Genomic DNA, 55,321 nt, shown 5'->3' with positions numbered 1-55,321 from the left:
ACCTTCAACCCCAGCCTGTTCTGGCTGTCGGACAACATGTGGCAGTCGGAAAACCAGGCCTGGCGCCTGGGGCTGAACACCGGCGTCGAACACAACTCCAACGGCAAGGCCGGTGACGATTCGCGTTCGGTCAACGACGCCTACCTGCAGCCCCAGTTCAACTACCGCTTCGACGGCGGCAGCACGCTGACGTTCGCGCCCAAGGTCAAGGCCTACTTCGGCGTGGCCAGCGAAAACAGGGACTACGCCGACTACGCCGGCCGCGTCGACTGGAACCTGCGCTGGGCGCAGGACAATGGCGCGGTGGTATCGGCCATGTACCGCCAGGGCGACCAGCGCCGCCGCACCACCCAGCTGGATTTCGCCTGGCCGCTGCAGCGCACCTGGCTGAACATGAACGGCTACCTGCACCTGCAATACTTCAACGGCTACGGCGAAACGCTGCTGGGCTACAACCAACGCAACGAATCGCAATTCCGCATCGGCCTGTCGCTGGTGCCGTAGTCCCGAGGCGGGCGCAGGCGCTGGCGCTGGCCAGGCGCCCTAGCGCCCCCAGCGCAGCACCAGCGGGTCCAGCCGCCGCGCCACGTCCAGCAGGCCCTGCCGCACTTGCGGCCGCATGGCCGCAAACGGATGGCGCGGCGCGTCGCAGGCGATGATGCCCCCGGCGTGCATCAACGCCTTGGCGGTCAGGATGCCGCCCTGGCGATTTTCGTAATTGATCAACGGCAGCCAGCGCTCGTACAGGCGGTAAGCCTCGTCGGCGCGGCCATCGCGGTGGGCCTGGATGATCGGGCGAATGCCGTCGGCAAAGCCGCCGCCGGTCATCGAGCCCGTCGCGCCCGCATCCAGATCGGGCAGCAGCGTGATGGCCTCTTCGCCGTCCCATGGCCCTTCCACCGCCGCGCCGCCCAGCGCGATCAGGTCGCTCAGCTTGCTGGCCGCGCCGGCGGTTTCGATCTTGAAGTACGACACCTGTTCGATCTCGCGCGCCATGCGGGCCAGCAGCGCCGCCGGCAACGGCGTGCCGCTGACCGGCGCATCCTGGATCATGATGGGAATGTCCAGCGCGTCCGACACCTGCTGGAAGAATCCCACCACCTGCTCGTCGGACACGCGGATCGTGGCGCCGTGATACGGCGGCATGATCATCACCATGGCCGCGCCCTGTTCCTGCGCGCGGCGGCTGCGCGCCGCGCAGACGCGGGTGCCGTAGTGCGTGGTCGTCACGATGACCGGCACGCGCCCGGCCACATGCTCCAGCAGCGTGCGCGTCAGCGTCTCGCGCTCGTCATCCGACAGCGAGAACTGCTCGGAAAAGTTGGCCAGGATGCACAGGCCATCCACGCCCGAATCGATCATGAAGTCCACCGCGCGTTTCTGGCCGGGCAGGTCCAGTTCGCCGGATTCGGTGAAGATGGTGGGCACCACCGGGAAGATGCCGCGATAGCGCGGCGCCCGGCCTGCGGTTGCGGGTATCGAAGCCGCCGTCATTGTCGTCGTCATGGCGTTCACTCGATGATGTTGAAGTCTTTCAGGTAGTCGGTCTTGAGCGTCAAGCCCAGGCCCGGCTTGTTGTCGTCCAGGTCGATGAAGCCTTCGCGGGCCACCGGCTCGCCGTCGAAGAGGTAGTAGAACAATTCATTGCCCACTTCCACATCGAACATGGGGAAGTACTCGCTCATGGGCGAGGCCAGCGTGCTCATCGTCAGGTGGTAGTTGTGCATCTGGCCGGCGTGCGGAATCACCGGCACGCTGTAGGCCTCGCACAGCGCATTGATCTTGTGCGCCGCGGTGATGCCGCCCACCCGGTTGGTGTCGTACTGCACCACCGACACGGCCTTGCGGTCCAGCAGCTGCTTGAAGCCGTACAACGAAAACTCGTGCTCGCCGCCCGAGATGGGAATGGACGTCAGCTGGTTCAGCTCGGCGTAGCCGTCGATGTCATCGGCAATCACCGGTTCTTCCAGCCAGCGCGGTTCGAACTTTTCCAGCTTGGGCAGCATGCGCTTGGCGTATTCGAGGTTCCAGCCCATATAGCATTCCAGCATCAGGTCGGTGTCGTAGCCGATCACCTCGCGCACCGCCTCGACCGATTTCAGGTTTTCGGACACGCCGTGCTGCAAGTGCGCCGGGCCGTAGCCAAAGCGCATCTTGAACGCCTTGAAACCTTGGTCCAGATAGGTCTGCGCCTCTTCCTGCATCGCCTTCAGGTCGCCGCGGTACAGCTTGGAGTAGTAGACCGGAATCTTCTCTTTGGTGCGTCCGCCCAGCAGCTTGAAGACCGGCTTGTTCACCGATTTGCCCAGGATGTCCCAGATCGCCAGGTCCACGCCCGAGATCGCCGCCATCGTCACGCCCTTGCGGCCCCAGGCGTGGGTGGCGCGGTACATGCGCTGCCACAGGTATTCGTAGTCCCAGGGATCATGGCCCACCACCAGCGGCGCCAGGTACTGGTCGATGATGGCCTTGGCAATGCGCGGCGCCAGCGCCACGTTGCCCAGTCCGACGATACCGTCGTCCGTTTCGATCTCGACCACCGTCCAGCCATGAAAGCGGAAGGTGCTCATGGTTTCCTGCGGCGAGTACAGCAGATCCATGGCGTTGGAGCAGAAGTTGCCTTGCGGCGGCACGGTCTTGCCGGTCCATTCGTAGACGCGTGCGCGGACGGATTTGATCTTCATGTGGGGTTCCTGCGTAAAGGGTCGAACGAGTCGGGAAACGGGAAACGAAGGGCGGATTCAGGCCGCGGCGGCGCGCGTGGCGCGATGCGACAGGCCCATGCGGCAGGCAATGCAGAACGCCTGCCAGGTGGCGTCGACATGGGCGCGTCCCTGGCCCGCGATGTCATAGGCCGTGCCGTGGGCCGGCGTGGTGATCGGAATGGGCAAGCCGCCCTGCACCGTCACCCCGCGCGAGAAGCCCAGCAGCTTGATCGCGATCTGGCCCTGGTCGTGGTACATCGTGACAATGGCCTGGAACTGCCCGGCCTGCGCCTTCAGGAAGATCGTGTCCGCCGGAAACGGCCCCTGCACCGGCAGCCCTTCCTCGTTAAGCTGGCGCACCGCGGGCGCAATGATGTCCACCTCTTCGCGCCCGCACGTGCCGCCATCGCCGCCATGCGGGTTGAACGCCGCCACCGCCACGCGCGGCTCGGCCACGCCATTGGCCTGCAACGACTGATAGATCAACCGGGTCGCGGCCTTGATGCCGTCGATGCTCAGGGCCGCTGCCGCATCCTTGAGCGGAATGTGCGAGGACACACGCGACGTCCACAGATCGCCCAGGGTATTGAATTCGCAGAAATAGCCCGTCACGCCCAGGTACTGCGCAAAGTGGTGCAGCTCGTCATCGTGGCGCAGGCCGCCCTGCTTCATCGCAAATTTGTTCAGCGGCGCAAAGCAGATGGCGTCGATGTGGCCGTCGCGCGCCGCATCCATGCAGGCGTTCAGCACGCGCAGTACCGATGCCCCGCCGGCCGCCTGGGCCTGGCCGACCGTCACGTCCTGCTGGCGCACCGTGTCCATCGCCAGCCAGGCGGGCGCGGCGGTGTCCGGCCGCGCGCGCACCGCCTCGATGCTGTCCACCGCCTGCGTGGCCACCTGCACGCCCGCCACGCGCTGGCCTTCGCGCCACAGCCATTCGTCACCCACCAGCACGATGTTGGCCTGCTGCGTCGCCTCGGGCCGCGCCAACAGGCGCGCAATCAGTTCGGGGCCGATGCCGGCGGGGTCGCCCAGCGTCAGGGCGATGACGGGTTTGATATCGGGATTCATGCTGCGGCTCATTCCACGGAAATATGGTTCTTCTTGATGATGCCGGCGTAGCGCTGGTTCTCGGCCTGGTGGAACTGCGCGAACTGCGCCTGACTCATCGGGTTGATATCGGCGCCGATCGCCTGCAGGCGGGCCTGCGTGTCGGGCAACGCCAGGATGCGGTTGACGGCGTCGTGCACTCGCTGCTGCACGGCGGCGGGCGTCGCGCTGGGCATGTAGATGCCGTACCAGGCGCTCATTTCGACGCCGGGCACACCCGCCTCGGCCATCGTCGGCACGTCCGGCAACTGCGGATTGCGCTTGGCGCTCAGCACCGCCAGCGCGCGCACCTTGCCGCTCTTGACGTGCGGAATCACCGACGACGCCGTTTCGAACGCAATCTGCACCTGGCCGCCCATCAGGTCCACCATGGCAGGGCCGCTGCCGCGATACGGAATGTGCGTCATCTGCACGCCCGTCGCGTCCTTGAACAGTTCCGCGGCGATGTGCTGCGTGCTGCCCGAACCGCTGCTGGCAAAGTTGTATTCGCCTGGCTTGCGCTTGAGCAGCGCGATCAGTTCCTGCACCGACTGCGCCGGCACCGCGTTGTTCACCACCAGGATGTTGGGCACCGCGCCCACGAACACCACCGGCGTCAGGTCGCGGTCGTTGTCGTAGCCCAGCTTGAGCAAGTGCGGCGCAATCGCGTGCGCCGTCGACACGCCCATCACCATCGTGTGGTTGTCGGCGGACTTGGCGGCCAGGTCCGCCGCCAGCGTATTGGATGCGCCCGGCTTGTTCTCGACCACCACCGTCTGCTTGAGCATCGGCCCCAGCTTGTCCGCCACTGCACGGGCCATCGCATCGGTGCCGCCGCCAGGCGCAGAGCCCACCAGCAGGCGCAGCGGCCGCGTCGGCCAGTCGGCGCTCTGGGCGTATGTGGGCATTGCGGCGGACAGGCACAAGGCACCGGCCGCCAGGGCGGCGCATAGCCGAATCTTCATGGTTGTCTCCTTGGGGGTTTATCGCCCGTGACGGGCTTTGTTATGGGTGCATCTTAGAAACAAGCGCTGTTTCCGTAAAATGAAACTTTTGCACCAACCGTTCACCCCAGGCGATCAATCATGGAACGCGTTCCCAACGTCCCCGCCCTGCTGGCCCGCTTGCGCATGCGGCAGATCGTGCTGCTGCTGGCCATTGAAGAACGCGGCACCCTGCGCGCCGCCGCCACCCAGCTCAACATGACCCAGTCCGCCGCCAGCAAAATGCTGCACGAGCTGGAACTGGCTATCGGCCAACCGCTGTTCGAACGCGTCGGCCGCGGCCTGGCCCTGACGGCCGCCGGTGATTGCGTGATGGGTTACTTTCGCGGCATGCGGGGCACGGTGTCGTCCCTGGCCCGCGAACTGGAAGAATTGCGCCTGGGCAGCGCCGGCAAGCTGTTCATCGGCAGCATCATGGCCGCCTCGCCCGGCCACCTGACCGACGCCCTGCTGCGCCTGAAACAGACCTACCCCCTGCTGGCCGTGGAAATCTCCACCGGCACCAGCGACCTGCTGATCCAGCGCCTGAACGAAGGCAAGCTCGACGTCGCCATCGGGCGGATGCTGACGCTATCGGACCGCCACTACGTCTTTCGCCCCATCGGCGACGAAGCCCTGTGCGTAATCGCCGCCACCGACCACCCGCTGGCCCGCCGCAAACGCGTGACCTTCGACGCCCTGCAGGCCTACCCCTGGATTCTGCAACCGCACGGCAGCCCCATGCGCGACGTGATGGAACAGGAATTTCGCAGCCACAACGCCACCCTGCCCAAAGGCTTGATCGAGTCCGCCTCGATCCTGACCACCACGAACCTGGCCATCAAATCCGACATGCTCGGCGTCATCCCCGAATCCGTCGCCAGCCGCTACGCGCGCCATGGCCTGCTGGCGATCATTCCGTATCAGATTCAGCAATCGCTGGCGGCATTTGGCAGCATTGTTCCCAAGGACCGGCCCTTGAGCACGGCGGCCACGCACTTCGTGCAATTGCTGCACGGGGCGGCGTAGCGCGGTGATTTCGTCTGTGCGCCTTGGCAACCGACGAAGCCGCCCACCACGCCCCCTACAGATCCTCGTCCTCTTCCACCCGAGGCATCAAATACGCCGTCAACGCGCTGGACGCTCCCGCCATCGCCCAAAGCAAGAAGAACGACACCGTATAGAACCCCACCCGACCCGACGGCACGTATCCCATCACCGCCACATCCAGCGGGTCGATCAAGGCAAACACCACCGCGCTGCCCACCGCTGCCGCCAGGAACGACGGCCACAGTATCCACATCAGTGACTTCAACCCCATGGCGTGCCTCCCGAATTCATCAACGCGCCGCGGGCGTCGCGGCCGGATCGGCCGGCTCGATCACCAGCCCTCGCTTGACCACCCCTTCCACGATCGGCTGATTGCCGAACTGCGTGTAGGCGAAATAGATCGTGATCGCACACCCCACCACCGCCAGGAAGGGCCCCGCCATCAGGAACCAGGGCCAGGGTTCCCGGTACCAGGGCTTGACCGTCAACGGCGCGGCAACATGGGCAGTATTCATCGTGGGCATCCTTGTCGAAATTCAATCGGGAACAGGGTCCAGCAGGTCCGGCATTCAATCCGGTACGTAAAAGCTTGCGGCTTCGTCGGTCTCGATCGACCGGTTGTCTTGATCCTGGGCGCGCGCCCGCAACGTGATGGCATGCGCCCCGGGCTCGGCCCCCGCCGGCGCGCGGATCACCATCGGCACCAGCTTGTTCGCCGCCGCCTCGACCTCCACCACGTCCGACCCGCCCTGCCCGGCCAGCACCGCCAGCCCGGGCATGCCTTCGGCCGACAGGCGCAGCCGCATCGGCGAATCCGACGTGTTGATGATCTGCAGCCGATACACGTTTTCGATCATGCCGCCCGCTACCTCGCGGCCCAGCGCGCCCCGGTCGCGAATCACATCGACGCGCAGCGGATTGCGCAGCGCCAGCGACACCACGAACGCCACCGCCAGCCCCAGGATCAGCGTGCCGTAGATCAGCACCCGCGGTCGCAGCAGGTGCGAGCGCGCGCTTTGCGCCGACAGTCCGTCCAGCATGGCCCGTTCCGACGTATAGCGGATCAGCCCGGACGGGTATTGCATCTTGTCCATGACCTGCTCGCAGGCGTCGATACAGGCGCCGCAGCCGATGCACATGTATTGCAGGCCTTCACGGATGTCGATGCCCGTCGGGCACACCTGCACGCACAGGCTGCAATCGACGCAATCGCCCAGCCCCGCCGCCTTGTGGTCGATCTTGCGCGAGCGGCCGCCGCGCGGATCGCCGCGGCGCTTGTCGTAGGTCACCACGAACGTGTCGGGGTCCACCATCACGCTTTGAAAGCGCGCATAGGGACACATGTACTTGCACACCGACTCGCGCATGAAGCCCGCGTTGCCCCAGGTGGCAAAACCGTAGAACAGCATCCAGAACCATTGCCACGGCCCCAGCTGCAGCGTGAACAGCTCGTGGCCCAGCTCGCGGATCGGCGCAAAATAGCCGATGAAGGTCGACCCCGTCCACCAGGCCAGCGCGATCCACAGCGCATGCTTGGTGATCTTGATGCGCGCCTTGCGCCAGGACCAGGGCGATTCGTCCAGCCGGATGCGCGCAATGCGGTCGCCTTCGACCTTGCGCTCGATCCACATGAAGATTTCGGTGTAGACCGTCTGCGGACAGGCGTAGCCGCAGAACAGCCGCCCGGCCACGGCGGTGAACAGGAACAGCGCCAGCGCCGAGATGACCAGCAGCACGGCCAGGTACACCACGTCCTGCGGCCACAGCACCAGCCCGAACAGGTAGAACTTGCGCGCGCCCAGGTCGAACAGCACGGCCTGGCGGCCGTTCCATTGCAGCCAGGGCAGGCCGTAGAAAATCAGCTGGGTGATGAAGACGAAAGCGATACGCCAGCGCGCAAAGATGCCGCTGACCGAACGCGGATAGATCTTGCTGCGCACGCCGGCCAGCGTCTGCTCCAGCGTTTCCTGGCCGGGCCGCGGCGGGCGCGTGTGCGGCCGCCAGGGTGGCGGGTCGCCGCCAGGCGAACTGCTGACGCTTGCGGTTGACCCATCATCCATGTGCTGCTCCGTGCGGTAAGTCCATCTGATATGGGGGCTGCCGGCTTGCCGCGCCCCCACCTATGCGCCGTCTGACTAATTGGCCGGCTTGGCGGCCGAGGCCTGTTGCTGCGCCGGCGGCTGCGCGCCATCCGGCTTGTTGGACAAGCCCCAGACCCAGGCCGTCAGGATCTTGATCTGCTCGGGGCTGAGGATGTCGCCATGAGCCGGCATGCGGTTGTCGCGGCCATCCAGGATCGTCTTGACGATGGTGGCTTCCGAGCTGCCGTACAGCCACACGTCGTCGGTCAGGTTGGGTGCGCCCAAGGCCTGGTTGCCCTTGCCGTCGACGCCGTGACAGGCGACGCAGTAATTGGCGAACTCGCGCTTGCCGCGGAACACGCGCACGGGGTCGGCGGTCAGGCCCGACAGCGAACGCACGTATTGCGCGATGTCGCCGGCGGTCTTGGCGTCGATGGCGGCCTTCCAGGGCGGCATCATGCCGATGCGGCCGTTGGTGATGGTCTGCGTGATGGCTTCGGGCGAACCCCCGTGCAGCCAGTCGCCGTCGGTCAGGTTGGGAAAGCTGGGGCCGCCCTTGGCGTCCGAGCCGTGGCATTGCGCGCAGGTGTTCAGGAACAGGCGCTGGCCGATTTCACGGGCACCGGGGTCGGCGGCGATCTGCGGCACCGTCATGGTGTCGAAACGCGCGTAGATGGGGCGCACCGCTTCGGCCATCTTGGCCTGCTGGCGCGCCACTTCGTCGGCGCTGCTGTAGCCCAGCTGGCCCTTGTATTCGCCCAGGCCGGGCATGAAGAACAGGTAGCCCAGTGCAAACACGCAGGCCAGCAGGTACATCCAGGTCCACCAACCGGGCACGGGGTTGTTCAGCTCGGTCAGGTCACCGTCCCAGACGTGGCCGGTGTCTTCGACCTGGCCATTGGCCGGCTTGGTGCTGAGCCAGCGGCGCTGCGTGTACAGCAGCCACAGGCACCAGACCACGCCGCCCACCGCGACGATCGAGATGAAATACCCCCAGAAGCCATTGACGAAATCGCTCATGACCGATCCGCTCCATCTTGTTGTGCCGGCCCGAATTCATCGGGCAGCGCGAACGGCAGCAGGGCCGATTCGCTGTTGGCACGCTGGCGGCCGCGCGAGCAGGCCCACCAGACGATGCCGATAAAGGTCGCCATCGAAATGGCGGTGACGATTGCGCTGAGGAATGCCATGGTCAGCCTCCCGTGGCGGCCGGTTGCACGGCCGCGGCGGCGGGTGCTGCGGCGGGCGGCGTGGCCGCTGGCACGGCCGACGGCGCGGCGGGCTCCGCGGCCTTTTTGGCTTCTGCAGCCTTCCTGGCCTCTTCCGCCTTCCTGGCTTGCTGAGCCTTGCGCACGCCCACGCCCATCCCTTGCAGGTAGGCCACCAGCGCGTCCTCTTCGGTCTTGCCTTCGATGGCCTTGGGTGCGGCGGCGATGTCTTCGTCCGTGTACGGCACGCCCAGGGCGCGCAGGGCGCGCATGCGCTGGTCCACGTTCTGGCCGGTGATCACGGTCTTTTGCAGCCACGGGTAGGCCGGCATGTTGGACTCGGGCACCACCTTGCGCGGATCGCGCAGGTGGATGCGATGCCAATCGTCGGAATACCGCTCGCCCACGCGCGCCAGGTCGGGACCCGTGCGCTTGGAGCCCCACAGGAAGGGATGGTCGAACACCGATTCGGAGGCCAGCGAATACGAGCCGTAGCGCTGCACTTCGGCGGCCAGCAGGCGCACCTGCTGCGAGTGGCAGCCGACACAGCCTTCACGGATGTAGACGTCGCGACCCATCAGGCGCAGCGGGCTGTAGGGTTCGACCCCCGCCACCGGCTGCGTCGTGCTGTGCTGGAAGAACAGCGGCACGATCTGGACCAGGCCCGCGAAGGACACCACCAGGATGCTGGCGATGATCATCCAGCCGATGTTCTTCTCGAGCGTCTGGTGAGAAAAGAAGCCTTGTTGCTTGTTGGCCATGATGTCCTCGTCAAACGGTGGCCGGCGCGGCGACGGCGATGGCCGGTGCGCGGGTGGCGTGGGGATCGTCTTGCGGAATCGCGGGGTTCACCGCCTGCGCACCGCTGACGGTCTTCCAGACGTTCCAGGCCATGACCAGGACACCCGACAGGAACAGCGCCCCGCCCAGCAAGCGGATCAGGTAGTAGGGCACGCGCGTCTTGAGTTCTTCGACGAAGCTGTAGACCAGCGTGCCGTCGGCGGCCGTGTCGCGCCACATCAGGCCCTGCTGCACCCCGGCGATCCACATCGCGGCGATGTAGAGCACCACGCCGATGGTGGCGATCCAGAAGTGCAGTTCGATGGCCTTGACGCTGTACATCTTTTCGCGGCCGTACAGGCGCGGAATCAGGTAATACAGCGAGCCGAACGAGATCATCGCGACCCAGCCCAGCGCGCCGGAGTGCACGTGGCCGATGGTCCAGTCCGTGTAGTGCGACAGCGCGTTCACGGTGCGGATCGACATCATCGAGCCTTCGAACGTGGCCATGCCGTAGAACGACAGCGCGGTCACCATGAACTTCAGGATCGGATCGGTGCGCAGCTTGTACCAGGCGCCCTGCAGCGTCATGATGCCGTTGATCATGCCGCCCCACGACGGCGCCAGCAGGATCAGCGAGAACGTCATGCCCAGCGACTGGGTCCAGTCAGGCAGCGAGGTGTACAGCAGGTGGTGCGGGCCCGCCCACATGTACGTGAAGGCCAGCGCCCAGAAGTGGACGATGGACAGGCGGTACGAATAGATCGGACGGCCGGCCTGCTTGGGCACGAAGTAATACATCATGCCCAGGAAGCTGGTGGTCAGGAAAAAGCCCACGGCGTTGTGGCCGTACCACCATTGCACCATCGCGTCCTGCACGCCCGAGTAGGCGGAGTACGACTTCCACAGCGTCACCGGCATCTCGATGTTGTTGAAGATGTGCAGGATGGCGATGGTGAGGATGTACGAGCCGAAGAACCAGTTGGCCACGTAGATGTGCTTGGACCGGCGCTTGATGATGGTGCCGAAGAACACGATGGCGTAGGCGACCCAGACCAGCGTGATCAGGATGTCGATCGGCCATTCCAGTTCGGCGTATTCCTTGCTGCTGGTAAAGCCCATCGGCAGGGTGATGGCGGCAGCCACGATCACGACCTGCCATCCCCAGAAGGTGAACGCGGCCAGCCGGTCGCAGAACAGGCGGGTCTGACAGGTGCGCTGCACGACGTAGTACGAGGTCGCGAACAGCGCGCTGCCGCCGAAGGCGAAGATCACCGCGTTGGTGTGCAACGGGCGCAGGCGGCCGTAGCTCAGCCAGGCGGTGTCGAAATTCAACTGAGGCCAAATCAGCTGCGCGGCGAGAAAAACGCCCACAGCCATGCCGACAATGCCCCAGACCACCGTCATGAGCGCGAATTGCCTCACGACCCTGTAGTTGAAGGTATCGGCCTTGCTTGCGATTGCGGCGCAATCGTTCATCACCCTTCCCCTAAAAGAAACAAATAGCTCCAGGTTTCAATGATGGGGGGAGGCGCGCAAACGGGTGTTGATATGCGTCAAGCCGGGCAAAGGGCGCGGGGGAACTCGCGGCGGGAATGCGACAGACCGCGTCAGCCGCGAGCGGCCGGCCCGCTGTCGTCGTCGCGCAGGATGGCGGCGCCGGCGCTGTCGGTGTCGTCGTACTGGCCGTTGAACACGGCCCACCACAGGAATACGCCGATGGCGAACACGAACAGCAGCGACAGTGGCAGGAGCAGATAGAGAATGGTCATGGCGCGGCTTCCAGCGCGCCGCCGGCGGCTTCGCCGGCCAGACCGTGATGGCGCGTCAGCCGCCAGGAGTTATAGGCCACCGCCAGCGACGACACCAGCATGGTGATCGCGGCCAGCCAGGGCGTGACCCACCCCACCAGCGCCAGCGGCGTCATCAGCAGGTGCCAGGCCAGCGAGCCATGCAGGTTCTGGCGCGCCTTGCGGCGGGCGCGTTCCAGCAGCGCATCCAGTGCGGCGTCGGACATGGCCGGGTCGGCCGCCAGCGCGGCGTGTGCCGAGGCCATGGCGGTCGGCACCGCCATCGACATGGCGCAGGGACAGCTCATCACCAGCAATGCCACCATCACCGGCACGCTGTGGGCCGGGTCGATGTAGGCCCAGACCGCGCCCGCGCCCAGCGCCAGCGCCACCTGGGCCAAGACGAAGCGCGAGGCCAGGCGGTCGGCGCCGGCGCCCAGCGCCAGCCGCTGCGCTTCGACCCGCGCATGGCGCAGGCCGCCCGCGGCACCGCCGAACGACTGGCGGGCGCACAGTTCCAGGTAACGCGCCGTCAGCAGGAAGGCGACGAACATGGTGACTGAATCGAAATAGACTTCGCCGCGCCCGGTATAGGTGGCGTGGACGCTGGGAATGAAGGCGGCGACGATGCCCAGGGCCACCGGCACGTCCATGCCGGCGCGCCCCTGACGCAGGTTGGCGCCGGCGTGGCGCCAGATCGGCCAGGCCGAATACAGCACCACCGGTACGGTCAGGGCCAGGCTGGCCCAGTTCATCAGCACGATGGCCCAGTCCAGCGTGTCCAGCGCATCCTTGGGGATGCCTTCGTGGCGCAGGTAGCCGGGCCAGGCGAACATCATCACCTGCATCATCGCCAGCCAGGCCAGCGACAGGCGCACCAGCGCATGGCGGCGCTGCTGGCGTTCGTCGGCAGACAAGGTCGCCGGCACGGCGAAGATGGATTTTGCTCGCATGCGCCGATGGTAGGCCGCCCGCGCGCCATGCGCCTTGATGTGGATCAAGCCTTCAAGGCCGCCGCGCCCGCAGCACCGTCACCACCGCCCGCATCAGGGTGTCCAGGTCCTGCCCGTCGATGGTCAAGGCCGGGGTCAGGTAGACCACGTTGCCGAACGGGCGCACCCACACGCCCGCCTCGACCAGGCGCCGTTTGAGGGCCTCGCGGTCCTGGATGCCGTCCAGCTCGACCACGCCGATGGCGCCCAGCACGCGTACGTCGCGCACCCAATCCAGTTCGCGGCAGGGCGCCAGGCCCGTCGCCAGCGCGGCCGAGATCGCCTGGGCCTGGGCCAGCCGGGGTTCGGTCTCGAACAGGTCCAGCGAGGCGTTGGCGGCGGCGCAGGCCAGCGCATTGCCCATGAAGGTGGGGCCGTGCATCAGGGCGTGCGAGGGGTCGTCGGACCAGAAACCGTCGAACACCCGCTGGCTGGCCACGGTGGCGGCCAGCGGCAGGGTGCCGCCGGTCAGCGCCTTGGACAGCGTGATGATGTCGGGTTTGATCCCGGCCTGCTCGAAGGCGAACATCGTGCCGGTGCGGCCAAAGCCGGTGAAGATCTCGTCGAAGATCAGCAGCAGGCCATGGCGGTCGGCCAGGGTGCGCAGGCGCCGCAGCACGTCGGGGTCGTGCAGCAGCATGCCGCCGGCCCCTTGCACCAGCGGCTCGACCAGCATGCCGGCCAGCTGCGGCCCGCGCGTTTCCAGGAAGGCGTCCAGCTCGGCCATGGCCGCGTCGGTGCGCGGCAGGTCGACGATGTCGTGTTCGGCCAGCATGCCGCGAAACAGGCTGTGCATGCCCTCGTCCGGGTCGCACACCGCCATGGTGCCGAAGGTATCGCCGTGGTAGCCGCCACGAAACGCCAGGAAGCGGCTGCGGCCGCGTTCGCCCTGGTTCAGCCAGAACTGCACGGCCATTTTCATGGCGACTTCCACCGCCACCGAGCCGGAATCCGTATAGAACACGCGGTCCAGCCCCGGGCCGAGCAGGCCGGCCAGGCGCCGCGCCAGGGTCAGGGCGGGTTCGTGGGTCAGCCCCCCGAACATGACGTGCGGCATGGCGTCCAGCTGGGCCCGCACCGCCTGGGCGATGTGCGGGTGGTTGTAACCGTGGCAGGCGGTCCACCAGGACGCCACGCCGTCGATCAGCTCGCGGCCGTCGGCCAGTTCCAGCCGGCTGCCGCGACTGCGCGCCACGGGCAGGGGCGGCGTGGCCGTTTTCATCTGGGCATAGGGCAGCCAGATATGGGGCTGGCCCTGGGCCACCCAGTCGGGGGTCTGCATGTTTCACCTCCACTACAATGGCTCGCATTCTACGGCCTGGCCCGGCCCTTCCCTGCGGCGCCGGCCGCTGCGGGAAATCGTCATGTCTAAGCTGGACCCCCTGTTTTCTTCCGAATTGGCGCTGGCCGAATCGCGCCATGTGCGCCGCCGGCTGCGCACCGCCACCGCGGCCCCGGCCGGACGCATCGAGATGGGCGGCGCGCCCGCGCTGAACTTCTCCAGCAACGACTACCTGGGCCTGTCCAAGCATCCGCTGCTGATTGACCGTTCGCGAGAATGGGCAGCCCGTCACGGCGCCAGCGCCCAGGCGTCGCGTCTGGTCTGCGGCAACCTGGACCTGCACGAACAGGTCGAGGCCAAGCTGGCGCGCTTGAAGGGGACGGAAGCCGCGCTGCTGCTGGCATCGGGCTGGCAGGCCAACGCCGCCGTGCTGCCCGCCCTGCTGCGGGCGGCGCAAGGCCAGGGCGATGTGCAGGTCTACGCCGACAAGCTCAACCACGCCAGCCTGCACCACGGCTGCCAGGCGGCGGGGGTCAAGCAGATCCGCTTTCGCCACAACGACCTGGACCACCTGGAAACGCTGCTGGCCGCCCGGGCAGGGGCCGATGCAGCGCCCGCCGTCCGCTTCATCGTCACCGAAAGCGTCTTCAGCATGGACGGCGACCGCACCGACGTGGCCCGCCTGGCCGCGCTGGCCGACCGCTACAACGCCTTTGTGTATCTGGACGAGGCCCACGCCACCGGCGTGCTGGGCCCGCGCGGCATGGGCCTGGCAGGGCTGGCGCCCGGCCGCATCGACCTGGCGATGGGCACGTTCAGCAAGGCGCTGGGCGGCTTTGGCGCCTATGTCGCCGGCTCGCGCGCGCTGTGCGACTACCTGGTCAATGCGTGTTCAGGCTTTATCTACACCACGGCGCTGCCGCCGGCCGTGCTGGGCGCCATGGACGCCGCGCTGGACCTGGTACCCACGCTGGACGCCGAACGCGCCCGCCTGGCGGCCTCGGGCGACCGCCTGCGCGCCGCCTTGCGCGAACAGGGCCTGGATACCGCCGACTCGTCCACCCAGATCGTGCCCGCCATGGTGGGCGACGCCGCCCGCGCAATGGCGCTGGCCGCCAACCTGGAACAGCGCGGCCTGCTGGCCGTGGCGATCCGCCCGCCCACCGTGCCCGCCGGCACCAGCCGGCTGCGCATTGCCCTGAGCGCCGCGCACCGCGACGCCGATATCGACCGCCTGATCGCCGGCCTGGCCGCCGCGCTTGCCTGATGCGGAACACGCCTTTGCAAGCCCCGACCCTGCTGTTCGTGCACGGCTGGGCCTTCGACGCCGATTTCTGGGCGCCGCTGGCTGCCGCGCTGCTCGACTTGCCTCAAGCCACCTTCGACGCCGGTTACTTCGGCCCCGCGCGCACGCCCTGCCCCGACGGCCCGGTGATCGCCATCGGCCATTCCCTGGGCGTGCTGCGGCTGCTGCGCGAGAGGCCCCCGAATGGCATCGGCCTGGTGTCCATCAACGGTTTCGCGCGCTTTGCCGCCGCCCCGGATTTCGCCCCGGGCGTGCCGCCGCGCATGCTTGATCGCATGCTGGCCCGGCTGGCGGCGCAGCCCGATGCGGTGCTGCGCGATTTTCGCCAGCGCTGCGGCGCTACCGGTGCGTTCGGTTTGCCCAATATCGATGTGCTGGCGCGCGACCTGCGGGCGCTGCGCGATGACGACCAGCGCGCGGCATTGGCCGCCCTGCCCGTGCCCTGCCTGGCGCTTGCGGGCGACGCCGACCCCATCGTGCCCGCCCCGATGACGCGGGCCACCTTCGGCGACGGCGTGGTTTGGCGCGAAGGCGGTGGCCACCTGCTGCCCGTCACCGACACCGACTGGTGCGCCGCGCAGATCCGCGCCTTCCTGGCCCGCCTGGCGCCCGCCGCATGAGCCCGGATTCGCGCAACACCCGCATCGGCGACCGATTCGGCGCCGCCGCCGACCGCTACGACGCCCACGCGCCCGCCCAGCGCATCACGGCCGAACGGCTGGCCGATGACATCCTGCGGCTGCCGCTGCCGCCCCATCCGCGCATTCTGGAAATCGGCTGCGGCACGGGCCTCTTGACGCAGGCGCTGGCCGCGCGGCTGGGCCCGGCGGACTGGACCATCACCGACATCTCGCCCGCCATGCTGGCCCGCGCCCGGCAAGGCCCCGCCCTGCCCGGCCGCGCCCGCTACCAGGTGCTGGATGGCGAGCATCCCGATAGCCTGCCGGGCGGCTATGACCTGATCTGCTCCAGCCTGGCGGTGCAATGGTTCACGGACCTGAACGCCGGGCTGGGCCGGCTGGCCGCGCTGCTGGCGCCCGGCGGCCACCTGGCCGTGGCGACACTGGCCGCGGACACCTTCGCCGAATGGCGGGCGGCCCACCACGCCATCGGCCTGGCGGCGGCGACGCCGCAGTATCCGGCCCCCCACGCCATCCGTCCGGCCAGCGGCAATCTGGCCGGTGGCGTACACAGCGAACGGCTGATACAACAACATCCTGACGGCCTGCATTTCCTGCAGGCGCTCAAGGGCATCGGCGCCACCACGCCGGCGCCCGGACGAGCGCCGCTGGGGGCCGCCGCGCTGCGGCGGGTGCTGGCGCAGTTCAACCAACAAGGAGCCACGGTGACCTATCACCTGGCCTACGGCATGTGGAAAAACCCTCATAAGTCCGACCTCAAAGGCGTATTCGTGACCGGCACCGACACCGGCATCGGCAAGACCCTGGTGTCGGCCATCCTGGCGCGCGCCTGGAATGCCGACTACTGGAAGCCGGTGCAGACCGGCGTGGCCGAGGAACCCGGCGACACCGACACCGTCGCACGCCTGGCGCAACTGCCGCCCGAACGCCAGCACCTGCCCGCCTACGTCTTGCAGGCGCCGCTGTCGCCCTGGGCCGCCGCGCCGCTGGAAGACGCCGAGATCGATGCCACCGCCATCGTGCCGCCTCGCACCGACGCCCCGCTCATCATCGAAGGCGCCGGCGGCCTGTACGTGCCGATCGACGACAGCCATATGATGATCGACCTGATCGCGCGCCTGGGCCTGCCGGTGGTGCTGGCCGCGCGTAGCGGCCTGGGCACCATCAACCACACCCTGCTCAGCCTGGAAGCGCTGCGCCGCCGCGCCATCCCGGTGCTGGGCGTGGTGATGAGCGGGCCGCTGTCGGCCGGCAACCGCGAAGCCATCGAACGGTTCGGCAACGTACGCGTGCTGGCGGAAATTCCGCCGCTGGACCGCGTGGACGCCGCCGCCGTGCAAGCGCTGGCGCGCCTGATTCCGCCGCTGGACGAGTGCCTGGCGACGTTGGATGGCGCCGCCTAGCGGCCACGCCGGCGGCCGGGCACGCCGCCCGCCGTGAAGCGGCAACGCCGCGCCAACAGGCCGCAAGAACCCGCCGGCCCCGAACGCGCCTACCCCAGCGCCCCGCTGGCGCGCAACCTCGCCGCCTGCGCCGCATCGATGCCGGCTTCGGCCAGCACCTCGTCGCTATGCTGGCCGAAGGCAGGCGCCGCGCACGGGGTGGACGGTGCGCTGCGGCCATACTTGATGGCCTGGGCAAAACCCCGGTAGCTGCCCACCACCGGATGCGCAAAGGTCGAGATCATGCCCTCGGCCTGCACCTGCGGGAAATCGAACATGTCTTCGACGCCGCGGGCCGCGGCGCAGGGCACCTCTTCGCCGAACAACGCTTCCCACTCCAGGGCAGTGTGCGCCTGCAGGGCCTCGTGCAACCGCGGCACGATCTCGTCGCGGTACTGCGCACGCTTGCGCACCGAGTCGTAGCGGGCATCGGCCGCCAGTGCCTGCAAACCGGTCTTGGCGCACAGCGCCTGCCAGAAATGCGGCGTGTTGGCGGAGATATACAGATAGCCGTCACGCGTGGGATGGATGCCGGTAATGCCTCCCGACCGCATGTCGCGCCCGATCTCGCGCGGCTCGCCTTCGGCCCACACCAGCCGCGCCGATTGCAAGGCCAGCGCGCTGCGCAGCAGCGACACGCCCACGAACTGGCCGCGGCCGCTGCGCTCGCGTTCAAACAACGCCGACGCCACGCCCGCCGCGACCATGGACGACGCGTAGTAGTCCACCACCGACCCGTACAGCACTTCCGGCGGCCCGTCGGCGCGGCCCTGCAAGGCGCACATGCCCGTCATGGTCTGCAGCACCTGGTCGTAGCCCGCCTTGTCCTTGAGCGGGCCACTTTCGCCATAGCCGGTCACCGCACAGTAGATCAGCCGCGGATTGATCTCGGCCAGTTGCTCGTAGGCGATGCCCAGGCGCGCCGGCACGCTGGGGCGGAAGTTGTGCACCAGCACGTCGGCGCCCGTCACCAGCGTACGCAGCACGTCCCGCGCCGCGTCCTGCTTCAGGTCCAGCACCAGCCCGCGCTTGCCGCGGTTCACGCCCAGGAAGGCGCGGCTTTCGGCCTCCAGCGTCGAGGGATACTTGCGCAGGTTGTCGCCTGAGGGTGGCTCGATCTTGATCACGTCGGCTCCCTGGTCGGCCAGCAGCGCGCAGCCGTAGGGACCGGCAATATAGGCGCTCAGGTCCAGCACGCGCACCCCCGCGAGCGGCCCGATGGAGGATCGCGGCGTCGTGGCTCGGGTCATCGCGCCTCCAGCGTGTCGGCCAGGCGCACCACCGTTTCGGCGCGGCGCAGGAAAGGGCCATCGATCATGCGACCATCCACCACGAAGGCGGCCACGCCTTGTGCCTCGGCCTGCCCGGCCGCCTGCACCACTCGCCGCGCGTGGGCGATCTCGGCATCCGTGGGCCGGAATACGGCGTTGGCCAGCGGCACCTGGCGCGGATGGATGCAGCTTTTGCCCAGAAAGCCCAGGCGGCGCGCCAATTCGGCCTCGGCCCGAAAGCCCGCCTCGTCCGCGATATTGGCAAACGCCGAATCGTAGGCGAACACGCCCGCCTCGGCCGCCGCCAGCCGCAGCGCGAACATGGCCTGCTGTACCGCCGCCGGCTCGCGGCGGTCGATGCCGGCCGGCTCGAACAGGTCGCCCAGCCCCAATTGCAGGCCCGCCACCGACGGATGCGCCGCGGCCAGCGCGGCGGCATCGCGCAAGGCGCGCGGCGATTCGACGTTGAGCAGCAACCCCACCGGCCGGGCCACGCCATTGGCCAGGCGCGCCCGTTCGATCGCATCGGCCGCGGCCCGCACCTGCGTCACGGATTCGGCCTTGGGCAGGTTCACCAGGCGCAGCGCGGGACGCACCACGGCCTGCACGTCGGCCTGGAAATGCGCGGAATCCAGCGCGTTGACGCGCACGATCAGCGTCTTGGCGCTGGCCACGGCGGCCGCCGATTCCAGCAGCGCGGCCAGATGGCCGCGCGCCTCGCCCTTGCGTTCGGCGGCCACGGCGTCTTCCAGGTCGAACGACAGTGCATCGGCCGGGCCGGCCAGGGCCTTGGCGAAGAGCTCGGGACGCGATCCCGGTACAAACAGTTTGCTTCTCATTCGGGCACTCTCAACAGCGGCGGGGGTTGCGGATCATTGGATGGAGATGTTGCGGTCGGCGGCCACCCGCTTCCAGCGGGCCGCGTCGGCCTGCACCAGGTCGGCGAACTGCGCCACGGTCAATTCGGCCGGCACCGCGCTTTCCTCGGCGAACATGGCGCGCATCTTCGGATCGTTGACGATGCCGCGGATCTCGGCGTTCAAATGTTCGACCAGCGGGGCCGGCGTGCCCGCGGGCGCCAGCACGCCCCACCACAATTCGACGGCGTAGCCGGGCTGGCCTTCGGCGATGGTGGGCAGGTCGGGATAGAACGGCGAACGCGTCGGCGAGGTCACGGCCAGCACGCGCAGCTTGCCGCCCTTGAGCAGCGACGCGGTCGACGCAAAGCTGCCGATCACGAAGTCCACCCGGCCACCGGCCAGGTCGTTCAATGCGTGCGACATGCCCTTGTAGGGCACATGCGTAAAGCTCGTCTTCTCGCCGCCCGCCAGGATCTCGCTGGCCATCTGGTTGACCGAGCCCAGCCCCGCGCTGCCATAGGTCAGCTTGCCGGGTTCCTTGCGACCCGCCGCCAGCAGATCCGCCACCGACCGGTAGGGCGAGTCCTGCCCCACCACCAGCGCCATCGGGCTGCGCGCCAGCATCGCCACCGGCGCGAAGCTGCGCGCCACGTCGTACTTCAGATTGGTCTGCACCGCCGCATTGGTCGTCAGCGTCGACGAGGACAGCATCAGCACCGAACCGTCCTTGGCGGCACGCGCCACGTATTCGGCGCCGATGGCGCCCCCCGCGCCGGGGCGGTTCTCGACGATGACGGTGGCGCCTACGCGGGCGCCCAGCTTTTCGGCCAGTACCCGTGCAAACACATCATTGCTGCCGCCCGGCGGGAACGGCACCACCATCGTGACGGTGGCGGGCAAGGTGGGCGCTGCGGCCGAGGCGCCCGCGGCCATCAGCCCGGCCAGACAAGCGGCCGCCAGGCCGCCCAGGATCTTCTTCATGGCATGTCTCCGTGTCCACGGTCAGGCAGACATGTGCCCGCCGTGTTGTTATGGTCGACGCCATGCTAGGCCTGTCGCCTGGTGATATAAAGCGAGGATTCTTAAAACACTACGTGAGGATTCCTCATGAAGATCGAATCGTTCCGCACGCTCAATGCCGTGTTGCGCGGCGGCAGCTTCGCGGCCGGCGCGGCCGACATGAACCTGTCGCCCAGCGCCGTCAGCCTGCAGATGAAGCAGATCGAGGAATACTTCGGCCAGCCCCTGTTCGACCGGTCGGCGTTGCAGGCCCGCCCCAATGCCTTCGCCGCGGAAGTCGACGCGGTGCTGCAAGACGCCCTGTCGCGGCTGGACGAGCTGCGCCGGCGCAGTACGCCGCAGGTCGAAGGCCGGGTACGGCTGGGCACCATCGAGCCCTTGCAGGTGACCCTGCTGCCGCCGCTGCTGCGGGTGCTGCGCGAGCGCTATCCGCAACTGGACGTGCGGCTGGTGCGCGGCCGCGCGACCGAGCTGGTCGAAAGGCTCAAGACCGGCGAAATCGACGCGGCGATCATCACGCAGCCGGAAACCGGCGGGTCCCGGCGGCTGGCGTGGACGCCGCTGTTTCGGGAACGCCTCGTGCTGATCGCTCCGCCGCAGTCGCGCGAGAAATCGCTGGCCGATCTGTTCGAACGCTACGAATGGATCCGCTTTGACAAGACCACCATCGGCGGCCGCCTGGCGGCCCGCTATGTTGCGCAGCATGCACCGCACGCCCGCTGCCGCATCGACCTGCCATCGCTGGCCGCGCTGACCGCGCTGGTGTCCGAAGGCCTGGGCGTAAGCATCCTGCCCGAGCCCGGCCCCAACCTGCTGGACGTGCATCCCGTGCGCGTGCTGCCGCTGGGCAAGGACGCGCCCTATCGGCAGATCTCGTTCGTGTGTCGGCAGACGGACCAGGACAACCGCCTGGTGCAGGCGCTGCTGGAAGGCGCCCGCCCGTAGCATCGCCCGCAGCCTGTCCGCGCCGCGGGGCAGCCCCGGCGCAAACCCGCCCCGCGCGCATCAATCCGCCGCCACCTCATGCAAAAAGCGCTCGATGGCCGCCACCAGGGCCAGCGGCGTTTCATTCATCGGATAGTGCCCCGCATTCTGCAGCACCTGAACCGCTGCCCCCGGATAGCGCTGTCCATAGGTCGCCGCCATCAGCGCCGCGTTGAACACCGGATCGTGTTCGCCCACCAGCGCCAACACCGGATGGCGCCCATCGATCACGTCGCTGAAATCGGTATCGGCCCAGGCCGGCAGATAGGCGGCAAACGCCTGGGCTGACGAGTGCTCGGCGGAATACGCCGCCTTCCACTGTACCCACGCCGCCGGCAGACGCCCGCCGGTGCTGCGGTCGATGATGGCACGACGCTTGGCAAGGTCGTCGGCCGCCCCCTCCAGCAATGCCCGCGTGGCCGGCGCCATCGCCACGCCACCGCAAGGCACCGGTGCCACCGGCACCAACGCACGCACCCGCCGCGGCGCCAGCGTCGCGACCCGCTCGATGGCCATGCCGCCCATCGAATGCCCTACCAGGCTGAATCGATCAAACCCCAGCGCGTCCGCCAGCGCCAGGGTATCTGCGGCGATCTCGTCGATGCGGTACGAGCCCGGGACATCGCGCATGCCGCCATAGCCGCGATAGTCCATGAACACGTAGCTGAAGGCGGTGGCCGACAGCCAGGGCTCGATCGGTTCGAATGCGTGCGCGTCGCCAAACCAGCCGTGCAGCACGATGACGGGATGGGGGCCTTGCCCCACGCGGTGAAAGGTATTGGGCATTCACACTCCACAAGCAGAGGTCGCGGCCCCCTGACGGGCAGCCGTGGGTTTCAAAGACCTGGGCATCGTAGGCCGCCCCCGTTCGGCCCGCCTTCGATACCAGGCCCATCACTGTAGAATCCGGGCCATGCGCAACACCCTGGTCGATCCCTACGAGGACATCCCCCGCGACGTGGTCGTGACCGCCTGCGACTACCCCGCGGGCCTGACGTTTCCCGTGCACGCCCACCGGCGCGGCCAGTTCGCCTTTGCCGCGCGCGGCGCGATCAGCGTCGCCACGCCCCACGGCCGCTGGCTGGTGCCGCCGCAGCGCGCCTGCTGGGTGCCCGCCGGCATCACCCACGAAATGACCATGGGCGGCCCGGTGACCATGCTGAACACCTTCCTGGCCGATACGGCGGCGCAGGCCTTGGGGCTGCCCGCGCATTGCTGCGTGCTGGGCGTGTCGCCCCTGTTGCGCCAATTGCTGGACGCCGCCATCGACCTGCCCGCGCTGTACGACCTGGACGGTCGCGCCGGCAAGCTCATGGCCCTGCTGGCCGAGGAAATCGCAGCCATGGCGCCGCTGCCGCTGAGCGCACCGCTGCCCGCCGACCCACGCCTGGCGCGCGCATGCCGGCAACTGTTCGCCGAACCGTCCATCGCAATCAGCCTGGACACCGTCGCCGCGAAAGCCGGCATGAGCCGACGCGCGTTCACCCGCCTGTTCCGCGCGCAGACGGGCGCGAGCTTCGCCGCCTGGCGCCAGCAGGCCTGCCTGCTGGCCGCGATCGAACGCCTGAGCCAGGGCCTGCCGGTAACCCGCATCGCGCTGGACCTGGGCTACGCCAGCCCCAGCGCCTTCACGTCCGCCTTTCGCCGCGCGCTGGGCCAGCCCCCTGGCGCCTATCTGGCCGAAAAAAAAGGGTGCCCGAAGGCACCCTGAATCCACCCTACAACAGCACTACAACTGCAACTGCAAACTTGATCCCGTCAGGCTCAGGCGACCTTCTGCACCTTGCCGTGGTCGAACTGGGCTTCTTCCGTCGAACCGGTCAGCGCGGTGGTCGACGACTGGCCGCCTTCGATCGTCTGCGTGACGGCGTCGAAGTAACCGGTGCCCACTTCGCGCTGGTGCTTCACGGCGGTGAAGCCCAGGTCGGCGGCGGCGAATTCTTTTTGCTGCAATTCGACGAAGGCGCTCATCTGGCGGCGGGCGTAGCCGTGGGCCAGTTCGAACATGCCGTAGTTCAGCGCGTGGAAGCCGGCCAGCGTGATGAACTGGAACTTGTAGCCCATGGCGCCCAGCTCGCGCTGGAACTTGGCGATGGTGGCGTCGTCCAGGTTCTTCTTCCAGTTGAACGACGGCGAGCAGTTGTACGCCAGCAGCTTGCCAGGGAATTGCTTATGGATGGCGTCCGCGAATTTGCGGGCGTATTCCAGGTTCGGCGTGGACGTTTCGCACCAGATCAGGTCGGCATACGGCGCATAGGCCAGGCCACGCGAGATCGCCTGGTCGATGCCGGCCTTGGTGCGGAAGAAGCCTTCCACGGTGCGCTCGCCGGTGATGAACGGACGGTCGTTTTCATCGACGTCGCTGGTCACCAGATCGGCCGCGTCGGCGTCGGTGCGGGCCAGCAGCACGGTGGGCGTACCCATCACGTCGGCCGCCAGGCGGGCGGACACCAGCTTGGCCACGGCCTCGCGGGTGGGCACCAGCACCTTGCCGCCCATGTGGCCGCACTTCTTCACCGAGGCCAACTGGTCTTCGAAGTGCACGCCCGACGCGCCGGCTTCGATCATGGCCTTCATCAGCTCAAAGGCGTTCAGCACGCCGCCGAAGCCGGCTTCGGCATCGGCCACGATGGGCGCGAAGAAATCGATGTAGCCCTCGTCGCCCGGGTTCTTGCCTTCCATCCACTGGATCTGGTCGCAGCGGGTCAGCGAGTTGTTGATGCGGCGCACGACCTGCGGCACCGAGTTGGCGGGGTACAGCGACTGATCGGGGTACATCTCGCCGGCCAGGTTGGCGTCGCCGGCCACTTGCCAGCCTGACAGGTAGATGGCCTTCAGGCCGGCCTTGACCTGTTGCATGGCCTGGTTGCCCGTCAGGGCGCCCAGCGAATTCACGAAAGGCTCGCTATGCAGTTGTTCCCACAGACGGGTCGCGCCGCGGCGGGCCAGGGTGTGCTCGACGCTGATCGAGCCGCGCAGGCGGATGACATCCTCGGCGCTGTAGTCGCGCTTGATGCCTTGCCAACGGCTGTTCTCGGCCCAGTCTTTCTGCAGATTGCGGATTTCGGTTTCGCGGTGGCTCATGGTCATGCTCCTTGGTCTATGGCTGAAAAGACAAAAAAACTCTGGTTTGCATTGCGTGAATCGTTGGACAAAGTCTATGCCTCTGCTGCGGAGCAATGTGGGTGTGCCTCTTATATAAGATGAAAAATGTTATTGAATAAAATCAATAAGTTATGAACCTCATTTCGCATTGCGGAACGACATTGTCATCTGTGAAATGGCGCTGCGATGCGCCGCAGCACGAACTTTCACATACCGAGATCGGCGTTTCATGATGTGAAAAACAAGCCTTTGCCGACCGCCTACAATGCGGTCATCCCCAAGCATTTCGACGACCCTTTCCATGACGCTGTCTCACGGCCCGCTGGGCCAGAGCGTGGCCTACGCCTCGCAATACGATCCCTCGCTGCTGTTTCCCATCGCCCGCGCCCACAACCGCCAGGCGCTGGACCTGGCCGCCGGCACGCTGCCCTTTACGGGCGTAGACCTGTGGAACGCCTACGAACTGTCGTGGCTCGACGCCAAGGGCAAGCCGCGCGTCGCCATGGCGACGTTCTCGGTGCCGGCGGACAGCCCCAACATCATCGAATCCAAGTCGTTCAAGCTGTACCTGAACTCGTTCAACCAGACCCGCCTGGTCAATTCCGCCGCATTGCGCGGCCGGCTCGAACGCGACCTCAGCGCCGCGGCCGGCGCCCCGGTGGGGCTGGACTTCATCCTGCCGCAGCGCTTTTCCGAGCTGCGCATGGGCGAGCTGGACGGCATCTATATAGATAAGCTCGATATCGAGATCGACACCTACGAGCCGGCGCCCGAACTGCTGCGCACCCGTCCGGGCGATCCCGTCGACGAAACCCTGTGCTCGCGCCTGCTCAAGTCCAACTGCCCGGTGACCGGCCAGCCCGACTGGGCCAGCGTGCAGGTCCGCTACCGCGGCGCGCCGATCGATCGCGAATCGCTGCTGCGCTACGTCATCTCGTTTCGCCAGCACGCCGAATTCCACGAGCATTGCGTCGAGCGCATCTTCACCGACATCATGCGCGCCTGCGCGCCCGAGCAGTTGACGGTCTACGCCCGCTACACGCGGCGCGGCGGGCTGGACATCAACCCGTGGCGCAGCAACTTCGAAGCGGCGCCCCCGCCGGACGTACGCACCGTCCGGCAGTAAGCGCCGTCCCGAACGGCTCGTGCCGGGCGTGGCCGCGCCGGATACGGCATCAGCGGCTGGCCGCCGCCCGATCAGCGTATGCCGTGCGGGGCCCCGGCTCAGTCCATCAGCGGCTGCCTGCGCAGATGATCCTCCAGGAAATCCACGCACACCCGCACCTTGGCCGACGCGTTCACGCGCGACGGGTACACCGCCCAGATGTTCGCTTCCTGGCGGTATTGCGGCAGCACGGGCACGAGCTTGCCTGCCGCGATCAGCGGGCCCACGTCCCAGGCTGACCGCAGGATGATGCCGCGGCCGTCCACGGCCCACTGCACCACCATCTCGCCATTGTTGGCCGACAGCGGGCCGCGCACCTTGACGGTGTGTTCCTGGTCGCCGCGGCGCATGCGCCAGACGCCGAAGGGATGGTCGCGTTCCTTGATGACCAGGCAATCGTGCGCCGCCAGGTCGGCCAGCTTGCGCGGTTCGCCGCGCTCGGCCAGGTACGACGGCGCGGCGCACAGCAGGCGGTGATTGGTGGCCAGCTTGCGGGCGATGACGTGCGGCGCGATGTCATCGCCCACCCGCACGTCCAGGTCGTAGCCTTCGGCGGCCACGTCGACCAGCCGGTCGAATACCTCGAAGCGCACCTGCACCGCGGGGTGGCGCGACACGAACGCCGACAGCGCCGGCGCCACCACCCGCCGCCCGAAGCCGAAGCTGCTGCACACCCGCAGCAGGCCGCGCGGCTCGCGCCGCGTGGTGCCGACTTCTTCCACCAGGTGGTCGACGTCGTCCAGGATGCGCTGGGCCCAGTGGTAGACGCGCTCGCCCGCTTCGCTCACCACCACGCGCCGCGTGGTGCGGTGAAACAGCGGCGTGCCCAGGCTGGCTTCCAGCAGGCGGATGCGCTTGGTGACGTAGGCGGGCGACATGCCCAGGTCTTCGGCGGCCTTGGAAAAGCTGGACGCACGCACCACCGCGTTGAACACGCGCAGATCGGCGGGCAGCAGGTCATTATTCATGATTCGTGCAGAGTCATTTCACAGAACAGCCCATTGTAGATGGAGTGTGCAGACGCCTACCATGGTCGGGTTCCCGTTGTGGCCCGCCTGTCGGGGCGGCGACCGGGCTTCCTTCCCCCTCATTTCCAGGTTTCCCATCCATGTCCCACGTCTACAAAATCGCAGCCATCGCCGGCGACGGCATCGGCAATGAAGTCCTGCCCGAAGGCCTGCGCGCCGTAGAGGCCGCCGCCCGCCGTTTCGGCCTGGCCCTGCAGATCGATACCTTTCCCTGGGCCAACTGCGCGTACTACGCCCAGCATGGCGACATGATGCCGCCCGACTGGAAGGCGCAGTTGCAAGGCTACGACGCCATCTTCTTCGGCGCGGTGGGCTGGCCGGCCACGGTGCCCGACCACGTGTCGCTGTGGGGCTCGCTGCTCAAGTTCCGCCGCGAATTCGACCAGTACATCAACCTGCGCCACGTGCGGCTGTTCGACGGCGTGGCCTGCCCGCTGGCCGGCCGGCGCGCCGGTGACATCGACTTTTTCATCGTGCGCGAGAACACCGAAGGCGAATACACCAACCTGGGCGGGCGCCTGTTCGAAGGCACCGACCGCGAAGTCGTCATCCAGGAATCGGTCTTCACGCGCCACGGCACCGACCGCGTCATGCGCTACGCCTTCGAGCTGGCCAACCGCCGCGAACGCAAGCAGCTCACGGTGGCCACCAAAAGCAACGGCATCGCCATCAGCATGCCCTGGTGGGACGAACGCGCCGACGCCATGGGCCAGCACTACCCCGACGTCAAGACCGACAAGCAGCACATCGACATCCTGGCCGCGCGCTTCGTGCTGCAGCCGCAGCGCTTTGACGTGGTGGTGGCGTCCAACCTGTTCGGCGACATCCTGTCGGACCTGGGCCCGGCCTGCACCGGCACCATCGGCATCGCGCCGTCGGCCAACCTGAACCCGGAACGCAAGTTCCCGTCGCTGTTCGAACCCGTGCACGGTTCCGCCCCCGACATCTACGGCAAGGGCATCGCCAACCCCATCGCCATGATCTGGTCGGGTGCGCTGATGCTGCAGTTCCTGGGCAGCCAGGATGCCCACGACGCCATCCTGGCCGCCATCGAACACTGCCTGAAGGACGGCCCGCGCACGCCCGATCTGGGCGGCCAGGCCCGCACCGAAGACATCGGCCGCGCCATCGCCGCGCACATCGAAGCGGGCGCCTGACATCCGGCAGGCCTGGCCGTGCCGACCCGGCGCGCCTGAGCCGTACGGCCAAAATACACAACGCCGCCCGAGGGCGGCGTTGTGCTGGCGGCAACGAAGGCCAGGAGGCGTCAGGAACGCGCCGCGGCAGGCGAGGCGGCGGGATCCGCCCGGCGCGCCTGCACCGCAATCCACTGCGCCAGCAAGGCAGCCGCGGTAAAGGCCACGCCGGCGCCGATCCACGGCCCCTGGCGCAACCCCGCATCCAGCAGCAGGCCGAAGGCCAGCGGCCCCAGGGCCGAGCCCACGTCCATGCCCGAATACACCAGGCCGTAGACCGACCCGGTGGCCCCCTTGGGCGTGACCTTGCGGATCAGCATGTCGCGCGACGGCGCGGCCACGCCCGAGCAGAAGCCGGCCAAGGCCACCACCGGGGCCGCCAGCACCGCCGGCACCAGGCCCAGGGCCAGCACCACCAGCGTCAGGCCCGCCAGGATCAGCGCCACCATCACGGTGCGCTCGGTGCGCGGGTTGGCCGACACCAGGAAGCCCCCGGCCGCCATGCCCACCGCCGAGGCCACCATGTAACCCGACAGCGCCGAGCTGGCCGCGACCTTGGACAGGTCGTACAGCTGGCCCAGCAGCGGAATGGTGTAGTTCTGCACCGATGACAAGGCGATCGACGTGCAGGCAAAGAACAGGAAGGCGCCCCACAAGGCCGGCTTGGCCAGCAGCGTGGCCAGCGTGGTCAGCACGCCTTCCTGCGGCTTGGGCGCGGCGCGCACGGCCTTGGCATCCTGGCCGTCGGGCTGCGCCGCCGGTTCGGCTCCGCCCAGCAAGCCGCGCCACACCACCGTCATCAGCAGCACCACCGCCACCAGGCTGGCGGCGCTGTAGGCCGCCACGCGCCAGTTGGCCAGCAGCGTAATGGTGGTCATGAACACGGGCGTGAGCGCCCAGCCCAGGTTGCCCGTCAGGCCGTGGGTCGAAAAGGCGTGCCCCAGGCGCGGCGCCGTGACGCGGTGGTTGATGAGGGAATAGTCGGCCGGGTGGAACACCGAATTGCCGATGCCGCCCACCACCGCCGCCGTCATCAGCATGGGGTAGCCGGTGGCCGACCCGATCAACAGGCCCGACAGCACGAAGCACGCCAGCCCGAACCACAGCACCGGGCGCGCGCCGATACGGTCCACCACGAAGCCGGACGAGGCCTGGCCGATGCCGGACACCACATAGAAGGTCGACACCAGCAGCCCCAGGCGGGCGAAGTCCAGGCCGAATTCATTGCCCAGCGACACGTACAGGGACGGCAGGACCAGCTGGAAGAAGTGGGACGAGGCGTGGGCCACGCCGATCAGCAGGATGATCTGCCAGTCGCGCCGGCGGACGGCGGCATCGGAGGCCAGGGGGGTTGCAGCGGTAGTCATGGCACAGGGCCGCGCGGGGCGGCGATAAGCGGCCGCCTGCAGGCGGCTCGCGGGTTGTCTCCTCAACGTCCGGGCGGGCCGGCCGTTGTCCCTTTGGCGAATGCGGCGCGGGGCCGGGCCGGCGGCAGCCGGCATCGCTCTTCATATGTAACGGCGGCCCCGGGCGCGAGCCGGGCCGCCGCGGCGTATTCGGCTTACTGGGCCTTTTCGCGGATGGCGGGCCAGGCGCGCTGCAGGTAATACAGCATCGACCAGACCGTCAGCACCGCGGCTACGATGATCAGCACGTCGCCCAGCATCTTGGTGGATACGCCGTGGATGGGCTGGTTGTACAGCAGGCACGGAATCGCCACCATCTGGGCGGCGGTCTTGAACTTGCCCAGCCGGTGCACCGCCACGCTGGCGCTGGCGCCGATCTTGGCCATCCATTCGCGCAGCGCGGAAATCGTGATTTCGCGGCCGATGATGATGAGCGAAATGAACGCGTCGACCCGGCTCAGGTCCAGCAGCACGATCAGGGCAGCGCAGACCATCAGCTTGTCGGCCACCGGATCCAGGAACGCGCCGAACGCCGACGTCTGGTTCCAGCGGCGCGCCAGCCAGCCGTCGAACCAGTCGGTCAGCGCGGCGATGATGAAGGCCCAGGCGGCGAAAGAGTCGCGCACGGGCACCGACATCCAGCTTTCGGGCAGGTAAAACAACCCGACCACCAGCGGAATCATGGCGATCCGCAGCCAGGTCAGGATTATGGGTACGTTAATTGGCATAGTGTTCGTATGCTACATCACGCAGATGAATCCTAACCGCGCAGGGCTTCATAGATCCGCTCGGCCAGTTCTTCCGAAATGCCGTCCACCGACGCCAGGTCTTCGATGCTGGCCGACGCCACCCCCGAAAAGCCGCCAAACCGGGCCAGGAGGCGCTGGCGCCGACGCGCGCCGACACCCTCGATTTCCTCCAGCCGCGACACGTTGCGGGTCTTGGCCCGGCGCGCCCGCATGCCGGTGATGGCAAAGCGGTGGGCCTCGTCGCGCACCTGGGCAATCAGCATCAGCGCAGCCGATTCACCGCCCAGCGCCACGGGCGGGCGGTCGTCGGCGAACACCAGGGTTTCCAGGCCGACCTTGCGCCCTTCCCCCTTGGCCACGCCTACCAGGGTCTGGATGTCCAGCCCCAGTTCCACGAACACCTTGCGCGCCACCTCGACCTGGCCCTTGCCGCCGTCGATCAGGACCAGGCCCGGCATCTGGGCTTCGCCGTCGGCCACTTTGGCAAAGCGCCGCGTCAGCACCTGGCGCATGGCGGCGTAGTCGTCGCCCGGGGTAATGCCGGCAATGTTGTAACGGCGGTAGAGCGACGGCTGCATATCGTGGTGTTCGAACACCACGCAAGACGCCTGGGTGGCCTCGCCCGCCGTGTGGCTGATGTCGAAGCACTCGATGCGCAGGGCGTCCAGCGCCGTTTCGTCGGTGTCCAGGTCCAGCGCTTCGGCCAGCGCCAGCGTGCGCGCGGCGCGGGCGCCGGACTCGGTCAGGGCGCGGGCCAGCGCCATGTCGGCGTTTTTCTGTGCCTGTTCCAGCCAAGCGCGGCGGGTGCCTTGCGGCCGGGTCAGCACGCGCGACGGCCGCCCGCCGGCCTGCTCGACCAGCAGGTCGATCAGGCTGGCATCAGGCAAGGCGTGCGAACAGACCAGCACGGGCGGCAGCGCGTTGTCCGTGTAGTGCTGCGCCACGAAGGCTTCCAGCACCTGCGGCGCGGCCTCGCCCTCGGCATGGGTCGGAAAGAACGGCTTGTCGCCCAGGTGCCGACCGCCCCGCACCATGGCCAGGTTGACGCAGACCTTGCCGCCCGCAATGGCGATGGCGACGATGTCGGTGTCTTCGCCACTGACGTTTTCCATGGTCTGCTGGTGCAGCACGCGGGCCAGCGACCCCATCTGGTCGCGCAGCGCGGCCGCTTCCTCGAAGCGCAGCGCCTCGGCGGCTTCCAGCATGCGGGCCTCGATTTCGCCCATTACTTCCTTGGCCTCGCCGTTCAGAAAGCGCACCGCCCGCTGCACGTCCGACGCGTAGTCCCCTGCCTCGATGGCGCCCACGCAGGGCGCCGAACAACGGCCGATCTGGTGCAGCAGACAGGGGCGCGAGCGGTTGGCGAACACGGTGTCTTCGCAGGTACGCAGGCGAAACACCTTCTGCAGGATCTGGATGGTTTCGCGCACCGCCCAGGCATTGGGAAACGGGCCGAAATACTGGCCGCGCTTGTTGGTCGCGCCGCGGTAGTACGCAATGCGGGGCCAGTCATGGCCCGTGATCAGCAGGTACGGGTAGGACTTGTCGTCGCGAAACAGGATGTTGTATCGCGGCTTCAGGCTCTTGATGAGGTTGTTTTCCAGGATCAGCGCTTCGGCTTCCGAGCGCGTCACCGTGACCTCCAGCCGCGCCACCTTCGCCACCATCTGGGCGATGCGCGGGCTGGCCAGGTTCTTCTGGAAATACGACGAGACGCGCTTTTTCAGGTCGCGCGCCTTGCCGACATACATGACCTCGCCGGCCGCATCCAGGTGCCGGTACACGCCCGGCAGATGCGGCAGGTCAGCCAGGAACGATTTGAGATTGAAGTCGTCGGGCATTCTGGTAGCGGCTTTCCGCCTGCAGGGAGTCCCAGTCCAGCGCGTCGAAACGCGGCATCAGGCGGCGGATGCGGGCCACGGACTCGGGGGCATGGTCGACCTTCAGGCGCGCCAGCAATTCATCGGCCAGGTCGGGCCGGTTGCACACCAGCACCATGTCGCAGCCGGCGCCCAGCGCGGCGTTGGCGCGCGCCAGGATGTCGCCGGCCACCGACGCGCCTTCCATGGTCAGGTCGTCCGAGAACACCACGCCGTCATAACCCAGGCGGGTGCGCAGGATGTCCTGCACCCAGCGCTTGGAGAAGCCGGCGGGATGCTTGTCGACCTTGGGGTAGATGACGTGGGCCGGCATCACCGAGGGCAGCACGGCGTCGCCCAGCCAGGCATAGGGCGCGCCGTCGTCCTTGAGGATGCGTTCGAGCGGACGCGGATCGATGGGAATCTCGTGGTGCGAATCCGCCCCCACGAAGCCATGCCCGGGGAAATGCTTGCCGCAGGCCGACATGCCGGCCAGGGCCAGCCCCTGGATCAGCGCACGCGACAGCATCGTGACCACGCGCGGATCGTGATGGAAAGCGCGGTTGCCGATCACCTTGCTGACGCCGTAGTCCAGGTCCAGCACCGGGGTGAAGCTCATGTCCACGCCACAGGCGCGCAGCTCGGCGGCCAGCACGTAGCCGGCTTCGGTCGCCAGGCGCATGGCCGTCAGCGGATCGCGGTCCCACAGGGTGCCCAGGTCGCGCATCGCCGGCAAGGCGGTGAACCCGTCTTCGCGAAAGCGCTGCACCCGGCCGCCTTCGTGGTCGACCAGGATCAGCAGGCGCTCTTTGCGCGCCTTGTGGATCTGGCGAGTCAGCTCGGTCAGCTGGCGGCGGTTTTCGAAATTGCGGGCGAACAGGATCACACCGCCCACCAACGGGTGGCGCAGGCGCTTCTTTTCGTCCTTGGTCAGCACGGTGCCGGCCACATCGACCATCACGGGACCGGGCGGCAGTGCCCGGGATTTCTTCTTGGCCATCGGCTTGTCCTTCTGTATGTGTCTCGCAGACCCGCCGGCGCGGTCAGGGCTTGCGTTCGACCACCACGTAGGCGGCGGCCATGTCGGATTCATCGGTAATGGACACGTGCGCGGCGCCAAAGCGCTGCACGTACCATTCCAGCAGTTCAGGGGCGATCACCAGCACCGGCCGGCCGCCCGGCGCGTTCAGGGTCTGCACCCGGCGCCACGTCATGGGCATGCGCATGCCCAGGCCCACCGCCTTGGAAAAGGCCTCTTTCGCCGCAAAGCGGGTGGCCAGGAAGCGCACCCCGCGCACCGGATCGCGGGCCCGCCGCGCATGGAACTTCAGCAGTTCTTCGGGGCCCAGGATCTTTTCGGCGAAGCGGTCGCCGTGGCGCGCCAGGGCGCGCTCGATCCGATCGATACGCAGGAGGTCCATGCCGATGCCACCGATGGCGGCGGGCGGCGGGACGACAGGGGTGGATTCAGGTTGGGACATCGCTGCGGCGTCTGAAGGAAATGACAGCTGGGGCTTACAGCTGAAGGTTACAGCCGGGAATGACAGCGACCAGCTTAGCAGTTGGCGGCCGACCGCTGGCCATTGGCCATGGGCCGCCCGCGGTCAACGGCCGCGCACCGCTTCCAGTCGGGCCTGCACCATCAGGGCCTTCATGTCGCGCACCGCTTTTTCCCAGCCGTCGAACACCGCTTGCGCCACGATGGCATGGCCGATGTTCAATTCGGAGATGCCGTCCAGCGCCGCCACCGGCTTGACGTTGCCGTAATGCAGGCCGTGGCCCGCATTGACGCGCAGACCGTGGCGCAGGCCCTCGGCCACCGCCACGCGGATGCGCTGCAGTTCGGCCTGGGCGGCCTCGCCTTCGCTTTCGGCATAGGCGCCGGTGTGCAGTTCGATGACCGGCGCGCCGGCGCGGGCGGCGGCTTCGATCTGCACGGGGTCCGGATCGATGAACAGCGACACGCGAATGCCGGCCTCGGTCAAGAGGCCCACCGCATCGGACACGGCGGCAAACGCGCCCGCCACTTCCAGCCCGCCTTCGGTGGTGAGCTCGGTGCGTTTTTCAGGCACCAGGCAAACGTCGCTGGGCTTGACCGCGCAGGCGATCTCGAGCATTTCGGCCGTGACCGCGCATTCCAGGTTCATGCGGGTGCGCAGCACCGGCCGGATGGCGTAGACGTCGGCGTCCTGGATGTGGCGGCGGTCTTCGCGCAGATGCAGCGTGATCAGGTCGGCGCCGGCGTCTTCGGCGCGCAACGCCGCCGCCACCGGGTCGGGATAGGTCGTATGGCGCTGCTGCCGCAGGGTCGCGACGTGATCGATATTTACACCAAGTTCTATCATTGCACTTTCGTCGTTTCTTCCCAGCCGCCGCCCAACGCCTTGTAGAGTTCCACACGGTTGATCAACGCGGCCAGGCCGGTTTGCACCAGCGCGAGCTGGGCATTGAAAAAATCCACTTGCGCCGTCTGCACCTGCAGGTAGCTGTCGATGCCATTGGTATAGCGCAGATTCGACAGTTCCAGCGTGCGAGCCGACGAGTCCTGCAGCGCCCGCTGCGCATCCAGCTGCGCGCCGTAGGTGGCTTCGCCCGCCAGCGCGTCCGAGACTTCGCGGAACGCCTGCTGGATGGTCTGCTCGTACTGCGCCACCGCGATGTTGTCGCGCGCCTTCGCCAGGTTCAGGCCTTCGCGGATGCTGCCGCCGGCGAACAGCGGCGTGGTGATCGACGGCGAGAAGCTCCAGTAGCCCTGCCCGCCCTTGAACAGCGTATCCAGCGACGGGCTCGACACGCCCAGCAGGCCGGTCAGCGAAATGGTCGGGAAGAACGCCGCCCGCGCCGCGCCGATGTTGGCGTTGGCCGACTTGAGCTGGTTCTCGGCGGCCAGGATGTCGGGCCGGCGTTCCAGCAGATCGGACGGCAGGCCGGCCGGCACGCTGGCCAGCAACTGGTCGCGGCCAAACACCGCCGGCGCCGGCAGGTCGTCGGGCAACGGCGTGCCCAGCACCAGCACCAGCGCGTTGACGGCCTGGGCCTTGGCGCGCGCCAGCTGGGCCAGATCGGCCGAAGCCGTATCCAGCAGCGACTTGGACTGGTTCAGGTCAAGCTCGGACGCCACGCCGCCATCGAAACGGCGCTTGACCAGGTCGTAGGACTCTTGCCGCGACGCCAGCGTGCGCTGCGTGAGTTCCAGCTGGACCTCGGCGGCGCGCAGGTTGAAGTACGACTCGGCCACCGAACCGATCAGCGCGATGTGCGTGCTTTTCTGTGCCTGCTCGGTCGACAGGTATTGCTGGTACGCGGCCTCGGACAGGCTGCGCAGGCGGCCGAACAGGTCGATCTCGAACGTGGTCAGGCCGATGCCGGCCTGGTACGAACTGCTGATCGAGGACGAATCAGGGCCGCCCGGTCGCATGTTGCGCGGCAGATGCTGGCGCTGGCCCTGGATGCCGGCCCCGATGCTGGGCCACTGCGCGCCGCGCTGCACGCCGTACTGGGCGCGCGCTTCTTCGACGCGCTGCACGGCCACGCGCAGGTCGCGGTTGTTGACCAGCGCCAGTTCGATCAGGCGCTGCAGGCGCGCATCGCGGAAGAATTCGCGCCAGCCCAGGTCCGCCGCGGGCGTGCCCGTCTGCGGCGCCACCGCGTCGGCGGGCTGCGTGCCCAGCGACATGGGGTTGGCGTACGCACCGTACTGCACCTTGGGCTGGTCCGGGAAAGTGCCGGACACCGGCGCATCCGGACGCTTGTAGTCGGGGGCCAGCGAGCAGCCGGCCAATGCCACCGCCACGAAGGCGGACAAGGCGGTCTGTTTGAACATCAGGGCGCTCATTCCTTGCCCTCCTGGCCACCATTGTTGGGTTGAGCGGGTGCGGGCGTTGCCGGCGGGGTATCCGGCGGGGTCTGGCCCGCCGCCGCCTTCTTGGCCGCCTGCTCTTCTTCGAAGGCGCGCAGTTCGGCGCCCAACAGGCGCGGGCGGGTCTTGAACAGGCCCAGCACCACCACGAAGAAGGTCGGCACGAAGATCACCGCGAACGGCGTGGCGGCCAGCATGCCGCCCAACACGCCCAAGCCCACGGCACGTTGGCTGGCAGCGCCGGCGCCGGTGGCCATGGCCAGCGGCACCACGCCCAGGATGAACGCCAGCGACGTCATCAGGATCGGCCGGAACCGCAGGCGCGCGGCTTCCACCGCGGCCTCGTAAAGGCCCATGCCCCGCGCGTACTGATCCTTGGCGAATTCCACGATAAGAATGGCGTTCTTGGCCGCCAGCCCGATCACGGTCACCATGCCCACCTGGAAGTACACATCGTTGGACATGCCCAGCGCACTGACCAGCGCGACCGCGCCCAGCATGCCCAGCGGCACCACCAGCATGACCGAGATGGGAATTGCCCAGCTCTCATACAGCGCGGCCAGCACCAGGAACACGATCAGGAGCGACAGGCCCATCAGGATCGGGGCCTGGTTGCCGGCCTGGCGTTCCTGGTAGGACAAGCCCGTCCATTCGTAGCCGAAGCCCTGCGGCAACTGCGCCACCAGCTTCTGCATTTCTTCCATGGCCTGGCCGGTGGTGTAACCCGCCGCGGCGCTGCCGCCGATACGCATGGATTCATAGCTGTTGTAGCGCACCACCTGCACCGGGCCCTGCGACCACTTGGCCGACACGAACGTCGACAGCGGCACCATCCCGCCCTGCACGTTGCGGGCGTTCAGCTTGAGCACGTCGGACAGTTGCATACGGTAGGGCGCGTCCGCCTGCACCCAGATGTTCTGCATCCGGCCCAGGTTGGGGAACTTGCTCAGGTAGGCCGAACCGACCGCGGTGGAGATCAGCGAGGCCGCTTCGTCGAAGTTCACGCCCAGGGCAGCGGCCTTGTCGCGGTCGATGTCCAGCGTCAGCTGCGCGCCGGCCGACAGGCCGGTGATGCGCACCTGCGACAGCACCGGACTCTTCATGGCCATGCCCATCAGCTGGCCGGTGGCCGCGGCCAGCGCATCGGTACCCGCCGAGCCCCGATCCTGCAGGCGCAGGTCGAAACCGGTGGCGTTGCCCAGCGACGAGATCGCGGGCGGCACCAGCGTGAACACCATGGCGTCGTGCACGCCCATCAACTGCTTCTGGAACGCGTTGAACGCGATGGCGCCGGCGGAATCACCCTTGCCCTTGCGCTCCTTGAAGTCCTTGAGCGTGGTGAACGCGATAGCGGCGTTCAGGCCGTTGCCGTTGAAGCTGAAGCCCTGCACCGTGATGATGTTTTCCACCGCCGGAATGTCGCGGAAGTAGGCTTCGACCTCTTCGATGACCTGCACCGTGCGGTTGGCGCTGGCGCCCGTGGGCAGCTCGATGTTGCTGATGACGTAGCCCTGGTCTTCTTCAGGCAGGAACGACGACGGCAGGCGCAGGTACAGCCAGCCCAGCAGCAGCACCAGCACCAGGAAGGCCAGCATCATGCGCCCGCCCTTGTGCAGGATGCGGGACACCCAGTTCTGGTAACCGTGGGTGGTCGCGTCGAACTTGCGGTTGAACCAGCCGAAGAAGCCCTTCTTGTCGTTGTGGTGGCCCTTGGGCACCGGCTTCAGGATGGTCGCGCACAGCGCGGGCGTGAAGGTCAGGGCCAGCAGCGCCGAGAAGAAGATCGACACGGCCATGGCCACCGAGAACTGGCGGTAGATCACGCCCACGGACCCGCTCATGAAGGCCAGCGGCAGGAACACCGTCACCAGCACCAGCGTGATGCCGATGATGGCGCCGCTGATCTGCGGCATGGCTTTCTTGGTGGCCTCTTTGGGGGGTAACCCTTCCGTGGCCATGATCCGTTCGACGTTCTCGACCACCACGATGGCGTCGTCGACCAGAATCCCGATGGCCAGCACCATGGCGAACATGGTCAGCACGTTGATCGAGAACCCCAGCCCCAGCATGACCGCGAACGACCCCAGCATGGCCACCGGCACCACCAGCGCCGGGATCAGGGTGTAGCGCACGTTCTGCAGGAACAGGTACATCACCAGGAACACCAGCACCATGGCTTCGGCCAGGGTGTGCAGCACCTGCTCGATCGAGACCTTGACGTAGGGCGCGGTGTCGTAGGGGATGGCGTAGGTGATGTTGCCGGGGAAGTACTTGGACAGCTCGTCCATCTGCTGGCGCACGCCTTGGGCGGTGGCCAGCGCGTTGGCGTCGGGCGACAGCACGATGGCGAAGGCCGCCGTGGGCTTGCCGTTCAGGCGCGCGCCGAACTGGTAGTTGTCGGCGCCGACCTCGATGCGGGCGACGTCGCGCAGCAGCACCTTGGAGCCGTCGGTGTTGGCGCGCAGCACGATCTTGCCGAAACCTTCGACCGTGCTCAACTGGCCATTGGCCACCACGGTGGCGGTGATGCGCTGCGATTCGGGGTTGGGCGGCGCACCGATGCTGCCGCCGGACACCAGCACGTTCTGCGACGAAATGGCCTGGTTGACCTCGGCCATGCTCAGGCTGAAACCCACCAGCTTGGCGGGGTCGACCCAGATGCGCATGGCGCGCGGCGCCGCGAACAGCTGGAACTGGCCCACGCCGGCGACGCGCGACACCGGGTTCTGCACGTTGCGGGTGATGTAGTCGGCCAGCGCGGTCTGGTCCAGCGAGCCGTCGGTGGACGACAGCGTGACGATCATCAGGAAGCCGGTACTGGTCTGCTCGTACTTCAGGCCCTGCTGCTGCACGGCGGCGGGCAACTGGGCGATCACGTTGGACACGCGGTTCTGCACGTCCACCTGCGCCAGGTCAGGGTCGCGGCCCGGGGCGAAGGTGGCGGTGATGGTCGAGGTGCCGTAGGAATCGCTGACCGACTCGTAGTAGATCAGGCCCTTGGCGCCGTTGAGCTTGTCCTCGATGATACTGGTGACCGACTCGGCCACTTCCTTGGCCGACGCGCCCGGGTAGGTCGCGGTGATGGTGATGGCCGGAGGCGCCACGTCGGGGTACTGGGACACCGGCATGTTGGGAATCGCCAGCACCCCGGCAAGCAGGATGAACAGGGCGACTACCCAGGCGAAGATTGGTCGATCAATAAAAAATTGCGGCATGTGGGCTGACTCTGAAAGCGATGCTCACTAAAGAGGAACGCAGCGCGATGCGCTGCGGGCCGCTTACGATTTCTGGCCGGAGGCCTTGTCCTGGGGGGCCGGCTGGGCAGGCTGCGCGCCTGGCTCGGCGGGCTTGGCCCCGGGCTGTGCGGGGGGCTGGCCGCCCGCGGCGGGCTTGCCGCCGTTCTTGTTCCAGGGGCTGGCCTGCACCGGCGCGCCAGGACGGATCTTCTGGAAGCCCTCGACCACGACGACGTCGCCGGCCTTCAGGCCGCTGGTGATGATCCAGTCGTTGTTGACCGCGCCGCCGGTGGTGACGGGCAACTGTTCGATCTTGTTGTCCTTGACCAGCATCAGGCTTTGCGAGCCGTCGGCGGTACGCTGCAGCGCCTGCTGCGGCACCACCAGCGCCTGGTCGTTCACGCCCTGCTCCAGGCGCACGCGCACGTACATGCCGGGCAACAGGATGCCGTCGGGGTTGGGGACTTCGGCGCGCAGATTGACCTGGCCGGTGGACGGATCGACGGTGATGCCGGTGAACAGCAACTTGCCCGGCTTGTCGTATTCGGAGCCGTCTTCCAGCACCACGGTGGCGCGCGCGGCGTCCTTGCCCACCTGCTGCAGCTTGCCGCTGGCAAAAGCGCGGCGCAGCGTGGCCAGATCCGCGGTGGACTGGGTGAAGTCGACGTAGACCGGATCCAGTTGCTGCACCGTGGCCATCTGCGTGGCCGAGGTGGACTCGACCAGCGCGCCTTCGGTCACCAGGGGCTTGCCGATGCGGCCCGTGATGGGCGAGGTGACGTCGGTGTAGCCGAGGTTGATCGACGCGTTGTCCTGCGCGGCCTTGGCGGCGGCGACGTTGGCTTCGGCCTGGCGGTAGGACGCCACGGCGTTGTCGTATTCCTGCTTGCTGACGGCGTTGGCCTTGACCAGCGGGGCGTAGCGGTCGGCCAGCACCTTGGCGCTGAACAAGGTGGCCTGCGCCTGCTTGAGCTGCGCGGTGGCCTGATCGTAGGCGGCCTTGTAGGGCGCCGGGTCGATCTTGAACAGCAGTTGGTTTTCCTTGACGTCGCCGCCCTGTTCGAAGGTGATCTTCTGGACAATGCCGGTGACCCGCGAACGGATCTGGGCGTCGCGCACCGCGTCGACGCGACCGGGCAGTTCGGCCACGATGGGCGTGCGCTGGGGCTGGACGGTGATGACGCTGACCTGCGGCATGCCGGGGTTCATTTGCGGTTTTTCACCGCACCCCGCCAACAACAGCGCGAGGACGCCACCGGAAAAAGCCAGACCTGAGACACGTTTAGGCGAAAACCGCATTGAAACCCCCGCGAAGTTAACCGCGTCAAGCGACCGCAACAATGTAACGGCGATAGGTCGTCGCCGCGTCTGGTTGCCGAAGCGGGCCGCAGGTTTCGAAGGCCGACTCCGACCGCTGTATTTGACCGCAAACCCTGCCCGCGATCAAAACAAAACGCTGCGCGCCGTGCGTGACACGTGAATAGCCCGTTAATGTAACTCAGTTATTGGGGAAATCACTGATTTTCACAGCGCGATGGCGTAGTCGCCGCGCGGATTTACCACGCTTGAATCACAGGTCGGATATCTCTCGCAGATTGCCAAGAAAGACATAGCCCGCGCCATGCACCGTGTGCAGCGGCAGGCGGGCATCGAGATGTCGCACTTTGCGGCGAAGCCGGCAGATAGCGACGTTGAGCGTGCGCAGGTTGGTGCCCTGCCGGACCGCCATGAGTTCTTCGCGCAACAGCTCGCGGCGCGGATTGTGCAGCAGGCACTGGAAGCAGGCACGTTCGACCTCGGTCAGGTCGAGGCGGGCGCCAGCGGGGGTCAGCAGGGTCCAGCCGCGGTAGGCCAGGCTCCACCAGCCGTCGGTCGGGAAGGCCGTCGCGGCGGCCGGGTCGGCCTCGGCCGCGGCGGCACGCTTGGGTGCCGCCGCCGGCCGCGACGACGCGGTGGCTGCGACGGCGGGGGGTACGGAAGCGCGAGGAACGGGAACAGTCATGCCGGAGTCTCCACCGGGCAGGTCGCCGCCGGGAGGGAACGGCGATCCGCTTCCGGAACAAGGTTGCTAATCCTGCCGAAAGACTACCGGGCTTGCGGACGCTGTGCCCCCCGGCGACCCAGGAATAAGACTAGTCCTAGCAAAATTCCCTGCCGGAGCGGCCCGCTTGCGGTCAACCACATAGCGGGATGCCGCAAGACCTGCCGCTATGAGGTGTGCTTGCCGTTGCGGTGGATGTCGTGCGCGACGAAGCAGCTGTCCTGCGTGGGCCGCGCCAGGATGCCGGGCTTGGCCAGCGTGTTGCGGATGTCGGCCAGGCCCGATTCCCAGTGTTCGCGCATGGCCTCGGTGCCGAACTCGTAGTCCTTGGAAAAGCGCTCGCGGTGCTTGGACTCGTAGATCAGGTTGATGATGTTGGTGGCGGGCGTATTGGCCTGCTGGCGGATCTCTGCCAGTTCGGGCGCATTGCGGTCTTTTTCCGGCAATCTGTCCAGCAGTTGCTGCAGGCCATGACGCAGCTTCAGCACCCGCCGCAACTGATCGGTGACCATGCGGGTGCGGCTGGAATACTGGATGTCTTTCTGGCGCTCGGCCACCTCTTCGAGCGTGGTGGGCAGCCCGCCGCGGGCGGGCCAGAGATCCACCTGGAACGCCAGCGTATCGCGCATGGTGTCCGTGGTGAGCACCTGCGCCAGCGGGGTGTTGGACACCACGCCGCCGTCCCAGTAATGCTCGCCGTCGATCTCCACCGACGGAAAGCCCGGCGGCAAGGCGCCCGAGGCCATGATGTGCTCGGGCCCCAGCGTGTGCTTCTGGCTGTCGAAATAGGCGAAGTTGCCGCTGCGCACGTTCACCACGCCGAAGCTGGCACGCACCTTGCCCGCATTGAGCAGGTCGAAATCCACGTACTGGCGCAGGGTGGCGGCCAAGGGCGTGGTGTCGTAGAAGCTGGTGGACGCCGCGCCCTTGCCGTGCACCCAGTAGGGCGGCGGAAAGCGCGGTTTGAAAAAGCCTGGCTGGCCGGAAAACAGCGCCTGGAAGGCCGACAGCTGGCCATTCATGGCCGGCGAACCGAAGCCGAACGGGATGCCTTCGAACATGCCTGCCAGGGTGTCGCCCCAGGGCACGGACAGAAACCCCGCGGGCCGGCAGATGCTTTCCCAGAAACCGCGCAGCCGCTCCACCCGCTCGTCTTCGGGCGAACCGGCGATGATCGCCGCGTTGATCGAGCCGATGGAAATGCCGGAAATCCAGTTGGGCCGGATGCCTGCCTCATGCAGCCCCTGGTATACCCCCGCCTGGTACGACCCCAGGGCGCCCCCACCCTGCAGGACCAGGGCCACGGTTTCGTAGGGCGGCGTTGCGCCGGTGTCTGGGGTCAAGGCCTTGCGGCGTGTACTCATGCGGCGGTCCTTTTCATAGCGGCAAGCCCTAGGGCTTGCTCTTGTCCGGCAACTGCGGGGCGGCGACGCCGGCCCGGAACGGATACTTGGCGAAAATCAGTGCGACGGCCTTGTCGACGCTTTGCGCCGACGTCGCCATCTCGGGGTTCTGCACTTCCCCCACCGCCACGCCTTCCCACACCAACTGCTTGCGGCGCGGATCGATCAGGTCGATGTTGAGGGTGCCTTCGGTGTACTGATAGACGGTGTCGCCCCAGCCGTAGCCGGGCCAGCCACCATAGAAACCGCTGCGGTAGCCGTAGTAGGGCATGGGCGGCGGCGCTTCGGTGACCTGGGTCTTTTGCTGCAGCTTGCCGCTGAAGTTGACCAGCAGGTCGGGGTTGGACGCGCTGTAGACGTAGCCGCGCATTTCCATCTGGCCGCGGGTGGCGTCTTTCAGCCTTTCGGTCAGCAAGGTGCTGTAGCCGGCCTTGTCGGTGCCCAGCGGCGACATATAGCCGAAGGTGCGGTACTGCGCGAAATCGGCCTGGTGATCGTAATCACCCTTGACGGTGGGGCCAGAGGCGCACGCCGCCAGCAAGCCCGTCAAGGAACCCACGGCCAGCATTTTGAACGCTTTCATGTCGATCTCCGAAAAGGGGAACCCGCACACAGGGCGGGTCCGAGTGTCAACAGGCGTCAGGCGCATTCATAGTGCCGCGAAGCGGATAAAGTTTCAACAAGGAAGCATTCTCATTGGATCGACATCAAGCCGCAGTCGGCGCGGGCTCCATTACACTCGGGGGTCATTTCAGACCCAGACCAGAAGATACCTCCATGTTGGAACTCGACGGCTCGATTTGGTTTCGTTCCGGCGCCCAGAACTGGGGCGGAAAGAATCGCATAGACCTGCTGGCGCAGATCGATGCCACCGGCTCGATCACGGCCGCCGCCCGCGCGGTGGGCATGAGCTACAAGGGGGCCTGGGACGCCATCGACGCCATGAACAACCTGGCGGGCGAACCGCTCGTGCTGCGGGCGGCCGGCGGCAAGGGCGGCGGCGGCACGCGCCTGACCGACCGGGCGCGCAGCCTGATCGCCACCTTCCGGGCACTGGAAGCCGAACACCGCAAGTTCATGGACAACCTGGCGCGCGCGGGGCTGACGGCCAGCGGCGACATCGATTTGATGAGGCGATTCATGCTCAAGACCAGCGCCCGCAACAAACTCATGGGCACGGTGATGGAAGTGCGCACCGGCGCCGTCAACGACGAAATCCTGTTGCGCATTGCCGGCGGCCAGGTCATCACCGCCACCATCACCCGCGAAAGCACCCAGGAACTGGAACTGGCGCCCGGCAAGGAAGCCCTGGCGCTGGTGAAGGCATCGTCGGTGATCGTCGGCGCCCCCGGCCCCGGCCTGCGGCTGTCGGCCCGCAACCAGTTGGCGGGCACCATTGCGGCGGTGCGCGAAGGCGCGGTCAACAGCGAAATCCTGATCGACCTGGAAGGCGGCACCACGCTGGTGGCGATCGTCACCAACGAAAGCGCACAGGAACTGGGCCTGGGCGAAGGCGCCGCGGCGGTTGCCATCTTCAAGGCGTCCAGCGTGATCCTGGGCGTGTTGGACTGAGTCTGCTTTTCCCCGCCAGGCAATGAACGGCAGCGCGCCGCCGCCCTGCCCGCTCGCGGCTAGACGCCCACGTCTTCGTCGCGTCGGCGCACCTTGCCTTCGCGTACTTCGAACACCTCGTCGGCCAGCGCCTCGACGTCGGCGGGATCGTGCGTGATCAGCAGCATCGGCACATCCAGCTGACGCTGCAAGGCGTTCAATTCCTGGCGCATCTTGCCGCGCAGCTGCGAATCCAGCGCCGAAAACGGCTCGTCCAGCAGCAGGATGTCGGGCTTGAGCATCAGCGCGCGCGCCAGGGCGACCCGCTGCTTCTGGCCGCCGGAAATCTCGTTGGGATAGCTGCCGACGATGGCCCCCAGCTCGAAGGCGTCGACCCAGCGCCGCAACTCGGGCGATGCGTCACGGCGCGAGGGATTGAGCCAGCCGCGGCGCGTACCAAATGCAATGTTCTGCGCCACCGTCAGGTGCGGGAACAGCGCATAGTCCTGGAACAGGTAGGCCACCTTGCGGGCTTGCGGCGCCACATCGATGCGCGCGTCGGCGTCGAACAGCACGCGGCCATTGACCGCGATGCGGCCGGCGTCGGGCCGCAGCAGGCCGGCCACCGCCCGCAACGTCAGGCTCTTGCCCGCGCCCGATGGCCCGAACAGCGCGATGCGCTGGGCCGCCGACGAGAACGCCACGTCCAGCGAAAAATGCCGCTCGCCCGAGACCATCTGCTTGCGAATGCGCAGGTCGACGCCCATCAGGCGCCTCCGTTGCGGCGATTGGCGCGGACGGGCACCAGCTTGCCCGCGGCCAGCAGCACCACGATGCAGGTGATGGACGTCACCAGCACCAGGAAATTGGCCGTGGCGTCATCGCCCGCCTGCACCGCTTCGTAGATGGCGACCGACAGGGTCTGGGTGCGGCCCGGCAGGTTGCCGGCGATCATCAGCGTGGCGCCGAATTCGCCCAGTGCACGGGCAAAGGCCAGCAGCACGCCCGCCACGATGCCGCGCGCCGCCAATGGCAGCGTGACCCGGAAGAACACGCCCACCTCGCAGACGCCCAGCACCCGGGCCGCGCTTCCCAATTGCGCATCGACGTTCTCAAACGCGGCGCGCGCCGACTTGAACACCAGCGGAAACGCCACCACCGACGCGGCGATGACCGCGCCCTGCCAGGTGAACACGAGTTCGATGCCCCAGGCCGCCAGCTTTTCGCCCAGCACCCCGCGCCGGCCCAACAGGACCAGCAGGTAATAGCCCAGGACGGTGGGCGGCAGCACCAGCGGCAGCGTCAGGATGGCGTCCAGCAGGTCCCGCCCCGGCCAGCGCCAGCGGGACAGGCCGTAGGCCGCCGCCGTGCCGGCCAGGGTGGCCAGCAGCGTTGCCCAGCCGGCCACCTTCAAGGTCAGCAGCAGGGGCACCCAGACGGGATCGCTCATGACGCCTGCGATTCACATGTCAATGTCGACGCCCTGCCTCAGGGCTTCTGGAAGCCATGGCGCGACAGGATTTCCTGGCCGGCGGGCGACAGTACATAGGCCACGAAGCTTCGCGCTTCCTTGGCGGCGGCGTCGCGCGCGGTGACGGCAATCGGATAGGTCACCGGCGTTTGCGAGGGCACGCGCACGGCGACCTTGACCTTGTCCGGCATGACGGCCGCGTCGGTGGCGAACACGAAGCCCGCATCCACCTCGCCGCGCGACACGTAGTCCAGGCTCTGGCGCACGTTCTGCGCCAGCACGCTCTTGGCCTGCACGGCATCCCACAAGCCGGCGGCCTGCAGCGCGCCCTGCGTGTAGCGACCCACCGGCACCGAAGCCGGGTTGCCGTAGGCGATGCGCTTGACGTCGTCGCGCGTCAGGTCCTTGAGCGCGGCGATGTTGAGTTTGCTGTCAGTCGGCACGATCAGCACGATCTGGTTGGCCGCGAAGTCCACCCGCGATTCGGGCTTGACGGCCTTTTCCTCGACGGCCTTGTCCATCGCCTTCTGGTCGGCGGAGGCGAATACGTCGGCCGGCGCCCCCTTGACGATCTGCTGCAGCAGCACGTCGGAGGCGCCGAAGTTCAGGACCACCTTGGTGCCGGCATGTTCCTTTTCGTAGGCCTGCGCCACGTCCTTGAACGCATTGGTCAGGCTGGCCGCGGCGGACACCACCAGGTCGCCGGCATGGGCACTGGGGCCCCAGACGGCGGCCAGGGCCAGCGACACGGCCAGGATCGGGTGTTTGCGGAACATGGCACTCTCCTCGGACAAGATCAATCTCGGTAACGAAATATATATAGGTATATAACGCTCGTCAATTTGCGTCCGGTACCGGCTTGCGCCACGTCAAATGCCTGGGAATGAAGGGGGAAGCTCAGCCGCGGTCGACGGTGGTGACGCGCACCGTCCGGGGGGCCAGCGCCGCGCGCAGGCGTTCCAGCGCCCGTTCGGGCTGGGCGGCGCCGCACATGAAGATGTCCAGCGCCGCGAACTGGTGTTCGGGCCAGGAATGCACGCTGATATGGGATTCGCTCAGCATGACCACGCCGGTCACGCCCGCGCCGGCGCCGAAATGATGGAAATGCGCGCCCAGCACCTTGGCGCCCGCGGCCTGGGCGGCCTGCACCAGTTCACGTTCCAGCGCGGCGGCGTCGGCCAGCAGGCCGGCGTCCACGCCGCGGAAATCGGCCAGGATATGGCGGCCCGGGGTGGCATGCGGCGTGGCGGCCTGCGGCAGGTCCCGCTGCGTGGCGTCCCGAGGCATCACTTGTGCGATCCGCCCGACGACCAGCCCGAGCTGCCCGATGAACCGCCGCCCCAGCTGCTGCTGCCGCTGCTGCTGCCCCCGCTGGTGAAGCGGGCGCCGGGCGAGCTGGCGCCCGTGGCCGCCATGACCACGATCACGGCATAGATGGCATAGAGAAACTTGCCCATCGGCTAGTCGTCCTTTGCGGACATCTTGTCCGCGAGGCTGGCCGGCAGCCACAGAAACGCCAGGCCGATCACGATCGGCAGCAGGCGACCATTGAAGATATTGCCCAGGTTCAGGAACCCCATGGCGATCGTCGCGAACCAGGCCCACTTGCGATAGCCGCCCGACGTGCTCGTGCGCGGCATGGCTTTCTGCTTGGCCAGTTCGGGGTTGCCGAACCATTCGGCCAGTTGGGCCGGCGCCACCGGCCCCGAGGCAGACCAGCCCAGCTCGGCGGGCCCCAGTTCGCTGGTCAGCTTGAGGTTCCCGGCCTTGTAGTCGGTGATCTGGGTGCTGTCGCCCACCCGCACGCGCCAGTTGAAGGCGCCTAGCGCCAGCTCGACCCGCGAGGTGTAGTCGTACAGCTTCTGGTAGAGCTTGTTGCGCCAGCGCACGCTGGTCGCATTGTTGCGGCTGGGCCAGGTATCGCAGACCTGCACGCGTTCCCAGCCTTCGTCCGTTTCCACCAGCCAGATGAAGCCCTTGGCCGGGTTGAACAGCAGGTATTCGATCCAGTCGGACGGTTCTTCGGGATCCGGGTCGGCGCACTTCATCAGGCCGATCAGGGTGAAGGTGGCGCCGTCGATCTTGGCGGTGGCGCCCAGCGCCAGCGTGGTCTTGATGGCCTTGAGCTTCTGCGCCTTGGCGATGACCTGGGCGGTCTCGCCCGCGCAATCGACCGTGGCGGTGCAAGACGGGCAGACCACCTGGGTGGCCATGGCCGCGACAAAGCTGATGGGCGCGCCGCAACTGGGGCAGTCCAGCGCCTTGATCTGGCCGCGGAAACGCCCGGCGGTTTCCTCGACCTGCTCGTTCGAGCGCAGCGTGGCCGCCTGCATGCCTGCCAGGTCGAATGCCTTGCCGATATACAGCTCGGGCTCCGGCCCGTCGGAAAAATCCAGCGTCAGGAAGGCGTCGATGCTGCGGTAGTCGGCCACCTTGGCTTCCCAGCCGTCACCCGGCACGAACGGCAGTTCGCCCTGCGCGCCGCCGGCGCGGCAGCTGCGCACGTCCGACGCCGAAAAGCGCTGGCCATCCAGCTTCAGTTCATCGCCCGGCGAGATGTCGGCGAACGCCGGCATGCCCTGGGTCGACTTGACCTTGCGGCGGCGGGTAATGGCGTATTGCCCCGACGCGTCCGACAGCCAGCCGTCGGAACCGTCGTCGAACCACAGGTACCACTCGTTCCAGAAGCCGTCCTCGTAACGCAGCTGGATGCGGCCGATCAGGTCGAAGCGCTTGCCTTCGAACTGGCCGGCGGCGCCCAGGCACAGCGGCGAGTAGTCTTCCAGCACATCCGCGGTTTCGCCGATGCGCTTGACCGATTCGGCATCCTTGAGCAGCGTGCTGCGGCACGCGCCGCACACCGCCATGACCGAGGCCGTGGACGTGAACTTGACGGGCGCTCCGCATTGCGGACACAAGACCTGCTGCATGGACGTTCGGCGCTCAGCTGGTGAGTTTCTTGAGCACCTCGGCCTTGGCCGAGTCGTAGTCGGCCGGCGTGATCAGGCCCTTGTCCAGCAGATCTTTCAGCTGCTGCAAGCGCTGCACGGGGTCGCTCCCGGCCGCCGCCCCTGCGGCAGCCCCGGCGGCGCCCGCCGCCGCGGCCTGCGCCGGCTGGCCCGGGGCCTGCCCCACGCCCAGCCCGGCCGCCATCGTCTGGCCCAGCGCCGCGCCGGCCGCCAGGCCCGCGCCGATGCCGGCGATGCCGCCTTCGTTCTGCGCCGCCAGCGGGATGGACGTGGCTGTCTGGTATTGGGTGAACTTGCCCAGGTCGCCGGCCATGCCCATCGAGATCCGGGTATCCAGCGCCTTCTGCAATTCTTCGGGCAACGACACGTTTTCGACGGTGAAGTTGTCCAGCTTGACGCCGTAGCGGTCGAACACCGGCGCCAGTTGCTCGCTGATGCTTTGCGACATCAGGCCCTGGTTTCCGGCGATGTCCAGGAACGGCACTTTCGAGCTGCCCAGCGCCGTCGTCATGGCGGCGACCACCATGTTGCGCAGCTGCAATTCCAGGTCGTCGACGGTATAGACGTCGCGCGTGCCGCTGATTTCGCGGTAGAACTTGGCCGGGTCGGTGATCTGGTACGAATACACGCCGAAGGCGCGCAGGCGCACCATGCCGAATTCGCTGTCGCGCAGCGTCACCGGCTGCGCCGTGCCCCAGCGCCGGCCCAGTTGCAGGCGGGTGCTGAAAAAGATGACGTCCGACTTGAAGGGCGACTCGAACAGCTTGTCCCAGTTCTTCAGGTACGTCAGGACCGGCAGCGTCTGCGTCGTCAGCTTGTACATGCCGGGGCCGAACACGTCGGCCACCTTGCCTTCGTTGACGAACACGGCCATCTGCGACTCGCGCACGGTCAGGCTGGCGCCGTACTGGATTTCAAAATCCTGCATCGGATGACGCCAGGCCAGCACGCCGTCGCCGTCCTCGTTCCATTGCAGGATGTCGATAAACTGCTTGCGGATAAATGAACCGAGACTCATGGCAAGTTCTCCTGTGTCAGATCGGAATCAGCGCGCCGGGCCGGATCAGGTCAGGCAGGCGGCGTTGACCACGCCGGCGGCCAGCGAGATCGAACCGATCAGGCCGCCCATGGCGATGTTGTTTTCTTCGATGGCCTCGTTCAGGCCGCGGATGGCCCGCGCCATGACCGCATAGACGACCAGTTGCACCGCCATGGCGGCCACGCCCCAGACCACGAACATGATGAAGCTGGCGTGAATGGCGATGCTGGAGCACAGCGTGAAGGAAAAACCCACCAGCGCGCCGCTATAGGACAGCACCGCGGCGATATTGCCTTCGCGGATCAGTTCGAATTCCTTGTAGCGCGTCACGGTGGTGTAGACCAAGGTGAACACGCCAAGCATGACCAGTGCCGAGACAATGTAGATCAGATAGGTCACGGCCGGATGCATCGCTTCTCCCATATTCGCCCCCTTCAGGCCCTAATTGCGCGCAGTATATACGGCGGCTTCGATATACTGCGAACGCATTTTCTGAGTCGGAACCCCCATGCGCGACCGCGTTCTCATCCTGTCGGTATTGATCGTCGCTTCCTGCGGCTTGGGCTACGAGCTCATCAGCAGCGCACTGGCCAGCTATCTGCTGGGCGATTCCATCCTGCAATTCTCGTCCGTCATCGGCTGTTATCTGTTCGCGATGGGCATCGGATCGTGGTTGTCAAAATATGTAAAAGACGACGACGTTTTGAATCGGTTCATCGATGTCGAACTGGCCGTCGCCTTGTTGGGCGGGGTCTCCGCCGCCGTCCTGTTCCTGGTGTTCGCCTGGCTGTCGGCGCCCTTTCGCGCCGCGCTGTACGTCGGCGTCTTCATCATCGGCCTGATGGTGGGCATGGAAATCCCGCTGGTGATGCGCGTCTTCAACCAGCGCAAGACGGAATTTCGCGAAATCGTCAGCCGCGTGCTGACCTTCGATTATCTTGGCGCGCTGGCCGTGTCGCTGGTCTTTCCGTTGCTGCTGGCGCCCAAGCTGGGGTTGCTGCGCACCGGGTTCCTCTTCGGCATCCTGAACGCCAGCGTGGCGCTCTGGACCACCTGGCTGTTCCGCGCCGAAGTGCGCCGCCCGGCCGAGAAAGCCATTCGCGGCAGCGTGGTGCTGGGCCTGCTGGCGCTGGGCTTTGCGTTCTCGGGCCAGATGACCGGCTGGGCCGAAAAAGGCCTGTACGGCGACGACGTGGTGCATGCCGAGACCACGCCCTACCAGCGCCTGATCGTGACCCGCTGGCACGATGACCTGCGCCTGTACATCAACGGCAACCTGCAGTTCTCGTCGCGCGACGAACACCGCTATCACGAGTCGCTGGTGATTCCCGGCCTGCAGGCGCTGCCGTGGGCCCGCAACGTGCTGGTGCTGGGCGGCGGCGACGGCCTGGCAGTGCGCGAGATCCTGAAGTTCAAGCACGTCGAGCACGTGACCCTGGTCGACCTGGACCCGGCCATGACAGGCCTGTTTTCGCGGTCAGAACCGCTGACGCGGCTGAACCAGAACTCGTTGACGGACCCGCGCGTCACCGTCATCAACGACGACGCGGGCCGCTGGCTGGAAAGCCACGCCGAGGTCTATGACTACATCGTGGTCGACTTTCCCGACCCGTCCAACTTCGGCCTGGGCCGGCTGTATTCGGTGCCGGTCTACCACCTGATGGCGCGCCATCTGGCCGAGAACGGCTACATGGTCATCCAGTCCACCTCGCCCTACTTCGCGCCGCGCTCGTTCTGGAGCGTGGACGCCACGCTGAAGGAAGCCGGCCTGAACACCTGGCCGTACCACGCCTACGTGCCGTCGTTCGGCGACTGGGGCTTCATCCTGGCCGGCAAGCGGCGCGACTACACGCCGCCCACGGCGATTTCGGTGCCCACCCGCTACCTGGACCCGGCCACGCTGCGCGAGCTGTTCCACTTTCCCGCCGACATGCCGGCGCTGGCCATGCCGCCGAACCGCCTGAACGAGCAATCGCTCGTGCGCTACTTCGACGAGGACTGGCGCAAGGTCATCCGCTGATGCGCCGCCGCACTTTCCTGTTGGGCGCGGCCACCGCCGCGGCGGCGGGCACGGCGGGCTATTACCGGTCACGCATCGTCGAGACCACGCCCGAGGTGCGCTACCCCGGCATGCAGGCGGGCCACGCGCTGCGCGACGGCACCGCGCTGCCGGCGTCATCCGGCACCCGCCAAAGCCAGGTGGCGATCCTGGGGTCCGGCGTGGCCGGCCTGTCCTGCGCCTGGAAACTGGCGCGCGAGGGCCATACCGATTTCGTGGTGGTGCAAGGCCCGGAATACGGCGGCAACGCCGCGGCCGGCGTGCGCGACGGGCTGGACTATCCGCTGGGCGCGCACTACCTGCCGCTACCCTCGATGCAGTCCACCCACGTGCGCGAGATGCTGGCCGACTTCGGCATCGCCGAGCGCGATGCCTACGCCGCGCGGCCGTATTACGACGAAGCCATCCTGGCGCATTCACCGCAAGAACGCCTGCTGCGCGGCGGCCACTGGGAAGACGGCCTGCTGCCCATGACCGGGCTGCCCGACGGCCACGCCGAGCAACACCGCAAGTTCCTGGCGCAGGTGGATGCGTTGCACGGGCAGGTCGGCAACGACGGCCGCAAGGTCTTCTGCATTCCCATCGCCCTGTCCTCGCGCGACCCCGCCTGGCGGGCGCTGGACACCCTGACTTTCAAGGCCTGGCTGGAACGCGAAGGCTATACCTCGCCCGCCCTGCACTGGTACCTGAACTACTGCTGCCGCGACGACTACGGCGCCCAGTACGACGTGGTGTCGGCCTGGGCCGGCCTGCACTACTTCGCCAGCCGCGACGGCCATGCCGCCAACGCCGCCGAAGGCGCGGTGCTGACCTGGCCCGGCGGCCTGGCGCCGCTGGTGCAACGCCTGCACGACGCGATCAGCGCCCGCCTGGGCCATGGCAACTGGCTGTTGCCCGGCACCGCCATGCGGCTGCGCGAAACGCCCGCCGGCCCGCAGATCGACTGCCTGGCGCCCGGCCCCACCCCAGCCGTCTACACGCTGCAAGCGCGACGCGCCGTCTGCGCCATGCCGCTGTTCGTGGCCCAGCACATCCTGCCGGACATCCGCGCCTATGGCTACGATCCGGCGGTGCATGCCTCGCCGCATGCGCCCTGGCTGGTGTCCAACTTCGTCATGGATGGCTATCCGCGCGAGGCGCCCGGCGAACCGCTGTCGTGGGACAACGTGGTCTACCAGGGCCAGGCGCTGGGCTACGTGGTGTCGACGCACCAGTTGCTGCGGGTGGCGCGGTCACCGCGCACGGTCTTCACCGCCTACGATGCGCTCAGCGGCAAGACGCCGCAGGCCACGCGCCAATGGCTGGCCAGCGCCCGCCCCGAGGCCCTGCGCGACGAGGTGGCAGCCGACCTGGTGGCCGCCTACGGCGACGAGTTCTGGCGCCACGCACGCCAGCTCGAAATCACGGTGCGCGGCCACGCCATGGCCTCGCCCTATTGCGGCTACCTGTCCAACCCCGGCCTGGCGGCGCTGCGCGACGTGGATGGCCCGGTGCTGTTCGCCCACGCCGACCTGTCCGGCTATTCGGTCTTCGAGGAAGCCGCGTGGTGGGGCGTGACGGCGGCCGGGCGCATCCTGGGGCAACGCCCGGCGACGTGAAGGCGATGGCCGGGCGGCCCTGGCGCGGCGCGTCCGTCCGCGCGATGGCTTGATCCGCCCCGCTGCCCTACAATCGCCGGCGGGTCCCTTTGACCCTAGCCCGAGACCCGAAAAAACGATGGGAAAGCCAGTCATTGTGCTTGGCGCCGGCATGGTCGGCGTCTGCTGCGCGCTGGAACTGCAGCGCCGCGGCATGGATGTCACCCTGGTCGACCGCCAGGCCCCCGGCCAGGAAACCTCGCACGGCAATGCCGGCGTGCTGGCCCGAAGTTCCCTCATGCCGTTCAACCATCCCGGCCTGTGGCGCCAACTGCCCCGGCTGCTGCGCAACGACACGGTTCAATTCCGCTACCGCCCCGGCTACCTGGCCCGCAACCTGGGCTGGGCCGCCAGCTTCCTGTGGCGCGCCCGGCCCTCGGTGTTCCAGGAAACGGCGACGGCCCTGGACAGCCTGATCCGGCTGTCGGCCCCCGAGCACCAGCGTCTGCTGGCCGAAGCGGGCATCAGGCATCGGTTGCGCGATACCGGCTGGATCTTCCTGTTCCGCAGCGAAGCGGCCTGGCAAGGCAGCGCGTTGGCGCGCAGCGCCTATGCCCGCCACCAGGTGCCGACCCAGGCGCTGGACCCGGCCGAGCTGGCCCGGCTGGAACCCGCCCTGGCCCCGATATTCGCACGCGCGCTGTGGATCCAGGGCTCGTACTCGGTGGACGATCCGCAGGCGGTGGTCCGTGCCTATGCCGCCCTGTTCCAGCGGTCGGGGGGCACCTTCAAGCCTCTGCGGGCGGCCGCCATCCGCCGTGATGTCGATCGCTGGACCGTGCAAGGCGACCAGGGGTCCGACTCGCTCAGCGCACCCGCCCTGGTGGTGGCGCTGGGCCCGTGGTCCAAGGCGCTGCTCAAGACCACCGGCATCGACCTGCCCATGGCGTTCGAACGCGGCTATCACATGCATTACGCGCCCGGCAGCGGCCCGGCGCTGGGCCGGCCCGTGTACGACACCGGCGGCGGCTACGTGCTGTCGCCCATGGCCCGCGGGCTGCGCCTGACCACCGGGGTCGAACTGGACGACTGCGAGGCCCCCGCCCGACCGGTGCAGCTGGACCTGGCGGAAACCCGCGCCCGCGAGGCGCTGGACCTGGGCGCGCGACTGGATTCGCAGGCCTGGCTGGGCCGCCGCCCCACCCTGCCGGACAGCCGCCCGATGATCGGCCAGGCGCCGCGCCACCCCGGCCTGTGGCTGGCGCTGGGCCACCAGCACATCGGTTTCAGCACCGGGCCAGGCACGGCAAGCATATTGGGCGAACTGATGTCCGGCGAGGGCGGCGAGCGTCACGCCGCCTTCCGCCCCGGCCGATTCATCTGAGGCCTGCACAGAGCAAGGACACTCCCATGCGCAACCCGGGCTTTCTTGGCGTGCTGATGCTGGACACCCGCTTTCCGCGGCCGCCTGGCGATGTCGGCAACATCCAGACCTACGAACGCGCCGGCATCCCCGTACGCTTCGTCACGGTGCAGGGCGCCTCGCCACGCAAGATCGTGCAAGACGCCGACCCGGCCTTCCTGCAGCCCTTCATCGATGCCGCCGTGGGCCTGGCGCGCGACGGCGCGGCGTTGATCTCCACCAGTTGCGGCTTCCTGGCCAAATACCAGTCGGCGCTACAGGCCGCCGTGCCCGTGCCGGTGGTGACGTCCAGCCTCCTGCAATGCCGCGGGCTGGCGCGCGTGGGCATCGTCACCTTCGATGCGCAATCGCTGTCGCGCGGCATTCTGGATGCGGTCGACGTGCCGGCCAATGCCATCGTCGAAGGGCTGGCGCCCGGCTGCGAGATGCATGCACGCATCCTGGAAAACAGCCCCGTGATGGACCTGAGCGAGGTCGAACGCAACGTGGTGGATGCCGCCGCCCGCCTGGCGGCGCGGGCGCCCGGCCTGACCGACATCGTGCTGGAATGCACCAACATGCCGCCCTACCGCGACGCCGTGGCGCGCGCCACCGGCCTGCCGGTGCACGACATCGAAACGCTGCTGATCAAGACCTGGCGGGGCCTCGCGGCCTGACCGGCCCGCCATGAAAAACGCCCGCTGCGGGCCTCGGGTCGAGGC

Annotated in this window: 54 protein-coding genes (1 of these 54 cut by a window edge); 14 read left to right on the top strand and 40 right to left on the bottom strand. The window is 67.6% G+C overall.

Annotated elements, in window-relative coordinates; genetic code table 11:
* Positions 1–504 carry the 3' portion of a phospholipase A gene (locus tag AC6LJ2_RS01330; RefSeq protein ID WP_498150572.1) on the top strand. Its footprint begins 780 nt before the window's first position, so the window shows 504 of its 1,284 coding nt (coding positions 781–1,284); the start codon falls outside the window, past its left edge; it ends in the stop codon at positions 502–504.
* Positions 505–543: 39 nt separating this feature from the next.
* On the opposite strand, the gene AC6LJ2_RS01325 is transcribed toward AC6LJ2_RS01330, so the two are convergent.
* From AC6LJ2_RS01325 to AC6LJ2_RS01310, 4 genes are read right to left on the bottom strand one after another with little or no spacing between them, the layout of a single operon-like run.
* Complete coding sequence (locus AC6LJ2_RS01325) at positions 544–1,506, bottom strand: dihydrodipicolinate synthase family protein (protein WP_445657160.1); 963 nt, start codon at positions 1,504–1,506, stop codon at positions 544–546.
* Positions 1,507–1,511: 5 nt separating this feature from the next.
* Positions 1,512–2,684, bottom strand: a complete 1,173-nt coding sequence (locus AC6LJ2_RS01320; RefSeq protein ID WP_263912297.1) for an L-rhamnonate dehydratase — start codon at positions 2,682–2,684, stop codon at positions 1,512–1,514.
* A gap of 57 nt (positions 2,685–2,741) precedes the next feature.
* Positions 2,742–3,776 (bottom strand): 4-hydroxythreonine-4-phosphate dehydrogenase PdxA, encoded by a 1,035-nt coding sequence (locus AC6LJ2_RS01315; protein ID WP_263912299.1) that lies wholly within the window; start codon positions 3,774–3,776, stop codon positions 2,742–2,744.
* 8 nt (positions 3,777–3,784) lie between these two features.
* Positions 3,785–4,759 (bottom strand): tripartite tricarboxylate transporter substrate-binding protein, encoded by a 975-nt coding sequence (locus AC6LJ2_RS01310; RefSeq protein WP_263912301.1) that lies wholly within the window; start codon positions 4,757–4,759, stop codon positions 3,785–3,787.
* A gap of 120 nt (positions 4,760–4,879) precedes the next feature.
* Here AC6LJ2_RS01310 and AC6LJ2_RS01305 point away from each other — a divergent pair, with 120 nt between their 5' ends.
* Positions 4,880–5,806 carry a LysR family transcriptional regulator gene (locus tag AC6LJ2_RS01305; protein ID WP_498150571.1) on the top strand — a complete coding sequence of 309 codons (927 nt, stop codon included), beginning with the start codon at positions 4,880–4,882 and terminating at the stop codon, positions 5,804–5,806.
* A 55-nt stretch (positions 5,807–5,861) separates the two neighbouring features.
* Here the strand turns inward: AC6LJ2_RS01305 and AC6LJ2_RS01300 are convergent, their stop codons facing one another.
* The 10 genes from AC6LJ2_RS01300 to AC6LJ2_RS01255 form a co-directional block, all read right to left on the bottom strand.
* Positions 5,862–6,098: a hypothetical protein gene (locus tag AC6LJ2_RS01300; RefSeq protein WP_025137817.1), complete on the bottom strand. Its 237-nt coding sequence runs from the start codon at positions 6,096–6,098 to the stop codon at positions 5,862–5,864.
* A 19-nt stretch (positions 6,099–6,117) separates the two neighbouring features.
* Complete coding sequence (locus AC6LJ2_RS01295; RefSeq protein ID WP_263912304.1) at positions 6,118–6,342, bottom strand: FixH family protein; 225 nt, start codon at positions 6,340–6,342, stop codon at positions 6,118–6,120.
* A 54-nt stretch (positions 6,343–6,396) separates the two neighbouring features.
* Positions 6,397–7,887: a cytochrome c oxidase accessory protein CcoG gene (gene ccoG, locus AC6LJ2_RS01290; protein WP_263912305.1), complete on the bottom strand. Its 1,491-nt coding sequence runs from the start codon at positions 7,885–7,887 to the stop codon at positions 6,397–6,399.
* 75 nt (positions 7,888–7,962) lie between these two features.
* Positions 7,963–8,928: a cytochrome-c oxidase, cbb3-type subunit III gene (gene ccoP, locus AC6LJ2_RS01285; RefSeq protein WP_263912306.1), complete on the bottom strand. Its 966-nt coding sequence runs from the start codon at positions 8,926–8,928 to the stop codon at positions 7,963–7,965.
* Entirely contained in the window at positions 8,925–9,098 is a 174-nt protein-coding gene (locus tag AC6LJ2_RS01280; protein WP_199167331.1) for a cbb3-type cytochrome oxidase subunit 3, read from the bottom strand. The genes ccoP and AC6LJ2_RS01280 overlap by 4 nt, the downstream gene beginning before the upstream one ends.
* 2 nt (positions 9,099–9,100) lie before the next feature.
* Entirely contained in the window at positions 9,101–9,877 is a 777-nt protein-coding gene (gene ccoO, locus AC6LJ2_RS01275; RefSeq protein WP_263912309.1) for a cytochrome-c oxidase, cbb3-type subunit II, read from the bottom strand.
* A gap of 10 nt (positions 9,878–9,887) precedes the next feature.
* Positions 9,888–11,375 carry a cytochrome-c oxidase, cbb3-type subunit I gene (gene ccoN / locus AC6LJ2_RS01270; protein WP_263912310.1) on the bottom strand — a complete coding sequence of 496 codons (1,488 nt, stop codon included), beginning with the start codon at positions 11,373–11,375 and terminating at the stop codon, positions 9,888–9,890.
* Between the two features lie 131 nt (positions 11,376–11,506).
* A complete protein-coding gene (gene ccoS, locus AC6LJ2_RS01265; RefSeq protein ID WP_025137824.1) occupies positions 11,507–11,668 on the bottom strand; it encodes a cbb3-type cytochrome oxidase assembly protein CcoS in 162 nt (53 codons plus the stop codon).
* Positions 11,665–12,639: a P-type ATPase actuator domain-containing protein gene (locus AC6LJ2_RS01260; protein WP_263912312.1), complete on the bottom strand. Its 975-nt coding sequence runs from the start codon at positions 12,637–12,639 to the stop codon at positions 11,665–11,667. The genes ccoS and AC6LJ2_RS01260 overlap by 4 nt, the downstream gene beginning before the upstream one ends.
* 52 nt (positions 12,640–12,691) lie before the next feature.
* On the bottom strand, positions 12,692–13,960 hold the full coding sequence (locus AC6LJ2_RS01255; protein WP_498150570.1) for an adenosylmethionine--8-amino-7-oxononanoate transaminase: 1,269 nt from the start codon (positions 13,958–13,960) through the stop codon (positions 12,692–12,694).
* Positions 13,961–14,042: 82 nt separating this feature from the next.
* Here AC6LJ2_RS01255 and bioF point away from each other — a divergent pair, with 82 nt between their 5' ends.
* The 3 genes from bioF to bioD are packed head-to-tail and all read left to right on the top strand — an operon-like array spanning position 14,043 to position 17,310.
* Complete coding sequence (gene bioF, locus AC6LJ2_RS01250) at positions 14,043–15,227, top strand: 8-amino-7-oxononanoate synthase (protein WP_498150569.1); 1,185 nt, start codon at positions 14,043–14,045, stop codon at positions 15,225–15,227.
* Between the two features lie 14 nt (positions 15,228–15,241).
* Positions 15,242–15,886 (top strand): alpha/beta fold hydrolase, encoded by a 645-nt coding sequence (locus AC6LJ2_RS01245; RefSeq protein WP_498150568.1) that lies wholly within the window; start codon positions 15,242–15,244, stop codon positions 15,884–15,886.
* Entirely contained in the window at positions 15,883–17,310 is a 1,428-nt protein-coding gene (gene bioD, locus AC6LJ2_RS01240) for a dethiobiotin synthase (protein ID WP_498150567.1), read from the top strand. Before AC6LJ2_RS01245 ends, bioD begins: the two co-directional genes overlap by 4 nt.
* Positions 17,311–17,399: 89 nt before the next feature.
* Here the strand turns inward: bioD and AC6LJ2_RS01235 are convergent, their stop codons facing one another.
* From AC6LJ2_RS01235 to AC6LJ2_RS01225, 3 genes are read right to left on the bottom strand one after another with little or no spacing between them, the layout of a single operon-like run.
* Positions 17,400–18,599: a CaiB/BaiF CoA transferase family protein gene (locus tag AC6LJ2_RS01235; RefSeq protein WP_445657171.1), complete on the bottom strand. Its 1,200-nt coding sequence runs from the start codon at positions 18,597–18,599 to the stop codon at positions 17,400–17,402.
* Complete coding sequence (locus AC6LJ2_RS01230) at positions 18,596–19,459, bottom strand: HpcH/HpaI aldolase/citrate lyase family protein (RefSeq protein ID WP_263912320.1); 864 nt, start codon at positions 19,457–19,459, stop codon at positions 18,596–18,598. Before AC6LJ2_RS01230 ends, AC6LJ2_RS01235 begins: the two co-directional genes overlap by 4 nt.
* 33 nt (positions 19,460–19,492) lie before the next feature.
* Complete coding sequence (locus AC6LJ2_RS01225) at positions 19,493–20,461, bottom strand: tripartite tricarboxylate transporter substrate binding protein (protein ID WP_445657172.1); 969 nt, start codon at positions 20,459–20,461, stop codon at positions 19,493–19,495.
* A 126-nt stretch (positions 20,462–20,587) separates the two neighbouring features.
* On the opposite strand from AC6LJ2_RS01225, the gene AC6LJ2_RS01220 reads away from it, so the two are divergent.
* Entirely contained in the window at positions 20,588–21,445 is an 858-nt protein-coding gene (locus AC6LJ2_RS01220; RefSeq protein WP_263912323.1) for a LysR family transcriptional regulator, read from the top strand.
* Between the two features lie 60 nt (positions 21,446–21,505).
* Here AC6LJ2_RS01220 and AC6LJ2_RS01215 read toward each other — a convergent pair whose 3' ends face one another.
* Complete coding sequence (locus tag AC6LJ2_RS01215; RefSeq protein ID WP_498150566.1) at positions 21,506–22,270, bottom strand: alpha/beta fold hydrolase; 765 nt, start codon at positions 22,268–22,270, stop codon at positions 21,506–21,508.
* A gap of 127 nt (positions 22,271–22,397) precedes the next feature.
* Between AC6LJ2_RS01215 and AC6LJ2_RS01210 the strand changes: the two genes are divergently transcribed.
* On the top strand, positions 22,398–23,195 hold the full coding sequence (locus AC6LJ2_RS01210) for a helix-turn-helix domain-containing protein (protein ID WP_263912325.1): 798 nt from the start codon (positions 22,398–22,400) through the stop codon (positions 23,193–23,195).
* A 53-nt stretch (positions 23,196–23,248) separates the two neighbouring features.
* Here the strand turns inward: AC6LJ2_RS01210 and aceA are convergent, their stop codons facing one another.
* The gene (gene aceA / locus AC6LJ2_RS01205) at positions 23,249–24,568 is read right to left on the bottom strand and encodes an isocitrate lyase (protein WP_263912327.1); all 1,320 of its coding nucleotides are present in this window, start codon (positions 24,566–24,568) and stop codon (positions 23,249–23,251) included.
* Positions 24,569–24,890: 322 nt separating this feature from the next.
* Between aceA and queF the strand changes: the two genes are divergently transcribed.
* Positions 24,891–25,715, top strand: a complete 825-nt coding sequence (queF, locus tag AC6LJ2_RS01200; RefSeq protein ID WP_263912329.1) for an NADPH-dependent 7-cyano-7-deazaguanine reductase QueF — start codon at positions 24,891–24,893, stop codon at positions 25,713–25,715.
* Positions 25,716–25,813: 98 nt separating this feature from the next.
* Here the strand turns inward: queF and AC6LJ2_RS01195 are convergent, their stop codons facing one another.
* A complete protein-coding gene (locus AC6LJ2_RS01195) occupies positions 25,814–26,722 on the bottom strand; it encodes a LysR substrate-binding domain-containing protein (protein ID WP_263912331.1) in 909 nt (302 codons plus the stop codon).
* A gap of 140 nt (positions 26,723–26,862) precedes the next feature.
* Between AC6LJ2_RS01195 and AC6LJ2_RS01190 the strand changes: the two genes are divergently transcribed.
* Entirely contained in the window at positions 26,863–27,939 is a 1,077-nt protein-coding gene (locus AC6LJ2_RS01190; protein WP_263912332.1) for a tartrate dehydrogenase, read from the top strand.
* A 110-nt stretch (positions 27,940–28,049) separates the two neighbouring features.
* Here AC6LJ2_RS01190 and AC6LJ2_RS01185 read toward each other — a convergent pair whose 3' ends face one another.
* The 12 genes from AC6LJ2_RS01185 to AC6LJ2_RS01130 all read right to left on the bottom strand — a co-directional run bounded on the left by AC6LJ2_RS01185 (position 28,050) and on the right by AC6LJ2_RS01130 (position 43,114).
* Positions 28,050–29,345 carry an MFS transporter gene (locus AC6LJ2_RS01185; protein ID WP_498150565.1) on the bottom strand — a complete coding sequence of 432 codons (1,296 nt, stop codon included), beginning with the start codon at positions 29,343–29,345 and terminating at the stop codon, positions 28,050–28,052.
* 194 nt (positions 29,346–29,539) lie between these two features.
* On the bottom strand, positions 29,540–30,112 hold the full coding sequence (gene pgsA, locus AC6LJ2_RS01180; protein WP_492266684.1) for a CDP-diacylglycerol--glycerol-3-phosphate 3-phosphatidyltransferase: 573 nt from the start codon (positions 30,110–30,112) through the stop codon (positions 29,540–29,542).
* Between the two features lie 32 nt (positions 30,113–30,144).
* Complete coding sequence (gene uvrC, locus AC6LJ2_RS01175; RefSeq protein ID WP_263912335.1) at positions 30,145–31,974, bottom strand: excinuclease ABC subunit UvrC; 1,830 nt, start codon at positions 31,972–31,974, stop codon at positions 30,145–30,147.
* On the bottom strand, positions 31,937–32,992 hold the full coding sequence (gene nagZ, locus AC6LJ2_RS01170) for a beta-N-acetylhexosaminidase (RefSeq protein ID WP_445657176.1): 1,056 nt from the start codon (positions 32,990–32,992) through the stop codon (positions 31,937–31,939). Before nagZ ends, uvrC begins: the two co-directional genes overlap by 38 nt.
* A gap of 43 nt (positions 32,993–33,035) precedes the next feature.
* On the bottom strand, positions 33,036–33,473 hold the full coding sequence (acpS, locus tag AC6LJ2_RS01165; protein ID WP_263912338.1) for a holo-ACP synthase: 438 nt from the start codon (positions 33,471–33,473) through the stop codon (positions 33,036–33,038).
* Positions 33,474–33,596: 123 nt separating this feature from the next.
* Positions 33,597–34,337, bottom strand: a complete 741-nt coding sequence (gene pdxJ, locus AC6LJ2_RS01160) for a pyridoxine 5'-phosphate synthase (protein ID WP_263912339.1) — start codon at positions 34,335–34,337, stop codon at positions 33,597–33,599.
* Positions 34,334–35,827: an efflux transporter outer membrane subunit gene (locus AC6LJ2_RS01155; RefSeq protein WP_263912340.1), complete on the bottom strand. Its 1,494-nt coding sequence runs from the start codon at positions 35,825–35,827 to the stop codon at positions 34,334–34,336. Before AC6LJ2_RS01155 ends, pdxJ begins: the two co-directional genes overlap by 4 nt.
* On the bottom strand, positions 35,824–39,066 hold the full coding sequence (locus AC6LJ2_RS01150) for an efflux RND transporter permease subunit (RefSeq protein WP_498150564.1): 3,243 nt from the start codon (positions 39,064–39,066) through the stop codon (positions 35,824–35,826). Before AC6LJ2_RS01150 ends, AC6LJ2_RS01155 begins: the two co-directional genes overlap by 4 nt.
* A gap of 63 nt (positions 39,067–39,129) precedes the next feature.
* Complete coding sequence (locus AC6LJ2_RS01145; RefSeq protein WP_263912342.1) at positions 39,130–40,386, bottom strand: efflux RND transporter periplasmic adaptor subunit; 1,257 nt, start codon at positions 40,384–40,386, stop codon at positions 39,130–39,132.
* Between the two features lie 271 nt (positions 40,387–40,657).
* On the bottom strand, positions 40,658–41,089 hold the full coding sequence (locus AC6LJ2_RS01140) for a helix-turn-helix domain-containing protein (protein ID WP_263912343.1): 432 nt from the start codon (positions 41,087–41,089) through the stop codon (positions 40,658–40,660).
* Between the two features lie 206 nt (positions 41,090–41,295).
* Positions 41,296–42,492 carry a DUF3734 domain-containing protein gene (locus AC6LJ2_RS01135; protein ID WP_263912344.1) on the bottom strand — a complete coding sequence of 399 codons (1,197 nt, stop codon included), beginning with the start codon at positions 42,490–42,492 and terminating at the stop codon, positions 41,296–41,298.
* A gap of 28 nt (positions 42,493–42,520) precedes the next feature.
* Complete coding sequence (locus tag AC6LJ2_RS01130; protein ID WP_263912345.1) at positions 42,521–43,114, bottom strand: DUF4136 domain-containing protein; 594 nt, start codon at positions 43,112–43,114, stop codon at positions 42,521–42,523.
* A 194-nt stretch (positions 43,115–43,308) separates the two neighbouring features.
* On the opposite strand from AC6LJ2_RS01130, the gene AC6LJ2_RS01125 reads away from it, so the two are divergent.
* A complete protein-coding gene (locus AC6LJ2_RS01125) occupies positions 43,309–44,103 on the top strand; it encodes a TOBE domain-containing protein (protein ID WP_445657179.1) in 795 nt (264 codons plus the stop codon).
* A 59-nt stretch (positions 44,104–44,162) separates the two neighbouring features.
* Here AC6LJ2_RS01125 and AC6LJ2_RS01120 read toward each other — a convergent pair whose 3' ends face one another.
* The 8 genes from AC6LJ2_RS01120 to AC6LJ2_RS01085 form a co-directional block, all read right to left on the bottom strand.
* Positions 44,163–44,849, bottom strand: a complete 687-nt coding sequence (locus tag AC6LJ2_RS01120; protein ID WP_498150563.1) for an ATP-binding cassette domain-containing protein — start codon at positions 44,847–44,849, stop codon at positions 44,163–44,165.
* Positions 44,849–45,532, bottom strand: coding sequence for a molybdate ABC transporter permease subunit (gene modB, locus AC6LJ2_RS01115; protein WP_498150562.1), 684 nt, complete (start codon positions 45,530–45,532; stop codon positions 44,849–44,851). Before modB ends, AC6LJ2_RS01120 begins: the two co-directional genes overlap by 1 nt.
* Before the next feature lie 38 nt (positions 45,533–45,570).
* Complete coding sequence (gene modA, locus AC6LJ2_RS01110) at positions 45,571–46,329, bottom strand: molybdate ABC transporter substrate-binding protein (RefSeq protein ID WP_498150561.1); 759 nt, start codon at positions 46,327–46,329, stop codon at positions 45,571–45,573.
* Positions 46,330–46,450: 121 nt separating this feature from the next.
* Positions 46,451–46,840, bottom strand: coding sequence for an adenosylmethionine decarboxylase (gene speD / locus AC6LJ2_RS01105; RefSeq protein ID WP_263912436.1), 390 nt, complete (start codon positions 46,838–46,840; stop codon positions 46,451–46,453).
* Complete coding sequence (locus AC6LJ2_RS01100; RefSeq protein ID WP_498150560.1) at positions 46,840–47,010, bottom strand: hypothetical protein; 171 nt, start codon at positions 47,008–47,010, stop codon at positions 46,840–46,842. Before AC6LJ2_RS01100 ends, speD begins: the two co-directional genes overlap by 1 nt.
* A gap of 3 nt (positions 47,011–47,013) precedes the next feature.
* Entirely contained in the window at positions 47,014–48,483 is a 1,470-nt protein-coding gene (locus AC6LJ2_RS01095; RefSeq protein WP_263912356.1) for a DUF4178 domain-containing protein, read from the bottom strand.
* A 13-nt stretch (positions 48,484–48,496) separates the two neighbouring features.
* The gene (locus AC6LJ2_RS01090; protein ID WP_263912357.1) at positions 48,497–49,540 is read right to left on the bottom strand and encodes an SPFH domain-containing protein; all 1,044 of its coding nucleotides are present in this window, start codon (positions 49,538–49,540) and stop codon (positions 48,497–48,499) included.
* A 45-nt stretch (positions 49,541–49,585) separates the two neighbouring features.
* Positions 49,586–49,972, bottom strand: a complete 387-nt coding sequence (locus tag AC6LJ2_RS01085; protein ID WP_263912437.1) for a DUF350 domain-containing protein — start codon at positions 49,970–49,972, stop codon at positions 49,586–49,588.
* Positions 49,973–50,069: 97 nt separating this feature from the next.
* Here AC6LJ2_RS01085 and AC6LJ2_RS01080 point away from each other — a divergent pair, with 97 nt between their 5' ends.
* From AC6LJ2_RS01080 to AC6LJ2_RS01065, 4 genes are all read left to right on the top strand, one after another.
* Positions 50,070–51,581: a polyamine aminopropyltransferase gene (locus AC6LJ2_RS01080; protein ID WP_263912358.1), complete on the top strand. Its 1,512-nt coding sequence runs from the start codon at positions 50,070–50,072 to the stop codon at positions 51,579–51,581.
* The gene (locus AC6LJ2_RS01075) at positions 51,581–53,218 is read left to right on the top strand and encodes an NAD(P)-binding protein (protein ID WP_498150559.1); all 1,638 of its coding nucleotides are present in this window, start codon (positions 51,581–51,583) and stop codon (positions 53,216–53,218) included. The genes AC6LJ2_RS01080 and AC6LJ2_RS01075 overlap by 1 nt, the downstream gene beginning before the upstream one ends.
* A gap of 118 nt (positions 53,219–53,336) precedes the next feature.
* Positions 53,337–54,581 (top strand): NAD(P)/FAD-dependent oxidoreductase, encoded by a 1,245-nt coding sequence (locus AC6LJ2_RS01070; protein WP_498150558.1) that lies wholly within the window; start codon positions 53,337–53,339, stop codon positions 54,579–54,581.
* A gap of 26 nt (positions 54,582–54,607) precedes the next feature.
* Positions 54,608–55,276, top strand: a complete 669-nt coding sequence (locus AC6LJ2_RS01065; protein ID WP_498150557.1) for an aspartate/glutamate racemase family protein — start codon at positions 54,608–54,610, stop codon at positions 55,274–55,276.
* The last annotated feature ends 45 nt before the right edge of the window (positions 55,277–55,321 follow it).

The organism is Achromobacter sp. 1014246743, assembly GCF_059760725.1.
Note: the sequence above shows the minus strand (reverse complement) of the source record. Positions and strands in the feature narration are given on the sequence as shown.

Excerpts from the sequence above, each read along its gene's own strand:
- AC6LJ2_RS01325 (WP_445657160.1), bottom strand. The coding sequence starts at position 1,506 with ATGACGACGACAATGACGGCGGCTTCGATACCCGCAACCGCAGGCCGG.
- AC6LJ2_RS01320 (WP_263912297.1), bottom strand. The coding sequence starts at position 2,684 with ATGAAGATCAAATCCGTCCGCGCACGCGTCTACGAATGGACCGGCAAG.
- AC6LJ2_RS01315 (WP_263912299.1), bottom strand. The coding sequence starts at position 3,776 with ATGAATCCCGATATCAAACCCGTCATCGCCCTGACGCTGGGCGACCCC.
- AC6LJ2_RS01310 (WP_263912301.1), bottom strand. The coding sequence starts at position 4,759 with ATGAAGATTCGGCTATGCGCCGCCCTGGCGGCCGGTGCCTTGTGCCTG.
- AC6LJ2_RS01305 (WP_498150571.1), top strand. The coding sequence starts at position 4,880 with ATGGAACGCGTTCCCAACGTCCCCGCCCTGCTGGCCCGCTTGCGCATG.
- AC6LJ2_RS01300 (WP_025137817.1), bottom strand. The coding sequence starts at position 6,098 with ATGGGGTTGAAGTCACTGATGTGGATACTGTGGCCGTCGTTCCTGGCG.
- AC6LJ2_RS01295 (WP_263912304.1), bottom strand. The coding sequence starts at position 6,342 with ATGAATACTGCCCATGTTGCCGCGCCGTTGACGGTCAAGCCCTGGTAC.
- ccoG (WP_263912305.1), bottom strand. The coding sequence starts at position 7,887 with ATGGATGATGGGTCAACCGCAAGCGTCAGCAGTTCGCCTGGCGGCGAC.
- ccoP (WP_263912306.1), bottom strand. The coding sequence starts at position 8,928 with ATGAGCGATTTCGTCAATGGCTTCTGGGGGTATTTCATCTCGATCGTC.
- AC6LJ2_RS01280 (WP_199167331.1), bottom strand. The coding sequence starts at position 9,098 with ATGGCATTCCTCAGCGCAATCGTCACCGCCATTTCGATGGCGACCTTT.
- ccoO (WP_263912309.1), bottom strand. The coding sequence starts at position 9,877 with ATGGCCAACAAGCAACAAGGCTTCTTTTCTCACCAGACGCTCGAGAAG.
- ccoN (WP_263912310.1), bottom strand. The coding sequence starts at position 11,375 with ATGAACGATTGCGCCGCAATCGCAAGCAAGGCCGATACCTTCAACTAC.
- ccoS (WP_025137824.1), bottom strand. The coding sequence starts at position 11,668 with ATGACCATTCTCTATCTGCTCCTGCCACTGTCGCTGCTGTTCGTGTTC.
- AC6LJ2_RS01260 (WP_263912312.1), bottom strand. The coding sequence starts at position 12,639 with ATGCGAGCAAAATCCATCTTCGCCGTGCCGGCGACCTTGTCTGCCGAC.
- AC6LJ2_RS01255 (WP_498150570.1), bottom strand. The coding sequence starts at position 13,960 with ATGCAGACCCCCGACTGGGTGGCCCAGGGCCAGCCCCATATCTGGCTG.
- bioF (WP_498150569.1), top strand. The coding sequence starts at position 14,043 with ATGTCTAAGCTGGACCCCCTGTTTTCTTCCGAATTGGCGCTGGCCGAA.
- bioD (WP_498150567.1), top strand. The coding sequence starts at position 15,883 with ATGAGCCCGGATTCGCGCAACACCCGCATCGGCGACCGATTCGGCGCC.
- AC6LJ2_RS01235 (WP_445657171.1), bottom strand. The coding sequence starts at position 18,599 with ATGACCCGAGCCACGACGCCGCGATCCTCCATCGGGCCGCTCGCGGGG.
- AC6LJ2_RS01230 (WP_263912320.1), bottom strand. The coding sequence starts at position 19,459 with ATGAGAAGCAAACTGTTTGTACCGGGATCGCGTCCCGAGCTCTTCGCC.
- AC6LJ2_RS01225 (WP_445657172.1), bottom strand. The coding sequence starts at position 20,461 with ATGAAGAAGATCCTGGGCGGCCTGGCGGCCGCTTGTCTGGCCGGGCTG.
- AC6LJ2_RS01220 (WP_263912323.1), top strand. The coding sequence starts at position 20,588 with ATGAAGATCGAATCGTTCCGCACGCTCAATGCCGTGTTGCGCGGCGGC.
- AC6LJ2_RS01215 (WP_498150566.1), bottom strand. The coding sequence starts at position 22,270 with ATGCCCAATACCTTTCACCGCGTGGGGCAAGGCCCCCATCCCGTCATC.
- AC6LJ2_RS01210 (WP_263912325.1), top strand. The coding sequence starts at position 22,398 with ATGCGCAACACCCTGGTCGATCCCTACGAGGACATCCCCCGCGACGTG.
- aceA (WP_263912327.1), bottom strand. The coding sequence starts at position 24,568 with ATGAGCCACCGCGAAACCGAAATCCGCAATCTGCAGAAAGACTGGGCC.
- queF (WP_263912329.1), top strand. The coding sequence starts at position 24,891 with ATGACGCTGTCTCACGGCCCGCTGGGCCAGAGCGTGGCCTACGCCTCG.
- AC6LJ2_RS01195 (WP_263912331.1), bottom strand. The coding sequence starts at position 26,722 with ATGAATAATGACCTGCTGCCCGCCGATCTGCGCGTGTTCAACGCGGTG.
- AC6LJ2_RS01190 (WP_263912332.1), top strand. The coding sequence starts at position 26,863 with ATGTCCCACGTCTACAAAATCGCAGCCATCGCCGGCGACGGCATCGGC.
- AC6LJ2_RS01185 (WP_498150565.1), bottom strand. The coding sequence starts at position 29,345 with ATGACTACCGCTGCAACCCCCCTGGCCTCCGATGCCGCCGTCCGCCGG.
- pgsA (WP_492266684.1), bottom strand. The coding sequence starts at position 30,112 with ATGCCAATTAACGTACCCATAATCCTGACCTGGCTGCGGATCGCCATG.
- uvrC (WP_263912335.1), bottom strand. The coding sequence starts at position 31,974 with ATGCCCGACGACTTCAATCTCAAATCGTTCCTGGCTGACCTGCCGCAT.
- nagZ (WP_445657176.1), bottom strand. The coding sequence starts at position 32,992 with ATGGCCAAGAAGAAATCCCGGGCACTGCCGCCCGGTCCCGTGATGGTC.
- acpS (WP_263912338.1), bottom strand. The coding sequence starts at position 33,473 with ATGTCCCAACCTGAATCCACCCCTGTCGTCCCGCCGCCCGCCGCCATC.
- pdxJ (WP_263912339.1), bottom strand. The coding sequence starts at position 34,337 with ATGATAGAACTTGGTGTAAATATCGATCACGTCGCGACCCTGCGGCAG.
- AC6LJ2_RS01155 (WP_263912340.1), bottom strand. The coding sequence starts at position 35,827 with ATGAGCGCCCTGATGTTCAAACAGACCGCCTTGTCCGCCTTCGTGGCG.
- AC6LJ2_RS01150 (WP_498150564.1), bottom strand. The coding sequence starts at position 39,066 with ATGCCGCAATTTTTTATTGATCGACCAATCTTCGCCTGGGTAGTCGCC.
- AC6LJ2_RS01145 (WP_263912342.1), bottom strand. The coding sequence starts at position 40,386 with ATGCGGTTTTCGCCTAAACGTGTCTCAGGTCTGGCTTTTTCCGGTGGC.
- AC6LJ2_RS01140 (WP_263912343.1), bottom strand. The coding sequence starts at position 41,089 with ATGACTGTTCCCGTTCCTCGCGCTTCCGTACCCCCCGCCGTCGCAGCC.
- AC6LJ2_RS01135 (WP_263912344.1), bottom strand. The coding sequence starts at position 42,492 with ATGAGTACACGCCGCAAGGCCTTGACCCCAGACACCGGCGCAACGCCG.
- AC6LJ2_RS01130 (WP_263912345.1), bottom strand. The coding sequence starts at position 43,114 with ATGAAAGCGTTCAAAATGCTGGCCGTGGGTTCCTTGACGGGCTTGCTG.
- AC6LJ2_RS01125 (WP_445657179.1), top strand. The coding sequence starts at position 43,309 with ATGTTGGAACTCGACGGCTCGATTTGGTTTCGTTCCGGCGCCCAGAAC.
- AC6LJ2_RS01120 (WP_498150563.1), bottom strand. The coding sequence starts at position 44,849 with ATGGGCGTCGACCTGCGCATTCGCAAGCAGATGGTCTCGGGCGAGCGG.
- modB (WP_498150562.1), bottom strand. The coding sequence starts at position 45,532 with ATGAGCGATCCCGTCTGGGTGCCCCTGCTGCTGACCTTGAAGGTGGCC.
- modA (WP_498150561.1), bottom strand. The coding sequence starts at position 46,329 with ATGTTCCGCAAACACCCGATCCTGGCCGTGTCGCTGGCCCTGGCCGCC.
- speD (WP_263912436.1), bottom strand. The coding sequence starts at position 46,840 with ATGCCTCGGGACGCCACGCAGCGGGACCTGCCGCAGGCCGCCACGCCG.
- AC6LJ2_RS01100 (WP_498150560.1), bottom strand. The coding sequence starts at position 47,010 with ATGGGCAAGTTTCTCTATGCCATCTATGCCGTGATCGTGGTCATGGCG.
- AC6LJ2_RS01095 (WP_263912356.1), bottom strand. The coding sequence starts at position 48,483 with ATGCAGCAGGTCTTGTGTCCGCAATGCGGAGCGCCCGTCAAGTTCACG.
- AC6LJ2_RS01090 (WP_263912357.1), bottom strand. The coding sequence starts at position 49,540 with ATGAGTCTCGGTTCATTTATCCGCAAGCAGTTTATCGACATCCTGCAA.
- AC6LJ2_RS01085 (WP_263912437.1), bottom strand. The coding sequence starts at position 49,972 with ATGCATCCGGCCGTGACCTATCTGATCTACATTGTCTCGGCACTGGTC.
- AC6LJ2_RS01080 (WP_263912358.1), top strand. The coding sequence starts at position 50,070 with ATGCGCGACCGCGTTCTCATCCTGTCGGTATTGATCGTCGCTTCCTGC.
- AC6LJ2_RS01075 (WP_498150559.1), top strand. The coding sequence starts at position 51,581 with ATGCGCCGCCGCACTTTCCTGTTGGGCGCGGCCACCGCCGCGGCGGCG.
- AC6LJ2_RS01070 (WP_498150558.1), top strand. The coding sequence starts at position 53,337 with ATGGGAAAGCCAGTCATTGTGCTTGGCGCCGGCATGGTCGGCGTCTGC.
- AC6LJ2_RS01065 (WP_498150557.1), top strand. The coding sequence starts at position 54,608 with ATGCGCAACCCGGGCTTTCTTGGCGTGCTGATGCTGGACACCCGCTTT.